Origin of the sequence: Devosia sp. UYZn731 (assembly GCF_040546795.1) — a bacterium.
Classification (GTDB): Bacteria; Pseudomonadota; Alphaproteobacteria; order Rhizobiales; family Devosiaceae; genus Devosia.
Map to the genome: position 1 here is coordinate 1 of NZ_JBEPOL010000006.1, position 57,671 is coordinate 57,671.

Consider the following 57,671-nt stretch of genomic DNA (forward strand, 5'->3'; position numbering starts at 1 on the left):
TGCCACTTGACCATCCCCGCACCGCGGGAAACTATCCTACAGGCGGGTCACTTCTCAATGACAACCCCGGGTCAGTTCCAGGCGACAATCAACACTCCATTGGAAAGAAACCGCAATGGGGTCGGGAGCCGCCGGTGCGGCCATCAGGAGACCGAGCTGAAACTGCCATCAAGACCAAAATAGCAATTAAAGAATGTCGTGCCGTTGTCGCCATCAAAATTGCCTTGCACAACGTAGTTGTCGCCGCTCTTGAACGCCAAGTTGGTGGTGATCTCGGTTGGACGCACGCCGAATTCCGCAGACGCCTCACCGGCGCAGTAGCGCGGCATATCTGCCGTCGATACCGCATCATAAGGGGTGGGCCTTGGCCCCTGACTGGGCAGCACCGTGGGGAATGGGGAAGGCAATGTGGTCGGGCGCGGCGGCCGTTGTGGTTGCTGTTGCGCGTTGCCCGACGACTCCCGAAGGTACCGTCCCACGACCCAGCCGCGCAGACCACGCCTCGTCTCGATCTGGCACCAGCGCGTGCTGCCGTTCATCTGGCACCCCCTGTTACGCAGCACGTCACCCTCGGCCAGCCGTCCCAATATGCGGTTGTTCGCCCCAGGACCGGACCGGACATTGAGCGTGTCGCCCGCCAGCCCTCGGACCTGCCAATAATCCGGTCCACCGGCCAGGCCATCGGCAAAGTCGGGTTGCACCGGCGTTGGACTGACCGCGACCGCACGGCCTTCCACATAAAGAGTAAGCTGGTAGTTGGCGGTTTCGCTGCGCCGGGCCGCATTGCGCATCAGATAGACGTTAATGACGTAGTTTCCGCTCGACTGAATTCGCAGCGATGTCGAATTGCCTGAAATGGAGCCGTTATAAACCGCTTGGGAGGCACCCGGTGCGGTGATGTTGAAGTAGCCGCTGGCATTGTCGGTATCGAGCTGGACGCTCATCGTCTGCCCTGCGGTCACGCCGAGCCTGTAGTTGACCGATTGGTAGCCCGTGATGCGGTCAGAAATTGTCGTGCCGCTCTGGCCGCGGGGAAATTTCACCTCGACCGATCGCGGGCTTTGCGCCATTGCAACAGCGGAAAAGCCCAGCACAACGGCAAAAATTGCCATAAACTTGGCAAGCGGTCGGGAGAAAAACTCGCTCACTTGAAGCTCCTTATCTCTCATCGGTCTACTGCCGACGCTCAAGCATCAGTCAGCAAACTGTCGGTTGCAAGGCATACTCGTTGATTTTCTCGCCGAGTTTCCCCTAGCCTTGGGTCGGAAGCAGCCGGTGCAGAAATCAAGTTTTATGCACCGCTTCCCTGGCCGTGCAATTGCAAAGGCTTACACAGTGCAAAACTCAGGTGCATTTCGGCTGACGCTCTCGCTGATCAAGAGCACCAGATGTCTGCTATTCTTATCACCGCCACCAAAACCAGTCGGTCCGCAATCCATCTGTGGACGCCCCGTAAGACGCAAGCGGTATTTTGAAGGGTAGCCCGTAGTCGGATGCTGCCATCTGTCCGGCCTCTGATGAAGCACCAGAGGCTGCAGGCCCGTATGGGAGTTCGCGGACCCGATCCATATCACCCACAGCGTGCTCAAGGCACAGTGGATTGCCCTGGTTTTCCGACCCCGTCTCGCCGACTATTGCGGCAGACCTTCCTTCCACCGACTACGTCCCGACGACCTCTGGTCCGCCTTGGCTTATGCCGCGGCCGCAACCGGAGCTTTGTATACCTCTTGCTTGATGAGCAGCGCCCAGATGCCGCGGTCGGGGCGGTTCGGTGACTTCCTTGGATGCATCAGATATCCGTGCTACTCTGGCAGCGCGCAGCTGCCAGTCCGACATACCCCGGCGAAAGTCTAATCGGCGACCAGGCTAAGAGAGCGGTCCTTTTGTCGGATGAGACCTTGTCAGATAGGCTCCCACCCATGTCCGACTGTTGCCCGGGCATGCCGGTGGAAACTTTCGTCAAGACCGAGGACAGAACGGTGTTGTCGTACATGATCCGTCCCTTTGTCGAGCAGCTCCATCGCGCGAGGCTAGGACCTGATCTGACAGAGTGTCGGACGGCGGGCAGGGTGCTAGACGTCAGCGGCGACCTTTTTGCGACGCGCCTGTGCAGCAACGAACGCGGGCCTGCGGCCTAGACCGTTAGTTTTGGCGAGGTTAGAGCGAACCGCTGCATAGGAAGGAGCGACCATCGGATAGTCGCTGGGCAAATTCCACTTGGCTCGGTAGTCGTCAGGGGTCATCTGAAAATGCGTCATTAAATGGCGCTTGAGCGACTTGAACTTCTTGCCGTCTTCGAGGCAGACGATGAAATCAGGAGTCACGGATTTCTTGATTGGCACGGCTGGCGCCTGCACGATTGCTGGCTCCGTCACACTCTCGTGCCCCAAGGTCGCTAGCGACGCGTGCACGTCTCGGACGAGGGACGGCAGATCCAACAGACTAACAGCATTGTGCTTCACGAAGACCGAGACAATTTCGGTGGTCAATTCGAGCAGGTCGTCGCGGAGCACAATAGTGTCGGTCATTTCGTCCATCGCCATGTCAGCTGCGTTGCACTCTGCATGACGCATTCTTGGTGGCTAATGCATCGAGGCGGTGAGTGCAATGGTCTCGCCCGACTGGCAGCTATTCTGTTTCGAAAGAGACCGTGCACGGTCGGCTAAAGTCTTAAAAGTAGGGCCTGAGATTCGTGACCTTGTTTAGATCATAAGGCCGTTAGACGGCTTTTTTGGAACACTCTCTGCAACCGGCCTGATGCTTCAGCCCCGCAACCCACGCCGCGCCTGGCCGCAACTGACCTATTTTAAACTGCCTGTTCCCCGTAGGTCCGACCGTCCGCAACCGCGAATCTCACCGAGACTCTCGTCGGACTGCCGTCGCCGTTTTCCCTTGATGGGGTATTGTCGTCGCCACCATCCCGCGCTTTCAGGCCTGAGAACTTTGGGCAACGCGGTGATCGGTTTCCAATCCGCCATCGCGGGGAAGCCACTCGAGGATCAGGAACACTGAAACTGACGCTCGTGCGAGAAACCCACTTCTAAATGACATCGGTCGGCCATCGGTGCTTCATATCCATCCCTCTCGCCTTTGACGGCGGCTGCCGGTCCTCCCGTATACCGGCCTCTCAAGGATATTATCGTCCAGCCTACCGGCCCGTGCTCTTCGGCTTGTAGGCAGAGCCATAGATATGGGTTTTGACCATTTCAATAAACTTCCGAACGTCATCGAGCCGTCGGTCGATTTCATCTTTCGGTAGCTCCTTGGGAAGCCTACCGACAGGGTCGGGATACCGAAACTTCGTCGATGCCGACGACTGATAGTTCTGATCTTCGATAGCTTGGCGCAGTGGGTGCTCATCGGGCAGCAAAGCCCCGATCTGCCCGATGTTGTGGGTCGGACCAACCTCAACCCCCTCGTGCACGCAAACTGCTCGAGCGGCTTTTTCCGCCGCCTGCGAGATGTGATAGGCGGCAGGACGGGGCGGTGTCGTCGGCTGCGATGCCAACTCAAAATCTTCTTCCGCCAGGGTAATTAGGCTATCAACCTTTTCGGTCATAGAGCCTCACGCCATGGGTGACCACTTCTCGGATGAGGCCGGTGGGTTTGATTGCTTCACGGTTGAAGTCGTCCTCACGGCATGGGACGACGTCACAACCTACGCCTGTGCCGAGCACGGGCGCGTAGACACGATCATAGTCGAAGCCAGCTTCCCCGTCGCTCTCTTGGGTAACGACCAGCAGATCGAAATCGGAGTCAGGTCGGTGGTCGCCGCGCGCACGTGAGCCGAACAGGTATACCGAGACGGGAGAAACTGCATCCACAATGCGCCCGACCACGACATTCAGCGCTTCCGACTCCGAAGAGTAGGAACCGGTGTTCGCTGCAATGTTCGAGGTAACGTTCATCGTTGCCAGGCTCCTACGCGCGCTAAAATAGGCCATGGTACGGAAAGGTTCAACTGCCGGGCGCTGGAGGGACAAACTGAACGCTACCTCCGACATCTGGCTATTAACTCAAACGGACGCTACGCGGCTTTGCGGCTGCGGATGATTTCCTCAAGCTCTGCCAGCACGTCATCAGCATCCTTGCCGCCGCCCGCGGACGCCTCTTCCCGGCCACGCAGGACCGACAGGCAAACGCCACCCACGGCCTCCCGGGCGAGATGGTACTTGAGCGCACGAACCATAACACAGGTGCGGGTCCGCTCAGAACCCGTGGCGAGCTTCTCAATTTCGGCAAGCAATATCGACGGCAAGGCGCAGGGTACAGTGTGGCCGGCGAATCTTGTTGATGCAGAGACCTAGTTGGACTCGATCAGCCCCAGTGTTCCGCTTCTGAATTCGCCGAATTCCCTTTCGACAAACTCCCTGGTTAGCCAGTCTTCTGGGGCGCTCCAACCCGCATGTGGGAACAGGTCGAGAAATAACCTGGCACCACGAAGGTCTGCGGCTCGAAATTCCGATACTGCCCACATCGACAACCAAGTCGCGAACGAAGGCGCGGATCGCCTCGACGTTGGTGGTGACGGATACACATGCGAGAGCATCAGTTCTCGTCGTTGCCGTGCTTATCAAGCTTCTTGGCGTCGAGCACTGCAATCTGTCGGTCCCAATCGGCCAAGAAAGCCTTCTGCTCGGCAACAGACATGGTCGTCTTCACGACGACAATCTTTCCAGGCAGCGGTTGTGGGGAACGCGGACCATATGCCAATTAATGCGTCGCCGTCCGGTTCTCGGCATGGCCTTATCAATGATATCTTCGATCTGCTCGAAGATGATGGCGATGATCAAGTTGCGCTGGCCATCAGTGTCGCCATCGACAGCCGGGGCCAACTTCCTGAACGGCGCGGCGATTGCGTTCCTAGCCAACGGATGTCTCGCCTCTATTGGAACACGCGGCAAATCCATGGATTTCAATCGCTGTGATCGCGGCCGGCGCCATGCTGCTTTCGCTTGCCATCATGCGCCTGAATCGCGATCTGGAAGATTGATAGTCGCGGACTGGCGCCAGCGACTGCATTTCTTCCGTCCTTATGTCGGCAACTTCAAACCTTATTGCTAGGTGGTTTTTGACGGCGCGGACAAAAATGCTGCGGCCGCCGCAGTTGAAACACCGTAGGACAGGACGAACCACAGCGTTTGAAGTTCGGCGGCAAGCGAAGCAAGCGCCGGCAAGACCAAGGGTGCGAGCAACGTGAAGATGGCAGCAGCGGCCGTCAGATGATTGCGCAGCCATCCCAACTTCACGCGTCCCAACCCGGACATCAGCATGACGAAGCACGGCAACATGGCGAAGATAGATAAGTAAGCTGCGGCATAACCCCCGACCGTTGCGGTCGCTGCGATGGCGGCGCAACAGGTCAGCGCCACGATCAGCACGACCGGCCCTATTAGGAACATGGGCCATGCCATCGTGCTTTCCGCGTTTACCACTAAGGGGTATCTAAAGCCGATCGTGTTCATGCCGTATCTCCTAGTTCCGATGAGAACTAATATATGCGGGTTCCATGAAAAAGACGATTCGCTTGGGGCGAGACGGGCGAACAATTGATAGATGCAATGGCGGGCAGACCCGGTTGCGGAACTTAAAAAGCCCGTCCGGCATCTTCCAGCACGAGAATGTGCCCTGAAGCATAAAGAGAACCTGGCGTTGCAGGTATGGTCGCCGTTTTAGATGGTTTGTTGAACCATAAAAATGATGGTCGTGAACCAATTCCTGCATCTAGGGCATCAGATTGAATCATTTATCCATACTGTCTCATTTTGAGACGCGATAAGGTTAGGCAGTTGCCTCGAGGCCCGCCAGCAGAACGCCTAACCATTGGGCTCCTTTACGTCGGCGCCGGCCATACGTTGTGACCCGTCGCGACCGCGACCCGTGCTGCAGCGCGGGCCAGATCACTGAGTTCACCAATCACGATATCGAAGTGCAAAACACCGCCGCTGTTGCCATCCATCGACATGCTGACCATCTCGACGGAAATCAGCCTTCCTTTTTCCATTCCAATTTCCAGTGCTCTCGATTTCGAGCTGTACGGTCGCCCGTATCTGAGCTTTTGACAAGCACCGTCGATCCGCCCATTCAGGCCTTGCCGACCATTCCATAAGCCGTGGCCGAGATGGTGACTTTCGTCGGCCTGAAATATCTTTGGGCTCGAGGAGTATCGAGTCCCATGACCTTCAAGCCAGAACGCACGGATGCCCGTCTCAAATTTGCCGTTCACACGGACGGCAAGGCGCCGTTGTCGGCGATCGCCGGCCCATGGAACCCTGTCGCCCTGTGGTATGAGATCGCTGGCGAGGCGCCGGATGCCGCCAGGCTCAAGGACGCGCTGGAGTCATTTCCGTGGCGTGGCGGCAAGGTGTCTCGAGCGCCTTTGGGGGCCTGCATGCTTTCCACTCCCATGGACGGCGTTTACCTAGAAGTCATTCCCGACGACGAATCCTACCTGCATCGGTTCGGCTTCAGCATCTCCGGCACGATCCAGGAAGCATACTTCAACGAGTTGGGTGATGTGGCGGAGGCCAAATGGCCAGGGCACAAGGAGCTCTCGAGGCGCTGTTGGGGCGAGGTTCTAGAGGTCAGGGACGCGGCACTCGCCGAAGCCAAAAAACGGCAAGGCATCCCGCCCCTAGCTGTGCCTTTCGAGACTGTTGTCAAGAACGGCGTCACCGAGGCGCTGCAGTCAACTACAGGCGCGTTGAGTGAGGCTTGTACAGCCGTCCCTTCCTACATTGTGGAAGGAGGATTGGATGACGAGGTACGCGCCGAGCGCCGGAGCACCATCGAGGCGATCTACTTCCCCGCGCGGGACGAGGACGCCGTTCCGTCGCCGGTACTCTGGCGCTGATCAGGCAGAGCCAGGGCAGGCCTAAGTCGCCAAATTTCTCACTGCTTCATCCAGCATCTAGTTAGATCCCTTTCGACGGCGGGCACGCATTGTCGCTTTCCACATCGACGCTTATCCGACACGCGGCGGAGACGGTCGGAGCTGAAATCGCAAAACTGGCCTCTCATAAACCCGGAGATCTTCGGCTGGGAGATGCCAGTCAGCCCGGCGGCCTCCGCCTGGGCAAGACCGCGGTCGCGAATGACTGCCGAAATCTTGGACACAAGGCGTGATTTCGCCAGATGCTCTTCGGGGTTCGGGACACCCAGGTCCGCAAAGACGTTGCCGCTTCCAAAAGCTGTTGTCTCCTTGGGAATGCTGGCACCCCTACTATTTGGGGCCGCGGGGGTTGTGCCGGTAGCGACGGTCGGGCCCGTACACGAGCAACTCAGGATCGATGAGGTGGACGGAGGCGTCGACACCGGCAAACTGCTGAACTTCCTCTTTGAAGCCAGTTTTGCTGAAGAACAGGAAGTGATGCCCATAGGTGCCGCCGTAGCCGCTTTTTTCCGGCGCCTGCTTCAGCTTCTCGACCATTGCCATATCCACACGGCGTGAACGCCACTTTGCTTCGCCGAAGAAGGCGTCACCATTCAATAGTGTTCCGGCTACATCGACGTCCATGTCGCTATGGCCCCAAATAGACCCAACCTCAGCTGCTGGTACACCTGTCTGTTCCTCCAGGTGCAGTCGGGCGTGATCGCGACAGATCTTCTCGAACGCACCACCCATGAACTCCGGCAATGCGTGAACAATGATGCTGTCGAAGAGCTTTTCACCATGCCCGCTGTTGATGGCACCGAGATATCGAGGGAGGAAGCGGTACCAGAAGGCTAGCAGCTGATCGTTCAGCAGCAGCCGTCGATTGCGGCCCTTCTCATCGGCGTCGAGCGACTTCTCGGACGTGATGAGGTCCAGCCTGATCAGTCTGGCGACATAGGGCGAAATGTCCGACGTCTTGCCCTTGATGCGATCGGCGATGGTGCCGGTGCTATCGCAACCATCGGCAATGGCGGCGAGAATTGCGGCATAGGTCTGGGGCTTTTCGAATTCGCTCCTCATCAGAAACTCCGGCTCGTTCACCAATCCACCAGTCTCGGTCAAAAGCAGGTCGATGATGTTGCCCCGCAGATCTTTGGACGGGTCGCATTGGGCGAGGTAATGTGGGACGCCCCCGAACACCGCATATGTCTCGATAATCTCCTCGGCGGAATAGTCTGGGAAAAACTCGGCCGCTTCCCGCAACGAGAGCTGTTTAACGTCGATCGACATCGTCTTGCGCCCATATAGGGGGTTCTTCTCAGCCAGCAGATCTTCCATCTGAGAGATGGCCGAACCGCACAATACCAGTTTCAGATTGCCGGACGCGGCAGCACCGGTATCCCAGAAACGCTGCAGAACAGACGGTAGGGATTTATCGTCGGCCAACAGGTATGGGAATTCGTCGAAAGTCACGACGAGGCCGGGCTGCTTTTCCGCAGCGTCCGCGAGATAATGGAGAACGCTTTCCCAGGTACCTAAGCCAGCCAACAGCTTCGATTGACCAATGGCGAGCGCGACCACAGCCTTGAACGTCTCGAGGTTCTGGGCAGACGATGCTATGGTTGCTTGGAAATAGATGCTGGGCCGTCCGTCGGCGGCCTGCTTCAGGAGCCAGGATTTGCCGATACGGCGCCGGCCGTAGGCGATGACCAGGGAAGGCCTGGAAAGATCGAACTCAGCTTTCAGCAGAGCTAATTCCCGCTCTCTACCAACAAAATCCATAGGATAATCCTGATTAGTATAATTTCACTTATAATAATCTAATTTATGATATGAGTTCAAGTCCCGTGAAGCCCGTTACGCGCTGCTAACTGATGCAAAGTTGCGGGTGGCCACCACCGCCTCGTCTCGCCAATACAGCAGTTTCCAATCACGCTCGATCCCAATGCGCACCCTGCTCAAGGTCGAAATCCGCGAAACCGACGAAGCCGACTGTATCTTCACCGCCCTGATGAGCGACCCGGAACAACATGGCCCGGGAACTACCCGGGCCATGTCTTTATGGTTCAATGCACAAGAAGATCGCGCTTCAAGAATTGTCTGGTCTATTCTAGCAGGTACGCAAACCGGGTACGAATGTGGGTACGAACGGAAAATATGTCCCCCGTAACCTGCTGATTAAACTAGTGAAATTATCCCCTTGTCGGAATGGTGGAGCTGAGCGGGATCGAACCGCTGACCTCGTCATTGCGAACGACGCGCTCTCCCAACTGAGCTACAGCCCCGTTCCGACCGGGCGAGATATGAAGAAAAATCGGGCCGGTTGCAAGGGGATATGTTTCTGCTTTGCCGCCCGCCGGCTAGACCAGTCCGTGTTCGATCAGGCTTTTGCCGGTGGCAATGGACGCTTCGGCGGCGGTGATCAGCGGACGGCCCAGGCGCGCGCTGCCCAGATGGCCGTCAACACGCTTCTGGGTGCCCATTTCATGCATATTGTCGCGCACGTCGCGGTCGAACAGGGCCACGAGGCGCACCACCCAGTTGGGGAGTTCGGCGGTCGGCACGCGGCGATCGGGGAAGGCGGGCTTGAGCATCTTGCCCATATCGGACATCCAATAGGTGCCTTGCGAGGCAATACAGCGCTGGCCTGCGGCGGCGGGATTGGTCATGGCGTCGACCTGCAGGGCCGCCACATCGCGCACATCGATGACCGACATGGCCAGCTTGGGCACGGCCGGTAATTTGCCGTCGAGCAGGCGGCGGACAAGCATGGACGAGGTGCCCGGGTCTTCATCGAGCAAGGGCCCGAAAATACCGGCCGGATTGATCACCGCGAGATCGTCGTGGCGGCCGGCTGCGTCCATCAGCGCCCAGGCCTGGCGTTCGGCGAGCGTCTTGGATTTCGGATAGGCGCCCGTCGTGGGGCTGTCGACATTGGTCCAGTCCGCCTCGGTCAGCGCGCGTGAATAATCGGCGTGACCATATTGGATGGCGGCGATGGACGAGGTCAGCACGATGCGCTCGACCTTGCCGCTCAGGGCGGCGGTGATGGCGCGGCGCGTGCCCTCGACGGCGGGGCGGATAAAATCGTTCTCGTCCTTGGGAGTCTCAAGGGCAAAGGGTGAGGCCGTGTGCTGCAGGTAGCGGCAATCCTTGACGGCATCATCCCAGCCGGCGTCGCTCAACAAATCGAGGGCGACGAAATCGAGGCGGCTCACGTCAGCGCCCGCATTAGCCAGGGTAGCGCGCACCTTGTCGGCACGGTTGAGATTGCGCACACTGCCACGCACGGTGTAGCCAGCATTGAGTAGTTGCAGCGCGACATGGCCGCCGAGGAAGCCGGATATGCCGGTGAGCAGAACGCGATCGGACACGGGGTGTCTCCTTTACGAATTGAACGATAGATATTACTATCGTTCAATTATTTCAAGCGCGAGTTTTGATATTTGAGCGAACCGGCAGACGGCAAGACCCAGGAAAAACGCCGCCGCATTCTCGAGGCGGCGCGTTTCCTGGTGCTGCGCAACGGGTTACGCGGCACCACCATGGAGGCTATCGCCCGCGAAGCGGGGATCGCCAAGCCGACGCTCTATGTCCAATTCGCCGACAAGGACGCGATCTTCGTGGGCATCGCCGATACCATAATGGACGATCTGCTCGCGGCCTATGATAGCGGCATGGCGGGGAGCGGGGATATCTCGGAGCGTGTTGGCGCGGCGCTGGCGGGCCAATACGCGGTGCTCGCCCGCACGCTTGCGGGATCGCCGCATGCCGGCGAGTTGATGAGCGAGCATAAGCGGGTGGGTGCCCGGTTTCGCGAAAAGGATCTGCGGGCCGAAGTCGAGATCGCAGCCGAGCTTGGTGCGGCAGGCGTCGCCGAGGCGGCGGCGCTGACCAAGGTCATCTGCGCTGCCGCCTATGGCATTGCGCTCAAGATCGCCGACGAGGCCCAGATGGTGGCCGGCATCAAGTTGATGTGCCGACGCATGATCGAGGCCGCAGTCAAACGCTAGCCCAGCCTCCAGATTTCTCGCTGGCGACCACGGCGTCAAGAACGCGCATGCTGGCAATGGCGTCGTCCACGCCCCAGGGCAGGGGTTGCTCGCCGAGCACGGCCAGGGCGAAGGCTTCGGCCTGTTCGGTATATTGATCGACGGCGGGCAGGATTTCGCGACGGGCGAGCGAGCCGTCGAGGTTGCCGCTGCTGTCGATGGTGATGGCGGTGAACTCGTCGGCCGGGGCGTTGAACGGGATGGTGATTTCAAGCTTGGCCCTGGTGCCGAGCAACTGCACGCGTTGATGCGCCGCGGCCTGGGTGGAGCAGATGAAGCTGAGCTGGCGGCCATTGCCGAAATCGGCAAGGACGCTGGCAAGGCGGTCGGTGCCGAAAGTGGGATCACGTTCGACCAGGGAGACGACGCGTTTCGGCTCGGCGCCGAAGATGAAGCGCGCGGCTGTGATGGGGTAGCAACCAATATCCATGATGCCGCCGCCGCCAATATCGGCTTGGTTGCGAACGTTGGCGGGGTCATTGTTGAAGTAGGAAAAGACCGCGTTGATGGCGCGGACGTCGCCCAATTCGCCCGAGGCGACGATGTCGCGGGCGCGCAGCCATTGGGGATGGAAGCGGATCATGAAGGCTTCGAGCACGATGATGCCCGACGGGATCTGGCGCAGCGCTTCGGCGTCCTGGGCATTGAGCGCGATGGGCTTTTCGCACAGCACATGCTTGCCGGCCCTGGCGGCGGCGACGGTCATGGGCACGTGCAGGTGATTGGGGAGCGGATTGTAGATGGCGTCGATATCGGGATCGGCGAACAGTTCCTCGTAGGAGCCATAGGCCTTGGGGATGCCGAGTTCGGCGGCGGCGGCCTGGGCCTTGCCCAGATCGCGCGAGGCGATGGCGACGACTTCGGAATGTGCGGATTTCTGGATGGCTGGGGTGACTTTGGCCATGCCGATATTGGCGGTGGACAGAATGCCCCAGCGAATCTTTTTGGTCGTGGTCATGGATGCCTCCTCAAGCTGCATCAGGCTTAGCCGGGCGGGGCGGAATTGACTAGTATGGAAGTGGGCGTGCGCAAGCGCCGCGCGGGTGGCTCCGGGCGGGTTCCTTGCCATTCGAGCGGAGCTCTCATGGCCTTCTCTCCTCAAATCGATCCACTGGATCGATTTGCCCGCAGAGCGGGACGGCTCGAAGACTGCGGCATGCGGCGAGACGTGCCTCATGGTAATTTGTAGTAGCGAGACAGCGCCTCGCCGCATGCGATGGGGTTTCTGGCCGCTCGAACGTGGCCTCCATTATTTCGGGAGACGAACGTCGCGCTGGCCCAGGGATCGCGCGACCGCATTCCCCTCCCACCAAACTCTCCACGGCCGTTCGTCGCGAACCCGCAGCCATTGTGGAGATATCGAGGGTGAGGATACGCCGGGAATCTCAGGTGGGGATAAGGGGGATAAGGCGCAGTAATTCCGGGGCAAGGGATGCTCACACCGCACTCGGTCTTCCCGCGGGCTTGACCCGCGGGGCACTGTCAGGTCGCGCCGAATTCGGTGGGGTGGCGAGAGGCCCGCGGGTCAAGCCCGCGGGAAGGGCGGTGGCGGATCGGATCGAGGCCGGTCATATGGCGCGGAGTGGCGTTGGTTTCGGCTGGCTCCACTCGGAGGAGAGTTCCCCCCACCCTGGCCCTCCCCTCGAGGGGGAGGGGACGATGGAGCGGGTGGATTGGGGAGGCGATACGGTGGATGGATTCATCACAGCGCTCTCACACCCACGGTCTTCCCGCGGGCTTGACCCGCGGGGCACTGTCCGGTCGCACTGAATTCGGTGGCGTGGCGAGAGGCCCGCGGGTCAAGCCCGCGGGAAGTGCGGTGGGGGATTAGATCGGGGCCAGCCATGCTGGGGAGGCTGGGAGGGGGGACCTGGGGCGGCTACAGGGTGACGGGAGTACGATTGGATGGGGCTTCCGGTTGAGCCAACAGAAAGATTTGTCGAGGGTTCGCCGACGCACGCGAAGGTGGGTCTGTATCTCGTTGCCCGATCTTGCTAAAAGCACGCGCCTTTTCAAGCGTTGGTCCGATGTTTCGTCAGTTTCGCCGCTATCTCACCCGTCATGATCCGATGCATCATTGGCCCCATCATCTCAAATCGAGTGGCGGAGCGGTGTTGGGGCTGGTGGCGATCGGGAGCCTGGCGGCGTGGACCGGGCTGCCGCTGCTGATGGCGCCGCTGGGGCCGACGGCGCTGGCGCTATCGGCGCATCCCGAGAGTCCATCGGCGCAGCCGGCCAATATCTTTGGGGGCTACTTTATCGCCGCGACGGTGGCGAGCGGGGCGCAGGCGCTGCTGCCGCATGCGGCGTGGGCCGCGGCGATCGCAGTTGGGGTGGTGATGCTGCTCATGCTGTTGCTGCGGGTCAATCATCCGCCGGCGGCAGCGGTGCCGCTGGCGGTGTTTGCCAGCCCGATCGCGCCGCAGACGCTGTTCGAAGTGTTGCTGGCGGGCTGTATTTGTCTCGTGGCGGTCGCCATGGTGATGCATCGGGTGCCGCCGCGGGCGGTTTATCCAAGGCTGCACGACCCGGCCGAATAGTCGCAGGGCATTTGAATCGGTGGGGCGCAGGCGTATCTATGGACCTTGGAGTCCAGAGGATATTGTGACCATGCGCAGTGTTGTTTTCGAGAGTTTTGGCGTGCCCGAACAGGTGCTGGGTTTGGCTGAGCGCCCAAGGCCAGTGCCGGGCGCGGGACAGGCACTGGTGCGGCTGGTGCTGTCGCCGATCCACAACCATGACCTGATGACCATTGCGGGGGAATACGGCATCAAACCGGCGCTGCCAGCGGTGCCGGGGACGGAAGCCGTGGGCGTGGTGGAGGCGCTTGGCGAGGGCGTGAACAATCTCAGCGTTGGCCAGCGGGTCGCCGGGGGCGCGGCGCAGACCTGGGCGGAGTTTTATCTGGTCGATGCGGCGCGGGTAGTGCCGGTGCCCGATAGCGTCAGCGACGAGACGGCGTGCCAACTGATTTCGATGCCGCTGAGCGCCAAGATGATTTTGGCCGATCTCAAGGTGAAGGCGGGTGACTGGATTATCCAGAATGCCGGCAATGGCATGGTCAGCAAGCTGGTGTCGCGCTTCGGGGCCGAGCAGGGGGTCCGTGTCATTAGCCTCGTGCGGCGCGACGAGACCGTGGCGGAACTGGAAGCGCTGGGGATCGCCAATGTGGTCTCCACCCAGAGCGACGGCTGGCAGGATCGGGTGCGCGCGCTGACCGGCGGAGCGCCGATCATCAGGGCGCTGGATTCGCTGGGTGGCGACGGGCCGGCGCAATTGCTGGAGGTTGTGGCGGACGGGGCCGAGTTGGTCAATTTCGGCGCGATGACGCTGCGGCCGCTGAAGATTTCGGCGGCGCAATTGCTGTTCCGCGGCATCAAGGTGCGCGGCTTCTGGGGAATGAAGCCGAACCTGGCGCCCGAAGTGATCGGGCGCATGTTCGGCGAAGTGGTGGCGCTGGCGGCCAAAGGAGAGCTGGTATTGCCGATCGAGGCGGTGTTTGGGCTGGAAGATATCGTGGCGGCGGTTAGTGCGAGTGGCGAGCAGGGGCGCAAGGGGAAGATTGCGTTGAGGCCCTAGCGCACTGGTCGCGATGCCTCAGTCGACACCTCCCCCTGCCAGGGGGAGGATCAAGGTGGGGGTCTTTCTGACAGATTTTGGGCTCTCCGACCCCCACCCGGCCTCCCCCTGGAAGGGGGAGGAGCAGGTCGCGGATCGCCGCTAATGGGGTTCGTGGGCGTCGGCTGTGCCGAGCAGCCAGTAGCCGGAGGCGCGGATCCATTCGGGGTTGAAGCCGCGCTGGTCAGTCAGATGTTGGCGGAGGGCTTTGCTGGTGGTGCTTTCGCAGGCGATGAAGGCGTGGGCGTCGCCGGAGGGGAAATCGAGGGCGGCGACGGCCGACAAGAGGAGGTCGGTGGTGCCGGCGGGACGACCGTTGCGGTGCACATAGGTCAGCGACAGGTCGGACGCGGTCGCGAAACGCTGTTCCTCGGCGGGGCTGTCAACTTCGATGACGGCGAGCACTTTTGCGCCGGCGGGCAGTTCCTCGATGCGGCGGCCGATGGCGGGCAGGGCGGTTTCGTCGCCGGCCAGCAGATACCAGTCGAAGGTCGTGGGGACGATCATGGAGCCGCGCGGGCCGCCGATCAGCAGTTGTTGGCCGATCGTGGCCTGGGCCGCCCAGGAGGAGGCCGGGCCATCGCCATGCAGGACGAAATCCACGTCGAGCGTGTTGGCGGCGGCGTCGAAGGCGCGCGGGGTATAGTCGCGCATTTGCGGGCGGGGATGGCCCTCGGGGAATTCGGCGCCGTTGGGGCCGAGTACGGGAACCACGGGGGCCGCGCCCGGTTCGCCGAAGAAGCATTTGATGTGATCGGCATGGCCGAGGCTGACGAAGCCGGCAAGATCGCCGGACAGGGTGATGCGGCGCATCAGCGGGGTAATGTCGGTGACGCCGACCACGTCCAGCAGGCGCATGCGGGTTTCGTGGCGGACGCGCTGGGGCGTGCGGGCATCGGCAAGGCTGGACATGGGATAATCCTGAATGTTTTGGTCAGGATTTAATGCGAGGGGGGAGAGAAGGCAAGTGAACTCTGGGTAAGGTGGGGGAGTCCGGTTCTGGTGGAAAAAACCCCCACCTTGATCCTCCCCCTCTTAGGGGGAGGTGTCGACTGAAAATCCGTCGAAGATCACACTAGGCCGAACATCTGGTCCTGACGCTGGCGCAGGGCGAAGAGGCGGGTGGAGGTGTCGGGCTGGCTGTTGGCGGTGGTGAGGAGGGCGCCCTTGGCGACCGGGGCGGTGACCTTGCCGCCTTCGAGCAGGCCGACGGGGATGGCGTGGTTCTTTCGCGCGTCGCCGATGGTCATCGTATAGGAGCGGTAGCAGGTTTCGCCGATGGCGTCGAAGGTCTCGCCCACTTTGAGATCGCGTTTGGCGACGGCGCAGACTTCGGCAACGGGCTGGGGCAGGGGCACCATGTCGGGCTTGCCGTAGAGCATGATGCGGGCGCAGGTCAGCGGGACTTCAAGGCTCGTCAGGTGGTAGGGGCGGAAGAAGCTGTAATAGGGGCCGTGGCCGATATGGAGGTCATCCATGCGCTCGATGATGCGCGGATGCTCGGCCTTGACGATGACGAAGACGCCGGGGGCGACGCCCTTGCCGACGGTATAGTCGACGACGCCCATCTTGTGCAGGATGCCGCCGTCTTCGCGCGGGATCAGCACCTTGGCCATGTCGTCGCGGTCGGCCTTGGGGCCGTGCATGCCGGGCACGTCGGGGACGAGACCGGTGGCGTTGGCGATGGCGCACATCTCGACCATGGTTTTTGAGCCATCGACGAACTCGACCAGCATGCGCGGGTTCATGTTGCGGCGCGCGGCTTCCTCGCGATAATCGTCGGGGGTGGCGTCGTGCCAGAGCGGATTGTTCTTGCCCTTGCCGGCGGCGACAATGGGCAGGCCGAGGGCCGAGACGAACTCGATCAGCTCCATGCAGGAGGAGGGCTCGTCGCCGGCGCCGACCGAATAGATGACGCCGAGGCGGTCGGCTTCCTTCTTCAAATAGGGGCCGATGGTGACGTCGGCTTCCACATTCATCATCACCAGATGCTTGCCGTGTTCCATGGCGGTGAGGCAGTAGTCGGCGGCGACGCCGGGCTTGCCGGTGGCGTCGATGACCACATCGATATTGGGCGTGGTGACGAGGGTTTCGGCTGAGACCACGGCTATCTTGCCGGCCTCGATGGCGGCGGTGGCCTGGGCCGGCGTGTTGGCCTCGCGACCGTGGCTATCGTCCCCATAGGCGATGGTCATGGCGGCGAGCGCGGTGTGGGGGCGGCGGGTGGCGATGGCGGCCATTTCGATGCCGGTCATCAATGACATCTGCGTCACCAGATCGGTGCCCATTTCGCCCGAGCCGATGACGCCGACCCGGATCGGCTTGCCGGTTGCGGCGCGGGCGGCAAGGTCACGGGCGATGCCGGTGAGGGCGATCTGGCTGGTCATGATGAGGCTCTCGCAGAGGTGCGCCTTCCCCTAGCACCGGCGTGAGCGCATGGGAACACCGCCCCGGTTGCCGAGGCAAGACGTTCTTTTGGGGTGGAGGGGCTGGCAAGCCCTTCTTCTGCAAAATGCTTAGCACTTCTTAAACCGTTCCAATGGAGACTGTGGCTCGGGGAATTTCTCCGTGGGGGCAGCATTCCAATCATGGTCAAGGCCGGGAAAAAAACTGTCGCATTGCCGGCAATCGTCGACCTCGACTCGCTCGATGGCATCCGCGACGGCCTGATCGACGCCATTGAGGAAGGACCGGTCACCATTTCGGGGAGCGGGGTCGAACGGATTTCGACCAATGCGCTCTTCATGCTGATCAGCGCGGCGGAAACCGCGCGCAAAAACAATTTTGAATTCGCGATTGAGAAGCCGAGCGCAGCCCTGACCGGCGCGATCGAGCGGCTGGGTTTGGGATCCAGCTTCATGGGGATGATGAGAGGATGACTGCCTTGCGCGTACTGACCGTGGACGATTCGAGAACCATTCTGGCGATGCTGCACCATACGCTGAGCAATGCCGGGTTCGAGGTGCTGCAGGCCGAGGACGGACAGCAGGGGCTGGACGTGCTCAAGACCCAGACCGTGGATGTGGTGATCACCGACATCAACATGCCGATCATGGACGGCATCGAATTCATCAAGAACGTGCGCGCCACTGGCAATCACCAAAGCCTGCCGATCCTGATCCTGACCACCGAAACCAGCCAGGACAAGCGCGACCAGGGCAAGGCCGCCGGCGGCACCGGCTGGATCGTCAAGCCGTTTGATCCGGAAAAGCTGATTTCGGTCATCCATCGCGTCGTGCACTAAACCAGTATAAAACCCAGAAGGGTTGGGCGTTTCGCATGAGCGACCTCGACGATTTCAAAGCTACCTATTTCGACGAATGCTCGGAGCTGTTGACCGAGCTCGAGGAGCAGTTCGTCGCCATCGAGGCCGGTGAGCGCGATGCCGACCGGCTGAACGCGGTGTTCCGCGCCATCCATTCGGTCAAGGGCGGCGCCGGGGCGTTCGGTTTCTCGGCGCTGGTCGGGTTCGCCCACGCCTATGAGACGTTGCTGGATTACGTGCGCGACGGCCGCATCGAATTGACCGACGAGGTCGTGACGCTTTGTATTCGCGCCAACGATATCGTCACCGACCACGTGGCTGCCGCCCGTTCGGGCGAGGCGCTGCCGGCCGACTATGGCATGGACGAGAAGAACCGCTTCGACGCCCTGGCACGCGGTGACGCCGCAGAGGACGACGCTGCCGGCGAGCCAGACGAGGAATTCGACATCGAATTCGTGCCCGTCATGGTCAATATCGGCGGCAATGACGACGATTTCCCCGAAATCGACGACACGTTCGAAGCCCTGCCCATGGCCGGCGAAAGCGGGCATTGGGAAGTGCACTTCACCCCGCACCGGGCGCTCTATGCCCGCGCGAACGATCCGCTGCTGCTGTTCCGCGAACTGGCAGTTTTGGGCGAGATGACCACCAAGGCCGTGCTGGAAGAGATTCCGCCGCTGAGCGATTTTGAGCCGTTCGCGGTCTATTGCTCCTGGGAAATCACACTGGTCTCGGAAACGCTGACCGAGGCGATGATCCGCGAAGTGTTCGAATTTGTCGAAGGCGATTGCGATATCGCGATTGCCCAGCTTGGCGTCGGCACGCCGCCGACCGCCGAGGTCAAGGCCGCGCTGGTGCATCCCGCGACGCCGTCGGCGCCCGCAATGGCGCCGATCAACCTGCTGGAACTGGCCGACGACGAAGTTGCCCATTTGCTTGAATTCGATATCGAGCAGGCCGCTCCCGCCAAGGCCAAGGCTGACGTCGCTCCGGTCGCAGTCGCGGTTGTCGAGGCGAAGGCCGAAGACGCGCCGGGCCTGAGCTTTGCCGATATCGCCGACAGCATCAAACCGACGCCGGTGGCCAAGGCGCCGCTGGCTCCCAAGGTGGTGATTGCGCCCGCCGCGGCTCCCGAAACGGCGCCCGGCGAAGAAGGCGAACGCCGCAGCCTGGGCGTGCAGTCGATCCGTGTCGATCTCGACAAGGTCGATCGCGTGGTCAACATGGTGGGCGAGCTGGTCATCACCCAGTCGATGTTGACCCAGCAGATGGATGAGACGCTGCGCACGCGGTACACCGAACTGGTGCGCGGGCTTGAAGTGCTGGCGCAGACGACGCGCGGCCTGCAGGATTCCGTGATGGCGATCCGTGCGCAACCGGTCAAATCGGTGTTCAGCCGCATGCCGCGCCTGGTGCGCGAATTGGGGCTCAAGACCGCCAAGAAGATCAAGCTGGAAACCGTCGGCGAGAACACCGAAATCGACAAGACGGTGATCGAGCAACTGAGCGATCCGCTGACGCACATGATCCGCAACTCGGCCGACCACGGCATCGAGAGCCCGGAAAAGCGCCTGGCCGCGGGCAAGCCCGAAACCGGCACGATCCGGCTTTCCGCCGAGCAGGCAGGCGGCAATATTCTGATCATCGTGGAGGACGACGGCGCCGGCATCAATCGCGACCGCGTGCTGCAGGTGGCGCGCGACAAGGGGATCGTGGCGCCCGATATCACGCCGACCGAAGAGCAGATCGACCAGTTGATCTTCGCGCCAGGTTTCTCGACCGCCGAGGCGGTAAGCGACCTTTCCGGCCGCGGCGTCGGCATGGACGTGGTGCTGTCCAATATCAAGAAGATCGGCGGCTCCGTGCATGTCCGAAGCTGGACTGGCCGGGGTACGCGCATGACGCTGCGCCTGCCGCTGACGCTGGCGGTTCTGGACGTGATGCTGGTCAAGGTTGGCGACAGCCCCTATGTGGTGCCGCTCAGCTCGATCGTGGAAACCATTCAATGCTCGCGCGCCAATTTCGAGCGCGTGCCGAGCGGCGGCCAGGTGCTGCAGGTGCGTGGCGAATATGTGCAGGTGATCGATCTGGCGCAGCGTTTCGCGATGACCACGACGACGGAGCCGGAAAACCGCTTCGTCGTGCTGTGCGAGGCCGAGGGATCGGCCAAGGTAGCGCTGGTCGTCGATGACATTATCGGCCAGCAGCAGGTGGTGATCAAATCGCTGGAAGAAAACTTCGAGCGTGTCGAAGGCATTGCGGGCGGCACGATCCTGGGCGACGGCAATGTCGCGCTGATCGTGGACGTGCAGAGCCTGAAGACCTCCATCATCCACAAAAACGCCGCCTAAGGGGCAGCAAAATGCCCCTTAGGTCTATTTCTTCTGCTGCATGAACTTCTCCGAAAAGTCTGCAACTTTTCGGGTTTATGCAGTGTCTACCAGTAAATGCGTAACGGGCCGTCCAGAATGGGCGGCGGAAAGGCCAGAAGACAATGGAAGCCCTCGGCTTGAGAGACGATCTCAACGACAAGTCGGCTGCTGCCGCCCAGAATTCGCTGCAACTGATCGCATTTTCGATCGGTGAGCAGACCTATGGGGTGGAAATCACCACGGTGCGCGAAATCCGCGCGTGGAACGGGGCGACGCCGCTGCCCAATACCCGTGAATTCGTGCGCGGCGTGATCAACCTGCGCGGCACCATCGTGCCGATCTTCGACCTGCGCGCCCGCTTCGGCGACGGCCAGACCACCCCGACCAAGAACCACGTCGTGGTGGTGATGAGCGTCGGCGACAAGTGGGTCGGCATCCTGGTCGATGCCGTGTCCGATATTCTGACCGTATCGCGCGACGACATCCACAATGTCCCCGAGGGCAATTCGATCGATACCGAACTGCTCAACGGCATCGTCACCCATGACAGCCGCATGGTGGGCTTGATCGACCTGCACGCCGTGGTCTCCGGCGCCCGGATGGACAATTAGACCGCTCAGCCAATCTGAAGCTGCAAAGGGCGCCCGAGTGGCGCCCTTTTTGTTTGGTGCCTGAGGTTTGGTTTGCGCCTCGTGTCGGTCACAGCGGTCGGCTATCCGTTGCCCGAAAGTCGCTTGTGCCTGGCTCACGCCAGAGCGTTTGCGATCAAGCCAGTTCGTTGGCCAGCAGACCAGCAGAAGGCATGGAGCCGGGCTCAGCCAGCAGTTGAACAAGGCTATCGGCTGACAGGGGGCGCGACAGCAGGAAGCCCTGCAGGTGCGTGCAGCCCATTGCCGTCAGGGCTCGGCGCTGGGCCTCGTCCTCAACGCCCTCGGCCGTGACACTGAGGCCCATGGCCTTGCCCATATCGATCATGGCGCGCACGATATGCAGAAGCGAAGGATCGTCGTTCAGCGACTTGATGAAGGCTCGATCAATCTTGATCTTGTCTATTCGGTAGTTGCGCAGGTAGCTGATCGAGGCGTAACCCGCGCCGAAATCGTCAATCGCAATGCGAACGCCGGCGTCGCGCAATTTGCTCAGGGTCTCCTGAACCTGTGCTGAGCGTTGCAGGAGGACGCCCTCGGTTATTTCGAGCTCCAGCCGATCGGCTTCAAAGCCGATTTCGTGCAAAATCTGCAAGATCTGCTCGGCCAGTCCCGCCCGGTTGAATTGCACCGGCGAAACGTTGACCGCAATCCAGGGCAGGCCAATCTGCTTGGCAAGACCGCAGGCGCGCCGAAGAACCCACATTCCAAGCTCGTCGATGATCCCGGTCTCTTCGGCCAGTGCGATAAAAAACTCCGGAGAGACAGCGCCCCGGACCGGATGCTGCCAGCGACAAAGGGCCTCGGCGCCGACGATTTCGCCGCCGCTGGCGCTGAAAATGGGTTGGTAGGCCAGCTGCAGTTCGTCTTGCACAAGGGCGTTTCGCAGTTCGATCTCAAGGGTCAGGCGTTCCTTGCGGTCTGCATCCATGGCGGGCTCATAGAGCGTGCAGCGGTTACGGCCTTCGTTCTTGGAGTGGTAAAGCGCCACATCGGCGCGCCGAGCCAGTTCCTGGGGGGAAGTGCTGCTGGGCGTTTCGATCGCAAAGCCCATGCTGACGGTAATACTCATGGTGCCGGTCGACAGAGCGAATGGATCGGAAAGCGCCAGCAGCAGGCGCTGGCATATCCACCGGGCATGACCATCGCTGACGATGCCCGGCTGGACCACGGCAAACTCGTCGCCTCCGAGCCTCGCCAAAGTCGCTTCCTCGGGCAATTCAACCATGAGACGGCGTCCGACTTCCCTGAGAAGTTCATCCCCCGCAGCGTGGCCAAAGGTATCGTTAACCTCCTTGAACCTGTCCAGATCGACCGAGATCAGCAGGACCTTGCTTTCTGAAAGCGTCTGATAGTGCAGCGCTTCGCGCAGGCTTTGCTCAAACAGGACACGATTGGCCGCTCCGGTCAGTGCGTCGTGCATGGACAGAAAGCTGGCGCGGGTCTGGCTGCTTTCCAGGCTCAGCGAGGTTCGCCGCAGCCATGCCAGAAGCACGAAAATGCAGCCGCCTATCAGCAGGATGGACATGATCGCCGGGAGCGCCACCTGCTGGAAAAGCCTTGCCGCCGGAGCAGGAGGCGACCACTGGATATAAGCCAAGGGCCGGTCTTGCTCATCACGAAGAGCAACTGTCGCGCTGGAGAGGGATCCGCCGACAGCCCTGATCCCCGGAATGCCAAAACGTTGGGAAATAGGGTTCATGGCTTGCTCATTGAGCAGCACCACCGATGCCAGGAGCAGCGGATTGCTGGAGAAGTCTGCCGCGCTGGCAAACGAGTCGAGCGGCCGGACGCTGATGAAAGCGAGACTACCATCCTCCAGGCGCCGAAACCCAAAGCAGCACGTGCTGGATGGCTGCCCTTCGATCGCAGGCTGGGAAAGGCTGGCGCCGACCTGTTCGCTGAGCAGTGTCACCGCCTCGCGATCCGAGGGCAATATCTCGCTATTGGACTGCTGGCCATGCGAGCTGGCCTGCAAGACGGATCCGTCCAGGTAATAGACATAGACGCGGTCGTGATTGAACTGCCGACTGATCCATTCGGCCAACCCATTGGGGACCCAGGCAAATCGGCCATGGGTGGAATAGAATACCCGGTCCGCCCGGTTTGCGGCGGTGCTCTGCTCCAACTGAATGCGCTGCCCGGTGTCCTCGATGTTGCTTGTTACGGCGCTCTTTTGTTCGTTGAGAGCTGCGCTGTCGATTTCTCGCGCCATCCAGGACGCACAGAGCACCAGCGCCACGACAAGAAAAGAGCCGAATGCCAGGGAGACCCAGACGATATGGGCGGAGAGCCGGTGCGGGTTGGTCGGGGGAGTGATCATGTCGGCTCGCATCACAGTTACACAGCATCTTAGAGAACTGTGTTTGCCCGAGCCTTAAGATCGGCAATGCTTTGCGTTGTAGATGAAGAGCGCCTTAACGGCGCTCCGCATGGCTGGTGATGAAGCCGCAACAGCGAGCCAGCGACGGCTCTGCCTTACGGATCCATGTCCGGTGGCACCGGGGGAGCCTCGTAGAGCACGGTGATTTCGATGCGCTCGTTGGCGGCCATGTAGGGGTCGTTGTTGAAGAACGGGTCGGTGGTGGAGCGGCCGATGACCGAATGGATGTGGTCCTGGTTCAGCCCGAACTCGCCCAGGATGGATCGCACCGTATTGGCGCGGTCGCTGGAGAGTTCCCACGAGCCGTAGCGCGGATTGCTATAGGTGGTGCCGGCAGCGGTGTGGCCCGAAATATTGATCTGGTTGGGGAGCTGCTGCAGGATCGGCGCGATGGCGGCGATGGCCTGCCGGGTCATTTCGAAGGGATATTTCGAGCCTTCGGGGAACATGGGCTGGCCGTCCTGATCGACGATCTGGATGTTGAGGCCATCCTTGGTTTCCTCGATCAAGAGGTTGTCGGCGATATCGGTGATATTGGGCAGGGCCTGCCAGGCCTGGCGGATGCTGGCGGCGGCGGCGTGGAAATTCTTGTCATAGGTGGATTTGAGATCGGGCTGCGAGGAGCCTTCGGCGCTGTTCACGCCCGCCGTAAAGCCATCCTTGGATTCGATCTGGGACTCTTGCGAGCCGGTCGTGGTGCTGGGTGGGGAAGTTGCCGGATCGCCCACCGCGATGGCTGAGCCCGAGCGTTGCGAGCCGGTGTCGTCGAGCGAATTACCGCCCATGATGCCGCCGGCGCCGCTGGTCGAGGCGCTGACGCTGGTGGGCGCGAAATAATCGGCCAGGCCCTTCTTCTGCTCGTCCGAGGTCATGCTGATCAGCCAGAGCAGCAGGAAGAAGGCCATCATGGCGGTCACGAAGTCCGCGTAGGCGATCTTCCAGGCGCCACCGTGATGGACGTGCCGGTTCTTCTTGATCTTCTTGATGATGATCGGCTGATTGTAATCGGCCATGTGGCTGCTGCTTTCCTGAAGCCCGGTGGCTTAATTGGCTGCCGTCAGATCGGCGGTGGCCTGATCGATTTCGGCGAAGGTCGGACGAACTTCCGACATCAGGCCCTTGCGGGCGAATTCGATGGCCATGACGGGCACCTGGCCGGAAATGTGGGCCAGCAGGCCCACCTTCAGCGACATCAAGTACTTGGCTTCGGACTCGTAGATATTCTTGAGCGACTGGGCCATCGGGCCGAAGAAGCCGTAGGCGATGAACACGCCGAAGAACGTCCCAACCAGAGCGCCGCCGATCATGTGGCCGAGCACGGCGGGTGGCTCGCTGATCGAGCCCATGGTGTTGATCACGCCCAAAACGGCGGCCACGATGCCGAGGGCCGGCGTACCATCCGCCAGGGCCTGGATGGCGCCGACGACGCGCTCGTTCTCCTGATGATGGGTTTCGAGTTCCTCATCCATCAGGGCATCCATTTCGTGGACGTTGTTGGAGCCCAGCGTCACCATGCGCAGGTAATCGCAGGTGAACTCGACGGCGTGGTGATTGGCGGCGAATTTGGGGAAGCGCGCAAAGATCGTCGAGGTCTCGGGACTTTCGATATGCGGCTCGAGCGCCAGGATGCCCTTGGCCTGCACCAGCTTGAACAGGCTGAACTGCAGTCCCAGCAATTCGATATAGGCTTCCTTGTTATATTTCGGACCCTTGAACAGGGTGCTGAAAATGCCGAGGCACTGCTTGAGCACCGGTCCAGTATTGCCGATGACGAAAGCACCCGCGGCCGCGCCCAGGATGACCAGAAATTCATAGGGCTGGAAGAGCACCAGGACCTTGCCACCCATCATGGTATAACCGCCCAGGACGCTCGCAAAAATGACAACAATACCAATAATAAGGCGCATTCTATTAGAAACTCACTTTTTGAATTCATCCGCGAGTGGATCTGAATTCACCTGAGGAAGCCGTGTCTGCACTTGTATTTCCGTAGATCTGGCGGGTTTGCGCCAGAGTCGGCATGCGAGGCGGTCACCGGCCCAAACACCGCAACCATAATCACGTTACGACCGCCGCCGGCTTTGGCCTGGTCAGCCCAAGCGTGTGACGTAAGTCGTTCCCAACACAGCCATTATCGTGCCATTAGCCTTAATATCTGGTGTATCGCGGCCCGCGACACACGCATGTGAGGCCTGCAAATCGCCGCGGCTTGCGGCAGGGAAAATTCAGGCCGGAAAACAGCAAAAGCGCCGTGCGGCGCTGGGGTGGGCAACACGTGGATGCATGCGAAAGCCTAGAACAGCTCGGCTTCGCCATGGCTGGAATGGGCGGCGATGCCGGACAAAGCGGGGACGCGCAATTCGTCTAGCGTCAGGCTGGACCAGATTTCGTCATAGACCGAATCAGGGGAGGTGGGGGGCAGGAGGGCAAACTGGCGAACCGCTAGTGCCATATTGTGGCAGCGCTGCTCGATCCGGTCCTGGCCCTGCAGCGCCGTGACGATGATCTGAATGGCGTCGCGCACGGCCTGGTCGCGATTGAGGTTGGGGTCGGCCAGGATATCCAGGGCCTCGGTGATGCCTTCGACCATGCCGGCGGTCTGGCGCGCGGTCTCGTCTAGTTCCCGCGCAAGTTTATGAAGTGACATCAGTCTAATCCTAGCCGCCGATGCAGGACCCTACCGCGCCATTTCTAAAGCTCTTCTTGCTGCGGCGATGTTGCGCGCAAAGCTTCGTCGTCGTGGTTAGCGATTGCATAACGAGTTTGCTCGTAGGATCAGGAAATTAGCGCCTGGCAGGTTCGCCAGAATGACCCGGGTGCTAACTCTTGGTGGAACCAACGGTTTATACGTAAGTGCTAGCACTTTCGGGCCGGGCTTAGGCGTTGGAGTCGATAGTTTTAAATGGCAACGGCCAATTCTCTGCCTCCCGAATTCGATCGCGGGGTCGTCACCACGGTCCATCAAGGTGATTGCCACATTTCGAATGCCGCAGACCTGACCTTCTCGACCGTGCTGGGGTCCTGCATCTCGGCCTGCGTGCGCGACCGGGCCGCCAATGTGGGGGGCATGAACCACTTCCTTTTGGCCGAGCAGTCCGGTTCGTCCAAGGATCGCTACGGCGCGTCGGCCCGATACGGCGCCTTCGCCATGGAACAGCTGATCAATAAGGTGCTGAGCCAAGGCACCGGCAAGAAGTCCAATCTCGAGATCAAGGTGTTCGGCGGCGGCAAGATCAATGCCTCGCTTGATGATGTGGGCGCCAAGAACATCGAGTTCGTGCGCGAGTTCCTCGCGGCCGAAGGCTATCCGGTGGCCAGCGAAGACCTCGGGGGCAACTATGCCCGCCGCGTGCTGTTCAAGCCGCATTCGGGCCGCGCCTTCGTCAAGCGGCTGGACAGCGACGCCGGCGCCACGGTGGCACGCGAAGAAGTCGCCATCGCCAGCCGCCGCGCCGTGGTGGTGCCTGTGCACGACGACATCGAACTCTTCTAAGGACCAGCCGCTATTCGGCTGAGGCTGGCCTGCAAATGCCGGTTCGATGCGCTTCCGGTCCTCACGTACCTAAGTACGCTCCGGTCCGGTTCTCGCAAACCGCCATTTTCGACGCAGCCTGAGCCGAGTTTCGATCGGTCCTTCGGTCGGCGGCTTTAGAAAGTCGTCGTAACCGGCCGGGCTGGATCATTCTGGCACAGCCGTGGCTCCGGCAGCTTTGTGGGTGGGTTTTTTGGTAACACCTCGTCAATCAAAGTTAGCGTAGTGTTAGCCCGGAGGGGCGCTCTATAGATTTGGTTAACCATTGATACGATAGGAATTCGGGGTGTTCGTATCCTTCTGATTTGCGGAATCTGCCTGCCATGCTGCATATGCGCCTCGCGCTGATCGCCACCAGTTTATGGCTTGTCGCCATGTTTCTGGCCGGCGGATTGATGCTGGCAATGGGCATCAGCGGGAGCTCCTTGATCCTGATCGGCGGCGTGGTGGCGATGGCGGTGGCCGGCACCCTGTCGCTGGGCCAGCAGTTCGACCGCGACCACCAGGCCATCCTGCGCTCCGTCGCGCAGGCGGCGGGCCTCCGCGACGAGAAGGGCGAAATTTTCTCCATCACCTCGATCGTGGCGCAACTGGATGCCCAGACCGAACGGACCCAGCAGGTCAAGACCAGCATCGTGGCGATGCAGCAGCCGGTGCTGCTGGTCGACGAGGCGGGTATCATCCTGGCGGCCAGCCGCGGCATGGTGGCCATCGCCCCGCAAGCGGTCGACGGCGCGCGCCTCGATGTCCTGCCGGGCATGGGCGATACCAAGGGGGAGGCGGTGCCCGAAACCGCCATGCTGATGTTGGGCGGTGCGCGTTACCAATTGCAGCGGCTGGCCATCGGGGTGAGCCGCTTCGTGCTCGAATTGCAGCCCGTCGGTTGCTACATCGCCGATGACGACCTGGAAGGCTTCGCGGGCGCGCTGGTGGCCGGGCGAACCTCGTTCCGGTTCACCGAGGAAACGCTCAAGCGCAATCCGGCACTAGCTTCTCTCAACACTGCCATTGCGGCCGTTGACGCGGGCGCCGAGGAACTGGACCGGCTGCTGGCTGGGGATGCCGCGGTCGCCAAAGTTGCCCACAGCCCGTTCCGGCGGCAGGTCAAAGGCCTGGCCGACCTGCTGGTCGCCGTGGAGGGACAATTGGACGAGGAGGCCGAACTGCGCCAGGGGCTGGAGAAAAAGCTCAAGGCGGTGGCCCAACTGGTTGATCGGTTCCAGAATCAGGCGGCCCATCTCACCAGCGTCGCGGCCCAGACCCGGGCCGATGTGACGACCACCAATGCGGTGTTGCAACGCGGCGATGCCCAGGCGCGCAAGATGCGCAATAGCGGGCATCAGGCGCGCGATCTGGTCGGTGCGGCGGATCTGGCGGCGCGGCGCACCCATGCGGTGGTGAGCGATATCGATGCGATGACGCGCGAGATCGACACCATGACGGCGGCGATCGAGGAAGTTTCGTTCCGCACCAACCTGTTGGCGCTCAATGCGGCGGTGGAAGCGGCGCGGGCAGGTGAAAAGGGCGCGGGCTTCGCGGTGGTCGCAGAAGAAGTGCGGATGCTGGCGCAGATGACCAATAAAAGCGCCAAGGATATTCGCGCCGTGGTCAGTCGCGGGCGCGCCCAAACTGCGACCGGCGTGGATGAAGCGCAATCTCTGCAAAAAATGATTGCAGAAGCGGACGCGCATTTACGCAATCTAAGTACTGAAGCAGACACTATCGTGGCGACACTGGACGAAAGTGGCGAGGCGCTGAAGCGCCTTACCGGGCGGATGGAAGTGGTCAGCGATACCTCGGCGGGGAGACCCCTGCGGGCGGTACCTCGCGGGCTCAGTTCCGCTGCCTGAACCACTCCAATCGTGCAGGTCGCAGATGGGGTGGTTGGCATGGATGCGGGAGAGATTCCCTTAAGCGAACGCGAGTTTTCGCGGATCAAGACACGGGTCTACGAGGTCGCGGGGATATCGCTGAGCGATGCCAAGCGCACGCTCGTGGTCTCGCGGCTCTCCAAGATCGTGCGCGCGCTGGGGCTTGGGGGGTTCGACGCCTATGTCGATTACCTGGAACGCGGCGCTTCGGCCACGGACGGGCAAAACTTCGTCAATGCGCTGACCACGAACCTGACGCGGTTCTACCGCGAGGATCATCATTTCGAGCATTTGCGCCAGCATGTGGGCTCGCTGATTGCCCATAAGCCGCGCGGGACGCGGCTGCGCATCTGGTCGGCGGCCTGCTCGACGGGGCAGGAGCCCTATACGGTGGGCATGGACCTGCTGGCGGCGTTTCCCGAGCTCAAGCGCTGGGACTTCAAGATCCTGGGCACCGATATCGATACCGCCGTGATCGCCAAGGCGGCGCGCGGGGTTTATCCCGAAAGCGAATTGTCCGGGCTGACGCCGGAGCGGATGCGGCTGATCGACAAGATCGGCGACGGCCAGATCCAGGTGCCCGATGCGGTGCGCGAACTGGTGTCGTTCAAGCCGCTGAACCTGATCCAGGCCTGGCCGATGAAGGGGCCGTTCGACGCCATTTTCTGCCGCAACGTGGCGATCTATTTCGACAAGGCGACCCAGGGCCAGATGTTCGGCCGCTTCGCCAGCCTGCTGGCGCCCGAAGCCTTCCTTTATATCGGGCACTCGGAAAACCTTGGCTCGGGCGGCGAGGGCTTCAAGCTCGTCGGCAAGACCATTTATCAATCACGCCTAAAAGCCAACAAGCGAGAAGCCGCATGAGTATCAAGGTCCTGGTCGTCGACGATTCGGCCCTTATCCGCGAAGTTTTGACGCGCATGCTGACGCGCGACGAGGATATCGTGGTGGTGGGCACCGCCAACGATCCCATCGAGGCGCGCGAGAAGATCAAGATTCTCAACCCCGATGTGGTGACGCTCGATATCGAAATGCCCAATATGAACGGGCTGCAATTCCTCGAAAAGCTGATGCGGCTGCGGCCGACGCCGGTGGTGATGGTCTCGACGCTGACCAAGAAGGGCGCCAGCGAAACGCTGTTGGCGCTCGAACTGGGCGCCGTCGATTTCGTCGCCAAGCCCAGCGCCGACCTGACGGGGGGGCTGGAGGCGTTCGGTTCCAACCTGCGCGACAAGATCCGTGCTGCGGCGCGCTCGGACGTCAAGGGCCGGGCCAACCGGGCTGATGCGCCCAAGGTCGCGGTGCGCACGGCAGCGGCACCCGATGGCGCCTTGATCGCCATCGGCGCATCGACCGGCGGCGTTGAAGCGGTGCGGGCGGTGCTGGTCAATATGCCCACCGATTGTCCGCCGATCGTAATTGCCCAGCATATGCCGCCGGGCTTCACCAGCCGCTTTGCGGCGCGGCTGGATGAGCTGTGCGAGATCAAGGTGGTGGAAGCCGAAGACCGCATGCCGCTGGAACGCGGCCACGCCTATGTGGCGCGCGGTGATTATCACCTGAGGGTCGAGCGTAGTTCGGGCCAGCTCAAGTGCCGGCTGACGCATGACGAACTGGCCAGCGGGCATCGGCCCAGCGTCGATGTGCTGTTCGAATCCGTCGCCAAGACGGTGGGTGCGATGGCGGTCGGCGCCATCCTGACCGGCATGGGCCGCGACGGCGCACGCGGGCTCAAGCTGATGCGCGATGCGGGCGCCTATACGGTGGGGCAGAACCAGGCCAGCTCGCTGGTTTACGGCATGCCGCGCGTGGCCTTCGAAGAGGGCGCGGTGGTCGAACAGGCGCCGCTGGAGGCGATTGCTGCGCGTTTGGCTAACGCCTTGGTACGGCTCAAGAACGCCGCATAATCGCAACCCCGTTGCAATGCAACGGCCGGGTTGAGAGATTTGTAACGCTTGTTGCCTAGTGTGACGACGAAGGGACAGAAGTCCCAGGCTTAGAAGGTGGAATGACAATGCCGAAGGCAAGCGCAGTCAGTGTATTGATCGTGGACGACCAGCAGTCGATGCGCGGGATTTGTAAGTACATCCTGACGCAGCTGGGTTTCAAGGACATCATCGAGGCCAAGAGCGGGCGCGACGCGCTCGGCAAGCTTGAAAAAGCCAATGTCGACCTGATCATTTCCGATTGGAACATGGAAGATATCGACGGGCTGACGCTGCTCAAGGTGATCCGCAAGCACCCGCGCACCCAGGCCATGCCGTTCATCATGGCGACCGGCCGGTCCGACAAGGAACAGGTCAAGGAAGCCATCTCCTTCGGCGTCAACAATTACATCATCAAGCCATTCGACCTGTCGACGATGAAGAAGCGCATCGAAGCGGTTATCGGCGCGCTCTCCTAGGATGCATTTATCTTTAGGTGATGCCGGCCTGCAAATAGCGGCTTCCTGCGCTCCGGTGCTCACGTACCGATGTACGCTCGGCTCCGGTGCTCGAAACCCACCATTTTCGACTCGGCCTGACCTAAATCTCAACGCATCCCTGCGCGCATTCAGCTCGCTATTTTTTTGCAAAAGGCCGTCCCCATGGGGCGGTCTTTTGCGTTTCTGCGTCGGTATTTGTCCGTAACAAGGCATTAATCAGCGTCCTGTATCGTTTCCATACAAGTCGAGACCGACTTTCGGAGGGGGACGGCCGCAGCGCCCGGAGCACCGCATATTGCGCGGTGTTCTCTGCAATCGAAAATTATTCGAACGCGTTGTGACCTGCCGTAAGAGCTGGAGCTATTGCATGGCCTTTTTGTCGCGCCTCAAGATTTCCCAGAAACTGCCATTGGCTCTGGTGGGCATGGCGATGGCGGTGGGGGTGGGCATCGGTGTCGCCGGCTATCTCATTAGCCTGTCGACGGTCCAGGAGCAGCGCCAACAGGCCATGCAGGCATCGCTGGCCAGCGCCACCAATCAGGTGGACGAGTATTTTTCCGATGTCGAAGGCGATTTGAGCCTGTTTACCCAGCGCGTCGATACGGTGACGGCGCTGGAAAACCTGACGCGCTCCTACAATGAAATGAAAAGCGGGCTTGGCGACAAGGCGGCGGCGCAGTTCCAGAAGGCCTATGTCACCGACAATCCGAACCAGTCCGAACGCTGGCTGGCCGATACGTCGGGCGGGCTGGCCGCCAGTTATGACACCCAGCACAAGCGCTTCCATCCCGGCTTCCGCACGCTGATGCTGGAGCGCGGCTATAGCGACGTACTGCTGTTCGACCTAGCGGGGAACCTGGTCTATTCGACCGCCAAGAATCCCGATTTCGCGCTGAATTTCGTCACCGATCCGGCGCTGGCGGCAACCGGGCTAGCCAAGGCGGTCACGGCGGCGCAGACGCTTCCGCTGGGCAGCGCCGATTTCGTCGATTTCGCCCAATATGCCCCTATCGGCGGCCACGCGGCCAGCTTCATGGCCATGCCGATCTACAAGGCCGACGCGGTGGTCGGCGTCATGGCGCTGGAAATCCAGGCACCGGCGCTGACGGCGCGCGTCTCGGGTATCAAGGGGCTGGGCAATACCGGCGAGGTCATCATCGTGGGCGCCGACGGGCTGATGCGCACGCAATCAAAATTCTCGATGGCAAGCGACGTGCTGGTGTCCTCGGTCAAGGGCGATCCGACCTTCGAAACCGCATTGGCAGGCACCGCGGCGAGCGGCATTGCCAATTTCCGGGGCGCCGAGACTGCTGTCATGGCGGTGCCGACCAGCGTGCATGGGGTAAACCTGGTGGTCGCGGCGATCCAGAACCAGTCCGAGGTGATGGCCCCAGTGGTGCAGATGCGCAATACGATGCTGGCCATCGGCGCGGGGCTGCTGTTGGCGGCGACGGTGCTGTCATTCCTGTTCGCGCGCTCGGTCAGCCGGCCGATCACGCGCCTGACGGGGACCATGGAAGCACTGGCGCAGGGTGACCTGGCGGTCGAGGTGCGCGGCGCCGATGGCCGTGATGAGCTGGGCGCGATGGCGCGGGCGGTGGAAGTGTTCCGCGAGAATGGCCTCAAGGTGGCGCAGATGACGGAGGCGGAAGCCGACCAGATCATCCGCAGCCAAGCCGATCGCGCGGTGATGATGCAGACCCTGCAACGGGCGTTCGGCGCGGTGGTGGATGCCGCCATCGCGGGCGATTTTTCCAAGCGGGTGGATGCCGAATTCCCCGATGACGAGCTTAACACGCTGGCGCGCTCGGTCAACAATCTGGTCGAGACGGTGGATCGCGGCCTGGGCGAAACCGGGGAAGTTCTGGCCGCGCTGGCCAATACCGACCTGACCCAGCGCATGGAAGGCGACTATCAGGGCGCTTTCGCGCAGCTCAAGCACGACACCAATGCGGTGGCCGACAAGCTGACCGACATTGTCGGGCAATTGCGCGAAACTTCGGGCGCACTCAAGACCGCGACCAGCGAAATCCTGTCCGGCGCCAATGACCTGAGCGAACGCACCACCAAGCAGGCGGCGACCATCGAGGAGACCTCGGCGGCGATGGAGCAGCTTGCCAGCACGGTGATGCAGAATGCCGAGCGGGCGCGCGGCGCCAGCGACGTGGCCTCCACCGTCACGAGGACCGCCGAAGAGGGCGGGCAGGTGATGCACCAGGCCACAGAGGCGATGGAGCGCATTACGCAAAGTTCGGGCAAGATCTCCAACATTATCGGGCTGATCGACGATATCGCGTTCCAGACGAACCTCTTGGCATTAAACGCCTCGGTGGAGGCGGCGCGGGCCGGCGATGCGGGCAAGGGCTTTGCGGTGGTCGCCGTGGAAGTGCGGCGGCTGGCGCAATCGGCGGCCAGTGCATCGGCGGATGTGAAGGTTCTGATCGAGCAGTCGGCCAGTGAGGTCCGGGGCGGCAGCAAGCTCGTCAGCGACGCGGCCACCAAGCTTGAATCCATGTTGAGCGCGGCGCGGTCGTCCAATGAGCTGATGAGCAGCATCGCCAGGGAAAGCCGCGAGCAGGCGTCCTCGATCGAGGAGGTCAACACCGCCGTGCGCACCATGGACGAGATGACCCAGCACAACGCCGCGCTAGTCGAGGAAATCAACGCCGCCATCGAGCAGACCGAGGCGCAGGCCAGCGAGCTCGACCGGATCGTGGATATCTTCGCCATGTCGGAAACCGGCCGGGCCAAGCCGGTCTTGGCCAGCCCGCTCAAGGCGGTGGTACAGGGTGCGCGCGGCCTGCAGGACAAGCTCAAAAGCGTAACGCGCTCGTATTTGAGCCATGGCAATGCGGCGGTGGACAAGGACTGGAGCGAGTTCTAGGGCGGCCCTGATTGGCGTCGGCGGTCGCCCCTCCGTCTGGCCGCCCGCCAAACATAGACAACACTTGCTTAATGCCTGTGCGGTAATTTCTCAGCACAAATCCGGATGCGCGCGTCCAAGCGTGCGCCCGACTGCTTGGGGGAAATTATGGGTCTGCTGGCGCGGTTCTTCGGGAACGTGAAGATGACGGTGGCCATTGCGGCCTTGGTGCAATGTGCGATCCTGGGATCGATCGCCGTCGTCTCCACCGTGATCTATCTGAACCTGCACGAACAATCGATCCAGTCGAGCAAGGTGCAGCAGAACGCCAATATCGGCGTCGCCGCCACCATCCTGGAACGGCGCCTGTCGGGCTCGGTGCTGAACTGGGCCGAGGATGGCAGCATCGCGTCGTTCCAGAGCTGGGCCATTCCGCCCTTCTACGATACCTCGGTCATCGACTCGGTGACCCGTGTCACCAAGCAGGACGCCACGATCTATCAATATGATCCGGCCACCGCCGTGTTCACCAGCAAGACCACGAGCCTGCTCGGCGCCGACGGCGCGCGCGCCGAGAACATGACGATTGCGGCGGGCGACCCGGCCTATGAGGGGCTGGTTGCCAACCAGCAGGTCATCGGCCAGAGCACATTGCTGGGGGCCAGTTATTTCGGCGCCTACCAGCCGATGGTGAAGATGAGCGGCGAGGTCATGGGCGCCATCTATGTGGGCGTGCCGATGGCCAGCGTGAATGCAGCCGCCAATGACGTGGTCGGACTGCTGGTGCTGGTGGGGGCCATCGTGTTCGTGGCGCTGGGTGCGCTGGGGTTCCTGATGTCGCGCACCATCACCAAGCCGATCCCCAAGCTGGCCAAGGCCATGGAGCAGATTTCGGCCGGCGATTTCGCCACCGTGGTGCCCTATACCCAAAAGGGAAATGAAGTGGGCGGCATGGCCCGCACCGTCGAAGTGTTCCGCGAAAATGGCTTGCGCGTCAGCCAGATGACCGAGGCGGAAGCTGCGCGCATCATCGCCGACCAGGCCAATCGCCAGGCGATGATGAGCGAATTGCAGAACGCTTTCGGCGTGGTGGTGGATGCGGCGATCGCCGGCGATTTCAGCCGCCAGGTCGATGTCGAATTCCCCGATCCCGAACTCAACGCGCTGGCGGCCAGCGTCAATAACCTGGTGGCGACCTTCAATCGCGGCGTCAGCGAAATCGGCGTGGTGCTGGGCGCCATGGCGGATACCGACCTGACCCTGCGCATGGAGGGTGAGTACGAAGGCGCCTTCGCCAAGCTCAAGCACGATACCAATGCGGTGGCCGACAAGCTGAGCGACGTGGTGACGCAGTTGCGCGGCACCTCGCGCGCGCTCAAGACCGCGACCGGGGAAATCCTGTCGGGCGCCAACGATCTCAGCGAGCGCACCACCAAGCAGGCCGCGACGATCGAGCAGACTTCGGCCGCGATGGAGCAGCTTGCCGCCACGGTGATGCAGAATGCCGATCGCGCTCGCGACGCCAGCGTCAATGCGGGTGCCGTTACCAAGACCGCCGAAGAGGGCGGGCAGGTGATGGATGCGGCGACCGCCGCGATGGAGCGGATCACCCAGTCGTCGGGCAAGATCTCCAACATTATCGGGCTGATCGACGATATCGCCTTCCAGACGAACCTGCTGGCACTGAACGCCTCGGTGGAGGCCGCTCGTGCGGGCGATGCAGGCAAGGGTTTTGCGGTGGTGGCGGTCGAGGTGCGCCGCCTGGCGCAGTCGGCGGCCAGCGCTTCGGCCGATGTGAAGGTTTTGATCGAGCAATCGGCCAATGAGGTCAAATCCGGCAGCAAGCTGGTCGGCGATGCCGCCGGCAAGCTCAAGGCGATGCTGGAAGCGGCGCGCGGCAATAACGGCTTGCTGGAATCGATCGCGCGCGAAAGCCGCGAGCAGGCGTCCTCGATCGATGAGGTCAATACCGCCGTGCGCACCATGGATGAGATGACCCAGCACAACGCGGCTTTGGTGGAAGAGACAAATGCGGCCATCGAGCAGACCGAGGCCCAGGCCAGCGAGCTCGACCGGATCGTGGACATCTTCATCATCAACGAGCGTGAGGCACCCGTGCGCCGGGCTACACCGGCGCCAGCACCCGCCCACGGGGCACGTGGTCTGCAGGATCGCCTGAAGGTGGCGGCCAGGACCTATGTGACCCATGGCAATGCCGCGGTCGACAAGGATTGGGCCGAGTTTTAGGTCGCTCTTCAGTCTGGCAATCGGGATGGGGCGCCTGCGGGCGCCCCATTTTATTTCGCGGCGGCTGTTAACGTTGAGGGATGCTTAACGGCCCTTAGGCATGAATACGAATAAGTGTATTCACTCCTGCAAGGACCTGCCCAAAAATGCGTGCTCTCAAGCTGCGCGGAAAGATCGTCGGTGCTGCGGCGCTGGTCTTTATAGTCGCGATCGTCGCCAGCCTCACCTATGTGGTCAGCTCGACCCAGAAGGGCGATATCGACAGCGCCAATCAATTGCTGGTCAGTATCGCCCAGACCCAGGCGCAGAACATCCGCGTCGTGCTCAAGGAGCACGCGACGGAAGCCGCATCGGTGGCGCAGACCCTGAGCACACTGATGGTCGACCCGGCCACCACCGAAGCCACCATCACTAATCTGTTCCAGAGCCAGATCGGGGTTACGCCCAATGCCATCGGCGTCTGGGCCTTGCTGACAAAAGACTCCCCCATTACGGCCAATCCGGCTTTGGCCGCCTCGAAATACGCCATGCCGGAGGGCTATTTCGGCATCTCGATCACCCGTGACCTCAAGACCGGCACATCGACCTTCGGTTCGCTGAGCACCTCGGAGGCGGAAGGCTTTTCGGGCTGGTTCACCAATCCGCTGGCCACCGACAAGCCAGGCCTCATCGGCCCCTATCTCTATGAAAAGAAGCTCTATACTTCCTCCACCGCCATCGTGCGCGATGCGTCGGGCAAGGGCGTGGGCCTGGTTGGCGTCGACTTCAATGGTGGCGTCTTTGCCGACTTGATCGGCAAGGAAAAGCCGATGGGCACGGGCTGGATCGGCGTCATCAACCAGGAAGGCGACTGGGTGGTGCATTCCGATCCCGCGCTGCTTGGGACGCCGGTGACCGACGCCTCCTCGGTCGCGGCGCGCGATGGTGCCGCCAAGGGCGAATATTACGCCGTGGCTCCGGCCGAAGGCGGCGACTGGCGGATCACCGCCATCCCGCTCGATCTGACCGAAGTGGGCAAGCAGTGGACGGTGATGATCGCCGTTCCGGAGGCGACGCTGCTGGCCGCGTCCGTGCAACAGCGGAACGTGCTGATCATTGGCGGCGGCGCGCTGCTGCTGCTTGGGCTGGCGGCGTTCTGGTTCGTGGGCTCGTCGGTGACCAAGCCGATCACCCGCCTGACCAAGACCATGGACCTGCTCGCTGGTGGCGACCTCAATGTCGTCATCGAGGGCGCGAGCCGCAAGGACGAGGTTGGCGCCATGGCGCGGGCCGTCGAGGTGTTCCGTGAAAGCGGCATCAAGGTCGGGCAGATGACCGAGGAAGAGCGCGTTGCGGCCATCCGCAGGCGCGAAGAGCGCGGCGACATGATGGTGGCGCTGCAGGCGGCGTTCGGCGAAGTGGTGGACGCGGCGATTGCGGGCGATTTCACCAAGCGCGTGCATGCCCAGTTCCCCGATGCCGAGCTCAATTCGCTGGCCGGTAGCATCAACCAGCTGGTCGAGACCGTCGATGGCGGGCTGGCCGAAACCGGGGACGTGCTGGCGGCTTTGGCCGACACCGACCTGACCAAGCGCATGCATGGTCAGTATTCGGGCTCGTTCGCCAAGCTCAAGGCCGATACCAATGCGGTGGGCGACAAGCTGACCCATGTGGTGACCCAATTGCGAGCCACCTCGCGGGCCCTCAAGACCGCGACCAGCGAAATCCTGTCGGGCGCCAACGATTTGAGCGAACGCACCACCAAGCAGGCGGCGACCATCGAGGAGACCTCGGCGGCGATGGAGCAGTTGGCGTCGACGGTCAGCGAGAACGCCCGCATGGCCGAAGACGCCAACCAGAAAGTGCAGTTGATGTCGCAAAGCGCCACCCAGAGTGGCGCGGTGATGACCCAGGCCAATGCGGCCATGGAACGCATCACCTCGTCGTCGTCCAAGATTTCCAACATCATCGGGCTGATCGACGATATCGCCTTCCAGACCAATCTTCTGGCGCTGAACGCATCGGTGGAAGCGGCGCGGGCCGGTGATGCGGGCAAGGGCTTTGCGGTGGTTGCCGTGGAAGTGCGGCGGCTGGCGCAATCGGCGGCTTCGGCCTCGGCGGACGTCAAGGCGCTGATCGAGCAGTCGGCGGTCGAAGTGGCGGGTGGCTCCAAGCTGGTGTCGAGCGCAGCCGAGCAATTGGCGGCGATGCAGCAGGCGGTCGGAGAAAATTCGGCGCTGATGCAGCACATCGCCCGCGCCAGCCGCGAACAGGCGGCGGCGATCGACGAAGTATCAGTGGCGGTGCGCACCATGGACGAGATGACCCAGCACAATGCGGCACTGGTGGAACAAACCAATGCGGCGATCGAGCAGACCGAGGCGCAGGCCAGCGAGCTCGACCGGGTGGTGGATATCTTTACCCTGGCCGACGAGGCTCCGGCGGCGCGGGCGCGCCCCGTCGCACCAGTCCGGCAGGCGGTGGACAAGGTGCGCTCGGCGGCGCGCTCCTATCTCAGCCAGGGCAATGCGGCCATCGCCAAGGACTGGAGCGAGTTCTAGGCTCAATCGACCCGCAACCGAATGCAAAGGGCGCCTCTGGCGCCCTTTTTTTGTGCCCTATCAAGTACTTTACCAGGTCTTAACGTCAGACCTCTATATTGTGCCGTGGACGCAGGAAATCTCGAAATCGCCAGTATGACCTGGCGGGTATTTTCATGAGGATTTTCAATGTGTCCGCTTTCCCAATCCAGCGCCGCCATCGCCCAATAGAACTGGCCCGTCCCGGCCCGCTCTATTGCTGCCGCGCCACGCCGTAGCGCTGCCTGTTTGGCCGTTGGGCTAAGCAGTTACCAGCAGCATATTTCGAGATCGTCATTAACCGCGTTGTTCTTATCGTATACGGCGCGCCGAAGAAGTCGGCAGCGGCCAAGGCTGGAGGGCCTGTTCGATGACTGGGTTTAACATTTTCTCGCGCGCTTCACGTCTCGACGATCGCTCCAAAGTGGAGGCGATCCTGCGCTCGCAAGCGGTGATCGAATTCAATCTGGACGGCACCGTCATTACCGCCAACGACAATTTCCTCGCCGTGCTGGGCTATGCACTGGACGAAATCGCCGGCAAGCATCACCGCATGTTCGTCGAGCCGGAATTTGCCGCGAGCATGGACTATCACCGCCTCTGGCAGGAGCTGGAGCAGGGCAAGTTCCAGTCGGGCGAATACAAGCGCATCGCCAAGGGCGGCAGGGAGGTCTGGATTCAGGCCACCTATAATCCGGTGCTGAGCAAGGCGGGCAAGGTGCTCAAGGTCATCAAGTTCGCCACCGACATCACCGCGCAGAAAAACCGCGCCGCCGACGATGCCGCCCAGATCGAGGCGATCTCGCGGGTGCAGGCCGTGATCGAATTCAATCTTGACGGCACGGTGCGCCAGGCCAACGAAAATTTCCTCTCCGTGGTCGGCTACGCCGCCAGCGAAATCGTGGGCAAGCATCACCGTATGTTCTGCGATCCGATATTTGCCGCCAGCCCTGCTTATGCGCAGTTCTGGGACCGGTTGCGGGCCGGCGAATACCAGGCCGCCGAGTTCCAGCGCTTCGGCAAGGGCGGCAAGGAAGTGTGGATCCAGGCGTCCTATAACCCAATCCTCGATTCCAGCGGCAAGCCGATCAAAGTCATCAAGTTCGCCACCGACATCACCGAACGCAAGCGCGCCGAGGGCATTATCGCCCAATTGACCTCAAGCCTGGCCAAAATGGCCGAAGGCGACCTGACCGGGCGGGTGGATAGCCAATTCACCGGCCAATACGAGCAATTGCGGCTGGCCTTCAACAGCTCGCTGGAACGGCTCCTGGACATCGTCACCAGCCTGCGCGGCACGTCACGCTCGCTCAAGACGGCGACCGGGGAGATCCTGTCCGGCGCCAATGACCTGGCGGAACGCACCACAAGGCAGGCGGCGACCATTGAGGAGACGGCGGCCTCGGTCGAGCAATTGAGTGGCGCTGTCCTCGAAAATGCCAAGCGTGCGGCCACGGCCAGCAGCAAGGCGCAGGTCGTATCGTCCAATGCCACCGAGGGTGGTGCGGTGATGAAGCAGGCCAATGAGGCCATGGGTGCCATCGAAACTTCCTCGGCCAAGATTTCCAACATTATCGGACTGATCGACGATATTGCGTTCCAGACGAACCTTCTGGCGCTGAACGCCTCGGTGGAAGCGGCCCGCGCTGGCGACGCGGGCAAGGGCTTTGCGGTGGTGGCCGTAGAAGTGCGGCGGCTGGCGCAATCGGCGGCGCAGGCGTCGAGCGAGGTCAAGGTTTTGATCGAGGCCAGCGCCACCGAGGTCCGCAATGGCTCGCGGCTGGTGGGACAGGCGTCCGAAAAGCTGCTGGATATCCTGGTCGGCGCGCAGGAAAGCTCCAGCCTGATCGACTCCATCGCCCAGGCCAACAAGGAGCAGTCCTCGGCGCTGGAAGAGGTTTCAGTCGCGGTGCGGCAGATGGACGAGATGACCCAACACAATGCGGCGCTGGTGGAACAGACCAATGCGGCGATCGAGCAGACCGAGGCGCAGGCCAATGAGCTGGATGGCATTGTTGACGTGTTCAAGCTGGATGGCGGCGGCCACGCTCAGGTGACCAGCACGTCCCGGTCCGTGCGCCCCAAAATGGTGGCTAAAGGGCGCAGTTCGGGCAATGCGGCGCTCGCTACAAACTGGGCAGAGTTCTAGTAAGTTGCTGGGATCGTAGCTCTTTATTTACCATGATGGCTTGAAAACAGGCAGGCTTGACCTCGATCAAACCGGGTTATCCGGCGGCGGGGCAAGCTTGCGTTTTCACCGAGCCATTGCCATGACCAAACCTGTTTCCCCGATCAACGAAGAGCTGCAGTCGCGCCTGGATTTCATCGGACTGGACGCCGCGGCGCGTGCCCGCCTCGCCCAGTCGCAGCCCCATATCACCAAGCATTTGGGGCCGGCGCTGTCGGCGTTCTACGACAAGCTGGCAGCGGTGCCGGCGGTGGCGTCCTTCTTCTCGGGCCGCCCGCAAATGGACCGGGCCAAGGGCAAGCAGGCCAGCCATTGGCAGGCCATCGCCTCGGGCCAGTTCGACGATGCCTATCTGCAGGCCAGCACCAAGGTGGGGCTGGTCCATGCGCGCATCGGGCTGGAGCCGCGCTGGCATATCGGGGGCTATGGGTTGGTCCTCGAAACCCTGGTACGCGGCGTGGTGAAGGACTTGATGGCCGAGGCGCTTGCTCCGCAGACCGGCAGGTTCGGTCGTCCCAAGCCGCTCGATCGCGACGCCGTGCTGGCGCGCAGCGATGCCATGGCGACGGTGCTGGCCGACGTGATCAAGGCAACGCTACTCGATATCGACATCGGCGTTTCGGCCTATTTCGACAAGCTCACCAGCGATGCCAAGGCATCCGAGGACGCCGCTGCCGCCAAGATCAACCGCGCCGTAACCCTGACGGGGGCCGTGCTCAAGGACGTAGCCGCGGGGGAGTTGCGGAGCCGCATCGAAGAGGCCTTCGAGCCCGAATTCCAGCAGATCAAGGATGACACCAACGCGGTGGTCGAACAGCTCGCCACCATCGTGGCGCAATTGCAGACCACCTCGCGCTCGCTCAAGACCGCCACCGGGGAAATCCTGGCCGGTGCCAATGACCTGTCCGATCGCACCACGCGGCAGGCGGCCACCATCGAACAGACCACGGCGGCGGTCGACCAATTGTCGTCGGCGGTGATGGACAATGCCAAGCGCGCCACCACGGCCAGCGGCAAGGCGCTCGCGGTCTCGCGCAGCGCCACCGAAGGCGGCGCGGTGATGCAAGAGGCCAATGGCGCCATGGCGGCCATCGAAACCTCATCGAGCAAGATTTCCAACATTATCGGCCTGATCGACGACATCGCCTTCCAGACCAACCTGTTGGCCCTGAACGCCTCGGTGGAAGCGGCGCGGGCCGGGGAGGCCGGCAAGGGTTTTGCGGTGGTTGCGGTCGAGGTGCGCCGGCTGGCGCAATCGGCGGCCAGCGCCTCGGCGGATGTCAAACTGCTGATCGATGCGAGTGCCCACGAAGTACGCTCTGGCGCGCGGCTGGTGGGTCAGGCGTCCGACAAGCTGCGTGATATTCTGGCGGAGGCGCAGGAGAGCTCGACGCTGATCGACTCGATCGCCCAGGCCAATAGCGCCCAGGCCTCGGCCCTGTCCGAGGTCAGCATCGCGGTGCGGCAGATGGACGAGATGACCCAGCACAATGCGGCGCTGGTCGAGGAAATCAACGCCTCGATAGAACAGACCGAGGCGCAGGCCAGCGAGCTGGACGGCATTGTGGATGTGTTCAAGCTGGATAACAGGAAATCCGTCCCGGCGGCGCGAGCGACCCAGCCGCGCAAAACGATCGCGCAATTGCGCACCGTGGGGAGCTCGGCGGTAGCTAAGGACTGGAGTCAGTTTAGGGCCTGCTTAGCTCGCATACTCTTGCCTTCCCGCGGGTCAAGCCCGCGGGAAGGGCGGTGGGGGTGGGTATGACGGCGCCGGCCGATGGCTCTGCCAAGGGTTCTCACGCCGGGAGGCATGGGTGAACGGCCCCACCTTGCACGGACCTCCGCCCCATGGTTCAACGCTGCCACTACCGATGGAGACCTGACATGGCGCGCATTGGCCTTGTGGCACATGACGACAAGAAAGACGAAATGGTCGCCTGGGCGCTGGCCAATCTCGACAAGCTGAGCCTGCACGAATTGTGGGGGACCGGCACCACAGGCGGGCGGGTGATGGCGGCGACGGGCCTGCCGGTGACGCTACTCAAAAGCGGTCCGCTGGGCGGCGACCAGCAGCTCGGCGCACTGATTGCCGAGGGGCGGCTGGACATGCTGGTGTTCTTCATCGATCCGCTCTCGGCGCAGCCACACGATGTCGACGTCAAGGCGCTGACCCGGCTGGCAACGCTCTACGATGTGCTCTGCGCCTTCAATAAACCCACGGCTGACGCGGTTTTGGCTGTGGTTTGACCAATCAGTAAAGATTGACCCGTTGCCACTCTTGTGTGCAGATGCCCTCAATGGCCCGCAGCAAAGCAGGGCCAATTTGGCATTCAGGGATCGGGACGGAATTTGGTGTCCTTCGACGCAGTTATCGACGTTCGCAACGTCTCCAAACGCTTTGGCGGCCTTCTCGCCGTCAATGATTGTTCGCTGCAGGTGCGGCGCGGCTCGATCACCGGGCTGATCGGCCCGAATGGGGCCGGCAAATCTACGCTGTTCAACATGGTGGCCGGCAATATCGCGCCCGATAGCGGGCAGGTGATTTTCGACGGCGAGGACGTGACGGGGCTCAAACCCCATCAACTGTTCCGCACCGGCATGTTGCGCACCTTCCAGATCGCGCACGAATTCTCCAACATGACGGCGCTGGAAAACCTCATGATGGTGCCGGGCGACCAGCCGGGCGAGTATCTGGCCAATGCGTGGCTCCGGCCGGGCCTCGTCAAATCGCGCGAGCGCGACGTGCGCAAGAAGGCGCTCGACGTCATCGATTTCCTCAAGCTCGGGCATGTGCGCAACGAGTTGGCCGGTAACTTGTCCGGGGGGCAGAAGAAGCTGCTCGAGCTTGGCCGCACCATGATGGTGGATGCCAAGGTGGTGCTGCTCGACGAGGTCGCTGCCGGCGTCAACAAGACGCTGCTGCAGGATCTCGCCAGCAATATCGAGCGCATGAACACGGAACTGGGCTATACGTTCTTCGTCATCGAGCACGACATGGATCTGATCGGCCGGCTCTGCGATCCGGTGATCGTGATGGCCCAGGGCGAAAAGATCGCCGAGGGTCCGATGAGCGAAATCCGCGCCAATGCGGCGATCGTCGAAGCCTATTTCGGCTCACCCGTGGCGGTGGCGTAATGGCGCTCATTGAGTTGAAACACGTGGTGGGCGGCTATGGCGGCGCGCCGATCCTCAATGGCGTCGATATCGCCATCGAGCAGTCGGACATCGGCGTCATCGTCGGCCCGAACGGGGCTGGCAAGTCGACCACCCTCAAGGCCATTTTCGGGCTGCTGAAAGTCACCGGCGGCACCATTACCTTCAATGGCGAGAGCGTCGCCAACTCCTTGCCCGACAAGCTGGTGCCCAAGGGCCTCAGCTTCGTGCCGCAGGAAAAGAACGTCTTTACCTCGATGACCGTCGAGGAAAACCTCGAAATGGGGGCGTTCACCCGCAAGGACGATTTCTCCGACACCATGACCTGGGTCTATGAAATGTTCCCGGTGCTGGCCGAAAAGCGGCGCCAGCCGGCCGGCGAACTGTCGGGCGGCCAGCGCCAGATGGTGGCGATGGGCCGCGCGCTGATGAGCAAACCGAAGCTGCTGATGCTGGACGAGCCGTCGGCGGGGCTGTCGCCGCGTTATGTGATCGAGATTTTCGAGACCATCGTGCGCGTCAACCAGGAAGGCGTCGGCATCCTGATGGTGGAGCAGAATGCCCGCCAAGCGCTGGCCTTTGCCTCCAAGGGCTTTGTGCTGGCAGGCGGGCAGAACCGCTTCACCGGCACCGGCGCCGAACTGATCGCCGATCCCGAAGTCGCCAAAAGTTTCCTCGGGGGTTGAGGCTGTGACCGAACTGATTTTCTTCATCAACCAGGTGGTGATCGCCGGCGCCGTGCTGGGCTCGATCTATGCCCTGGGGGCCATTGGCATCACGCTGATTTTCGGCATTTTGCGGTTTGCCCATTTCGCCCATTCCGAACTGATGACCGGCGGGGCGTTCATGGCGTTCCTGTTGGCGAGCCTGTTCGCCGCCTGGGGCGTGCATGCGCCGATCCCGATGGGGTTCGTGGTGTTGCCGCTGGCCATGGTGCTGGGGGCGATCTTCGCGCTCGGCATCGACAAGGGATTTTACGCGCCGCTGCGCAAGCGTGGCGCCAAGCCGGTGACGCTGCTGATCGCCTCGATCGGCGTGACGCTGATGATCCAGGGCCTGATCCGGCTGTTCTTCGGCTCGGGCAGTTATTCGTTTTTCGAGAACGAGCCCAAGGACGTGTTCCGCTTCGACATGAGCGCGCTGGGCTCGACCCGCCCGCTGGTGATCACCGAGCCGCAGATCCTGATGATCGTGGTGACGGCCATCGCGGTCATCGCGCTGCACTTCTTCCTGACACGCTCGCGGCTGGGCAAGGCGATGCGCGCCATGGCCGATAATGCCGACCTGGCGCAGGTTTCGGGCATCAATACTGCGCTCGTGGTGCGGGTGACCTGGATCATCGCGGGCGCGCTGGCCTGCATGGCCGGCACCATGCTGGCGCTCGACGTGACGCTGAAGCCGGACCTGGCGTTCAACATCATCCTGCCCATTTTCGCCGCCGCCATCGTCGGTGGCCTGGGACAGGCCTATGGCGCCATTGCGGGTGGTCTGTTGATCGGTTTTGCCGAAACGCTGGCGGTGTTCAACTGGTCGATGGTGCTGAAACCCCTCAATGCCGTGCTGCCTGAATGGCTGCAATTGCCGCAGACGCTGGCGTTGGTGCCCACCGAATACAAGCTGACCGTCGCCTTCGTCATCCTCGTGGTGACGCTGCTGGTGCGGCCTACGGGTATCTTCAAGGGAGCCTCGTCATGATCCGTCGCTCTCTCACCCTGTTTGCGGGCCTGTTCGTGCTGATCCTCGTGATCGGCTGGTTCATGGGCGTGCCGTTTACCTCCAGTCGCCTGGTGGAGGCGGCGGCCTATTCGCTGATCGCCATGGGCCTCAATATCCAGTGGGGCTATGGCGGGCTGTTCAATTTCGGCATCATGGGCTTCATGATGCTGGGCGGGGTGGCCGTCACCTTCATCTCCTATCCGGTCAATCCGCAATTCTGGGGTTCCGACGGCCCATGGATGCTGGGGCGGGCACTGATTGCCTTTGGCGCCGGTGCCCTACTGGTGATCGCGGCGCGGCAGAGCCATCGTGTCGGCATTCGCGGCGGCTGGAAAATGGCGCTGACGGTTTTAGCCTGGTTCATCGGCTATTGCGTTTATCGCAGTCAGATCGATCCGGCGGCCGCCTATATCGAGGCCAATGCGGGCTTTGTGGGTGGCCTGGGCGCACATCCCGTGCTGGGCTGGATTTTCGGCGGGGTTCTGGCGGCGGGCGTGGCCTATATCGTGGGCAAGATTTGCCTGGGCCTGCGCACCGATTATCTGGCCATCGCCACCATCGGCATTTCGGAAATCATCCGCGCGCTGGTGAAGAACATGGATTGGCTGACGCGCGGCACGCTGACCGTGTCGCCGATCCCGTGGCCGACGCCGCTGCCGGGCGATTACCAGGCCGGTGGCATGGACGCGCAGACCGCATTGCTGGCGGCACGTGGCGGGTTTTTGGCCCTCGTGCTGGTGATTTTCGCCGTCGCCATGTTCCTGATTTCACGGGCCTATGCGGGCCCATGGGGCCGCATGATGCGCGCCATCCGCGACAATCACATCTCTGCCGCCTCGATGGGCAAGAATGTCACCGCGCGGCAGCTCGAAGTGTTCGTGTTCGGCTCAGTGCTGATGGGTATCGGTGGCGCTATCCTGGTCAGCTTCGTGCAGATCAACGATCCGTCGAGCTACCAGCCCATCAACCACACCTTCCTGATCTGGGTGATGGTGATCGTCGGCGGGGCCGGCAATAACTGGGGCGCGGTGTTTGGCGCGGTGCTGATCTGGCTGGTCTGGATCATTTCCGACCCGCTGGCACAATTGCTGTTCGGCACCATCAGCCACTGGTCCGGCCAGATCGGCTGGGGCGAGATTCCGGACATCCAGTCCAGGGCGTCGCAGATGCGTATTTTTGTGCTGGGCGCGGTGATTACGATCGCCCTGCGTTTCGCGCCGAGGGGGTTGATCCCCGAAGTGGTGCGGCGCGAGGGGTAGCCCTTCCTTCTCACCTCTCCCTTCGGGGGAGAGGTCGACCCGCTTGGGTCGGGTGAGGGGGCCTTTACTGGGTGAGGTGTCTCGACAAGGCCCCCTCACCCGGCTCGCAAGAGCGATCCGACCTCTCCCCCGAAGGGAGAGGTGAAGCGGGCTAGGCCCCGATCCCGCGCAACAGTGCCAATATCGCCCGCGGCAAATCCTGCTCGGGCACGGGTCTGAAGCCGCGAAACTCTTCGCGGTCGAGCACGCGCTGGGCGGCGGCTGAGGGGTAGGCCGCGGGCCACATGCCGGCGATCAGGGTCGCGACAACGCGGAACAGCCATTGCGCATCGGCAAGCGACAGGCTTGGCAAAGCGCGCATCAGTGCGGGGGCGACGGGGTCGATTTGCGTGTAAAGGGCGCGCTTGTAGCTGGCGATGCTATCGTCGGAGACGTTCTGCTCGAGGACGCTCGAAAACATGCTGATCAATTTGCAATAGCGCTGGTGGCCGAGAAATTCGGCCGAGATGGCGGCAGCCGCGGCACCGACAAAGCCGGGCGTCAGGCTATCGAGCCGCGCCACGAGCGCTGTCACGAAGGCTTCCTGCTCTTGCATTAGCAGGGTCATCAGCACCTCTTCGCGGCTCTCGAAATAGCGGTAGATATTGGATTTGGTAAAGCCGGCGCGCGCCGCGATGGCGTTGAGGCCGGTGCCGCTGGGCCCCTCTTCGTCGAACAGGGCCGTGGCCGCCGCGATCAGGGTTTCGCGACGGAGGGTTTTCTGTTCGGGCTGGCGGGCACGCTGGAAGGCAGTCATACCATTCATTAGGAGACCGCCCGGTCTGCCGTCAAGCGACCGGCAGTGGTGGCCGCTGCAAACGCCCGCGTTCAGCGAAAGCCAATACCCGCCAAGCGCTCGGACGCCTGCCAGAGATGGTCGGCAACGCCGAGATCGGTCGCGGCAGACGGGAGGCGCGCCGGGGCGACGTCGCCACGCGTTTCGCCCAGCCGGGCCGGCCCGTAATAGTCGCCGCCTTGGGCCAAAGGCGAGGTGGCGGCGTAGAGCGATGGCATGGCGGCTTGTGCGACGGGTTGGAACAGGAACCAGAGCCACGTGCGGGCGAGGCCCGAAATGCTGCCGCGCCCTGGCGCGTTGTGCAGCAGGTCGGTGCGGGCAATGCCAGGGTGGGCGGCGATACTGCTCACCCCCCATTGGGCGGCCGCGCTGCGCCGTTGCAGTTCGAGCGCAAACACGACGCAGGCGAGCTTGGACTGGCTGTAAGCAGCCATCGACCGATAGCGTGTCTGGCTTTGCAAATCATCGAGGTCGATCTTGCCAGCCCGGGCGGCCACACTGCCCAGCGAGACAACGCGTGCATTGCCCCGCTGGCGCAGCAGCGGCAGCAGTCGGGCCGTGAGGGCGAAATGGCCGAGATAGTTGGTGCCGAATTGCAGTTCGAACCCGTCGCTCGTTTCCTGGCGCGTCGGCGGGGTCATGACGCCGGCATTGTTGACCAGCAGGTCGAGCTTGGTGAGTTGCTCGTTCATGCGCACGCCGAACGCGGCGATGGAGGCGAGATTGCCGAGATCGAGGTTTTCGAAGCAGACATCGGCGTGCGGATGCAGCGCGCGAATGCGGGCCAGGGCATCGGCGCCCTTTTGGGCATTGCGGCCAGCGAGGATGACGCTGGCGCCGGCACCGGCCAGCATGCGCGCGGTTTCGTAGCCCAGCCCGCCGGTGGCGCCGGTGACGATGGCGGTCTTGCCGGCCTGGTCGGGAATGTCGTTGATGGTGAAGTCGGTCATGGAGGCGTCCTTGCTGCGGGGCCGGTCACTCCAAATAAAGGACCGATGGTCTCTAAATGGGTGTGGCGGGCATAGTGTCAAGGGCTAGGCGGGCGCTTTGGTTGCTCGCACCCAGAGCCAGCGCGTGGGCTTGCCGTCGTAACCACCGCCGTCGCTCTCGGTCAGCTCAAGCGTGGTCCAGTGGGCGGCAGCGCGGAAATGGGCGAGCAGGTTCTCGGCGCTGGGATAATTGTAATAGCGGCCCAAGCCGTCGCGGCCTTCGCCGGTGCCGGCCTTGAAGCTGGCGGTCAGAAGGCCGCCGGGGCGCAGCGCAGTATGGATGCGGGCGATGTCGTCGGTCAGTTCAGCGGCGGGTGCATGCAGCAGGGCGGCGCTGGCCCAGACGCCGTCATAGGCAGCCACGTCGTCGAGTTGATTGAACGCCATGATGCGCACGGGGCGGCCGAGCACGATTTCGGCCGCGGCGGCCAGTTCGGGCGAGGCATCGCTGGGCGTCACCGCAAAGCCGGCAGACAGCATGTAGGCCGCGTCCTGTCCGCCGCCGGTGCCCAGTTCCAGCACGTCGCCTCCAACCGGCAGGGCGGCGAGAAAGGTGTTCAACTGCTCCTCGTCCAGCCGGCGCTGGCGGGTGGCATAGACTTGCGCGTTTTCGGCATAAAAGCGCAGCGTTGCATCGTCGGTCATGATGGCTCCAAAACAAAAGGCCCGAGATTTCTCCCGGGCCTTCGTGTTGTTTTAAGGGCTCGGCCCTGCGAGCATAGTTCTTGGGGCCTGCTTACCTGCCAAAGCCCCACCGGGGCCTTGGCTCGCCAAGTGGGGAGCGGTTGCGGCGTTACTCGATCGCGCCCTTTTCGACGAACTTGCCGCCTTCGACTTCGAGATAGACGATGGTGCCGGGGACGTCGCCGGCAGCGTCGAAGTCCAGCGGGCCGCCGGCGCCTTCATAGTCGATGTCGGTGCCGGCCTTGATCAGCTCGACAGCCTTGGTCCATTCGCCGGGCAGGATCTTTTCGCCGGGGGCGGAAGCGACGTCACGCAGCGCGGCCGAGAGGCCTTCGCGCTTGGCCGAACCGTTCTTTTCGACGGCGAGAGCCAGGAGGAACGCGGCGTCATAAGCCTGGGGGGCATAAGTCGCGGTCGGGTCCTGGCCGGCATCGGTGGCCAGCTTGGCATAGATGGTGGCCGAATCGCCCGCATAAGCGCCGGCGCGGGTTGCGGTCAGCCCTTCGACGGCCGCAGCATCGATACCGGTCAGCAGGTCGTCGCCAACCATGCCGTCACCGCCCACATAGGTGGTGAAGTTGCCCGACTCGACGGCCTGGCGCAGCAGGGTCGCGCCCGAGCCCGAAGCATAGGCCAGGATCACCAGGTTCTGCGAACCAACCAGGTTGCCCAGCTCGGCGCGATAGTCGGCCTTGCCGTCTTCGTGCGCGATATTGGCCGCAATGGTGCCGCCGCCGGCAGTGAAGGTGGCGGCAAACACGTCGGCCAGGCCTTTGCCGTAGTCATTGTTGACGTAAGTGACGGCAACGTCCTTGACGCCGCGCGCCAGCAGCAGGTCGGCCATCTTCACGCCCTGCAGCGAGTCAGCCGGGGTGGTGCGATAGACGAGGTCGTTGTCGGCCAGGGTGGTCAGCGCGGGAGCGCTGGCAGCGGGCGAGATCATGACGACGCCGCCCGGAATGGCAGCCGAATTGGCGCCGCCGATGGTCGCGCCGGTGCAGAAGGCGCCCATGATGCCGGTGACCTGGTCGGTATTGACCAGCTTGTCGGCCGCGGCGGAGGCAGCGGTCGCATCGCAGGCGCTATCGCCGACGACGGGAACGATCTTGCCGCCACCCAGAATGCCGCCCTGGGCATTGACTTCGTCCCACGCCAGCTGGGCGCCGGCGACGATGGGGGGAGCCAGGCTTTCGATCGGTCCGGTCAGGTCGGCGAGAATGCCGAGCTTGACGTCCTCGGCCAGCGCTGGGGCGGCGATCGACAGCGTGGTGGCCGCCACGGCCATGGTCAGAAGAGTTTTAAGATTGAGCATTGATGTCCCTCGTTATGGGTTGCTTCGCCGAGCGGCCTTACCGGTCCTGTCTTCTGAGCGGAACAACGCGATATAGGAGGCGCTAAATGCGCCTCGCTGAAGCAGACTGTTGCACATTTGTTAAGCCGGAGTCACGGGCAATTGAAGCGGCTTGCAGGGCCTTCTTGCAGTTGCCTAACGGGGGTGGTTTGCGCATAGAATAAGGGCGATGCGCGGCGAGGAGGCCCCGATGACTATCAGGATTTGGGGCATCGCCATGCTGGCCGTTTTGGCCCTGCTGCGGCCGGCGCTGGGGCAAGTCACCGTGCTCGACCAGGCGCAGGATGGTGCAGCGCCCGTCGCCCCGCCGCCGGTCTGCGGCACGCAGCCGATCGGCATTGCGCGGATGAGCTGGCCATCGGCGGCGATCCTGGCGGAAATTCATGCGCGGTTGCTGACCACGCAATTCGGCTGTCAGACGCGGGTGGCGCCGGGGGATCTGGCCGCCACCGGCTCCTCGATGGGCACGACCGGCCAGCCGGCGGTGGCCCCCGAAATGTGGGTGACGCGCATCGCGGACGTGTGGAACCCGGCCGTCAAGGCGCAGATGCTGCGCCCGGCCGCCCCCACTTATGCGGAGACCACGTTCGAGGGCTGGTTCGTGCCGGATTATCTGGCGACGGCGCATCCCGAACTGACTGGTGCGGCCAAACTCAAGGACGTGGCGCCCACGCTCAATAGCGGCGCGAAAATCCGTTTTGTCTCGTGTCCGGCCGATTGGGGCTGCTCGGTGATCAACCGCAACCTGATCCGGGCGCTGGGGTTGGGCGATGTGCTCGAGGTGGTCGAGCCGGCCAACCGCTTCGAAATGGACACGCTGATTGCCGAGGCGGTGGGGCGCAAGGAGCCGGTGGTGTTCTACTATTGGCAGCCCAATGCGGTGCTGGCGCAGTTCAATTTCGCGAGCCTGGACTTAGGCCCCTATGACGAAAAAGCGCTGCAGTGCCTGGCGCAACAGACCTGCGCCAGCCCGGTCGCGTCCTCGTTTGCGTCCGAGAGCGTGGTGATCGCGCTGGCCGAGTGGGTCTATACCGACATTCCCGCCGTCGCGGCCTATTTCGGACGCACCACCATGCCGCTCAAGGAGATGAACACCCTGCTGGCCCAGCTCAACGAGCCGGGCGCGACGATAGAAAGCGTGGCGGATCGGTTTGTCATCGAACGCAGCGATATCTGGAAAGCCTGGGTGGGGCCGGGCGCGCCCTAGGCCCGGCTTCACCGTCCGTTAAGCCTGATTTCAGGCGGATCGGGCGTTGATATCAAACCGTCACAGAGCCCGGATAGGGTTTTTGGCTATTCTGGCTACGTTTGCATAAACTATTGATGCATAACATTATTTTTGTGATGTTTAGGTCCCGTTCACGGGTTGGTGTGCATAGTGCCACATAGGGCAGCGCGCCCTTTCTGTTCCGGTAGGCCCCATGCGCAAAATACCCACGCTGTTCAAGATTCTCGATGGCTACCGGCAATTCTCGATAGTGGCGGCGCTCGCCATTGTCGCCGTCATCGCGCTGTGTGGGGTGGGCCTGGTCCCCAAATTGGCGCGAACGGGCGAAATTTCCGTCGTCTATGCGGGCATTGTGGCCATCATGGCGCTGATGCTGGTCGGCTTGCGGCTGGGCTATCGGGCACTGGCGCAGGGCATCGACAGCGCCGACAAGGCCAATCGCGCGGTGCTGGCTTCGGTCAATCGCGATGCGCTGACCGGCGCCTTTACGCGCTCCTATTTCATCGAGCAGATGGGGCTGCACGTCTATCATGGCTCCGACGAGGCCGTGGGCTATATGCAGCTCGACATGGACAAGCTCAAGGTTCTCAACGACAGCCACGGCCACAGTGCGGGCGACGCGGCGTTGAGCCATCTGGTCAAGACCATTACGGCCCTGGTGCCGACCGCCATTGTGGGGCGGCTGGGCGGCGACGAATTCGGCATCGCCATCCCGGCCCACGATAACAAGCCGGCGCTGCGCCGCCTGGGCGAGCAATTGCTGCGCGAACTGGATAAGCCGGTGATGATTGGTGGGCGGCCGGTGCGGCTGTCGGCGACGGTGGGGATTGCGCTGGCGCCGGCCGATGCGAGCGATGCGGGCGACCTGATCTCCAAGGCCGATCTGGCGCTCTACAAGGGCAAGCGCGGCGGCCGCCACGCCGTGGTCGAGTTCGATGCCGACATGCTGGGCGACGAGCGCCATCGGCGGTTCGTCGAACGCGAGTTGCGCGCGGCCCTGCTGATGGACGAGCTGGAACTGCACTACCAGCCGGTATTCAATGCCGATGGCGTCACCATCAAATCCTATGAGGCGCTGGTGCGCTGGCAGCACAAGGTGCGCGGCATGATCGCGCCCGGTGAGTTCATCCACATTGCCGAGCAGAGCGAGCTGATCGACAAGCTGGGTGAATGGGTGCTGCGGCGGGCCTGTATCGACCTGCCGGCGCTTGGCGTCTCGGTGGCGGTCAACGTCTCGCCGGCACAGTTGCGGCGCGCCGAATTCGGCAAGCGCTTTGTCGCCATCGTGGCCGAGACCGGCACCGATCCGCGCCGGCTGATCGTGGAGGTCACCGAGACGGTGCCGATGACCGGCAAGGGCCAGGAGCAGGAAAATCTCGACGTGCTGCGCCAGATGGGCGTGCGCATCGCCATCGACGATTTCGGCGCCGGGCATGCGAGCCTGCAATACCTGCGCGGCTTTGCCTTCGACATCATCAAGATCGACCGCACCTATGTGAGCAATATCGTGGGCAACCGCATCGATTCGATGATCGTGTCGGCGATTTGCGATATCGCTCGCTCGCTACCGGTGGAGGTGATTGCCGAGGGTGTCGAGACGCAAGAGCAATTGGCGGTGTTGCAGAAGGCCGGTTGCACGGGCCTGCAAGGGTTCCTGCTAGGTCGTCCGCAGCCGCTGGCCAAACTCAATGCCGGACGTGCTCTCGCCAGGGTCGCGGACGCCGCATAGGCGTTATCCTATCGTCACAGTTGCTTCCGCGCCCGCACGATGGATATAAAGGGGCGGGTAGCCTGCCGGGAGCGGGCGACAGCGGGAGCCAAGACTTTGGATTTGAAGCGGATCAACGATCGTATCACCGTATCGGGGCAGATCCTGCCCGAGGATATCGCGTCGCTCAAAGCCGCCGGCTTCACCACCATCATCAATAACCGCCCCGACGATGAATCGCCGGACCAGCCGGCGGGCGCCGACATCGAGGCTGCGGCCAACGCGGCGGGCCTTGGCTATTATGCGATCCCGCTGGGTCGCGATGGGGTTTCCCCCGATATGGTCGAGAAAACCAAGGCCGCGCTCGAGGGGAGCCAAGGCCCGGTTTTCGCATTTTGCCGTTCGGGCACCCGCTCGACAACGCTGTGGGCTTTGTCCCAGGCCGGCGAAATGGATGCGGGCGAGATCATTTCGGAAGCGGCCGCGGCCGGCTACGACATGAGCCATCTCGCCGGGCATCTCAACCAGAAATAAATGTGACGCAACGGTTGGACGGGCAACCGTTCCCACCGATGCAAATGATTTGAGCCAGGCCTAACCGCCCAGCACCCCTCTTGCTCGGACCTATATCGATGCCAATCAAGAAAATCCTCGTCGCCAACCGCTCCGAAATCGCCATTCGCGTGTTCCGGGCCGCCAATGAATTGGGTCTCAAGACCGTCGCGGCCTTTGCCGAAGAAGACAAGCTGGCGCTGCACCGCTTCAAGGCCGACGAGGCCTATCTGATCGGCAAGGGCAAGGGCCCGGTCGAGGCCTATCTGCAGATCGACGAATATATCCGCATCGCGCGGATTTCCGGCGCCGATGCGATCCATCCCGGTTATGGGCTGCTCTCGGAGTCGCCGGAATTCGTGGACGCGTGCGAGGATGCCGGGATCATCTTCATCGGCCCGCGCGCCCAAACCATGCGCGATCTCGGCAACAAGGTCGCGGCGCGCAACATGGCGATCGCCAGCAACGTGCCGGTGGTTCCCGCCACCGAGGCGCTGCCGGACGATCCCGAAGCGATCAAGAAGCTCGCCGCCGAAGTGGGCTATCCGCTGATGCTCAAAGCGAGCTGGGGTGGCGGCGGCCGCGGCATGCGCCGCATCATGGACGAGTCGTCGCTGCTGTCGGAAGTGTCTGAAGGCAAGCGCGAGGCCAAGGCGGCGTTCGGCAAGGACGAGATGTATCTCGAAAAGCTGGTCGAGCGGGCCCGCCATGTCGAAGTGCAGTTGATCGGCGACGATCACGGCAATCTGGTGCATCTTTATGAGCGCGACTGTTCGGTGCAGCGCCGCAATCAAAAGGTCGTCGAGCGCGCTCCGGCGCCGTATCTCAGCGATGACGTGCGCAAGCAACTGACGGACGCGGCGGTGCGCCTCGGCAATGCCGCCAATTATCGCGGCGCCGGCACCGTCGAATTCCTGATGGATGCCGATACCGACAAATTCTACTTCATCGAGGTCAATCCGCGCATTCAGGTGGAGCACACCGTCACCGAGGAAGTGACCGGCATCGATATCGTCAAGGCGCAGATTCATCTGCTCGACGGCGCGGTGATCGGTACCCCAGAATCGGGTGTGCCGCTGCAGCAGGACATCCACCTCAACGGCAATGCGATCCAGTGCCGGGTGACGACGGAAGACCCCGAGCAGAACTTCATCCCCGATTACGGCCGCATCACCGCCTATCGCGGCGCGACCGGGTTTGGCGTGCGCCTCGATGGCGGCACCGCCTATGCTGGCGCGGTCATCACCCGCTTCTACGATCCGCTCTTGGAAAAGGTCACCTGCTGGGCGCCGACCGCCGAAGAGGCGATTGCCCGCATGCACCGCGCCCTGCGCGAGTTTCGTATCCGGGGCGTGTCGACCAATCTGGCGTTCCTTGAAAACATCATCACGCATCCAGACTTCGTGCAGAACCGCTATACGACGCGGTTCATCGACACGACGCCGGAGCTGTTCAACTTCAAGCCGCGCAAGGATCGCGCGACCAAGCTGCTCAGCTACATCGCCGACGTCACCGTCAATGGCCATCCCGAAGTGCGCGACCGGCCGATGCCGCCGGCAGAAGCTGCGGCGCCAGTGGTGCCGGTGTTCGAACCGCTGATCGTCAATGAAGGCAGCCGGCAGATTCTGGAACGGCAGGGCCCGAAGGGGCTCGCCTCCTGGATGAAGGCGCAAAAGCGCGTGCTGTTCACCGACACGACGATGCGCGATGCCCATCAGAGCTTGTTGGCGACGCGGATGCGCTCGTTCGACATTACCCGCATCGCGCAGGCCTATTCGCGCGGCTTGCCGAATCTGTTCAGCCTTGAATGCTGGGGCGGGGCCACTTTCGACGTGGCGATGCGGTTCCTCAACGAGGACCCGTGGGAGCGGCTGGCGCAGGTGCGCGATGGCGCGCCCAACATCCTCACCCAGATGCTGCTGCGCGGCAGCAATGGCGTTGGCTACACCAATTATCCGGACAATGTGGTCAAGTTTTTCGTCGCCCAGGCGGCCAAGGGCGGCGTCGATATTTTCCGCGTTTTCGATTGCCTGAACTGGGTCGAGAACATGCGCGTCTCGATCGACGCGGTGCTGGAGGCCGACAAGGTTGCCGAGGGCGTGATTTGCTATACGGGCGACGTGCTCGACCCCAACCGGGCGAAGTATGACCTCAAATACTATGTGGCCCTGGCCAAGGAGCTGGAAGCCGCCGGCGCTCATGTGCTGGGGCTCAAGGACATGGCCGGCTTGCTGCGTCCCGCTGCAGCCAAGAAGCTGATCGAAACGCTGAAACAGGAGATCGGCTTGCCGATCCACCTGCACACCCACGATACCTCGGGGGCTGCGGCGGCAACCGTGCTGGCCGCGGTGGATGCCGGTGTCGATGCGGTGGATGCGGCCATGGATGCGCTATCGGGCACGACCAGCCAGCCGACGCTAGGATCACTGGTTGCCGCGCTGACCGATGGCGACCGCGATCCCGAACTCGATGCCAAGGCGATCCGGCAGATTTCGTTCTATTGGGAAGCGGTGCGCACGCAGTATCGTGCCTTCGAGAGCGACCTGCGCAGCGGCGCTTCGGAAGTCTATCTGCATGAAATGCCCGGCGGGCAGTTCACCAACCTCAAGGAACAGGCGCGCTCGCTGGGTCTGGAAACCCGCTGGCACGAGGTCGCCCAGACCTATGCGGACGTCAACCAGATGTTCGGCGATATCGTCAAGGTGACGCCGTCATCCAAGGTGGTGGGCGATATGGCTTTGGCCATGGTTTCGGCCGGTCTGAGCCGCGCCGATGTTGAAGACCCGGCGCGCGATATCGCCTTCCCCGATTCGGTCGTCGGCTTCTTTGCCGGCGATCTGGGCCAGCCGCCGGGCGGCTTCCCCAAGGCGCTGCAAAAGAAGGTGCTCAAGGGCCGCGAGCCGCTCACCGAACGGCCGGGCTCCTATCTCAAGGACGTCGACCTTGAAGCCGAGCGCGCCAAGATCGCCGAGGAAGTCGGGCACGAGGTCGATGATTATCGCCTCGCCTCGTATCTGATGTATGCAAAAGTCTATTCGGATTTCGAAAAGACGCAGGACAAATACGGCCCCACCGCAGTGTTGCCGACGCCGGTCTATTTCTATGGCCTGCATGAGGGCCAGGAACTGTTCGTCGATATCGAGAAGGGCAAGACGCTGGTCCTGCAATATCTCGGCCGCGCCCCCACCAACGAAAAGGGCGAGGTGCGGGTGTTCTTCGACCTGAATGGCCAGCCGCGCACTATTCTAGTGCCGGATCGCCTCAAGGTCGGTGAGGTCAAGCTGCGCGCCAAGGCCGCCAT

The 57,671-nt window shown here is 62.3% G+C and carries 49 protein-coding genes and 1 tRNA gene (1 of these 50 running past the window's edge); 28 read left to right on the plus strand and 22 right to left on the minus strand.

Translation table 11 applies throughout. The features are described from left to right. Window positions 1-143: 143 nt before the first annotated feature. From ABIB57_RS15205 to ABIB57_RS15225, 5 genes are all read right to left on the minus strand, one after another. A complete protein-coding gene (locus ABIB57_RS15205) occupies window positions 144-1,148 on the minus strand; it encodes an SH3 domain-containing protein (RefSeq protein ID WP_354041922.1) in 1,005 nt (334 codons plus the stop codon). A 924-nt stretch (window positions 1,149-2,072) separates the two neighbouring features. Beyond that, window positions 2,073-2,528 carry a Ros/MucR family transcriptional regulator gene (locus tag ABIB57_RS15210; RefSeq protein ID WP_354041924.1) on the minus strand — a complete coding sequence of 152 codons (456 nt, stop codon included), beginning with the start codon at window positions 2,526-2,528 and terminating at the stop codon, window positions 2,073-2,075. A gap of 620 nt (window positions 2,529-3,148) precedes the next feature. After that, complete coding sequence (locus tag ABIB57_RS15215) at window positions 3,149-3,559, minus strand: HEPN domain-containing protein (RefSeq protein ID WP_354041926.1); 411 nt, start codon at window positions 3,557-3,559, stop codon at window positions 3,149-3,151. Next, window positions 3,543-3,908, minus strand: coding sequence for a nucleotidyltransferase domain-containing protein (locus ABIB57_RS15220; RefSeq protein WP_354041927.1), 366 nt, complete (start codon window positions 3,906-3,908; stop codon window positions 3,543-3,545). The genes ABIB57_RS15215 and ABIB57_RS15220 overlap by 17 nt, the downstream gene beginning before the upstream one ends. 119 nt (window positions 3,909-4,027) lie before the next feature. Next, window positions 4,028-4,258 carry a CopG family transcriptional regulator gene (locus tag ABIB57_RS15225; protein ID WP_354041929.1) on the minus strand — a complete coding sequence of 77 codons (231 nt, stop codon included), beginning with the start codon at window positions 4,256-4,258 and terminating at the stop codon, window positions 4,028-4,030. A gap of 527 nt (window positions 4,259-4,785) precedes the next feature. Between ABIB57_RS15225 and ABIB57_RS15230 the strand changes: the two genes are divergently transcribed. After that, window positions 4,786-5,064, plus strand: a complete 279-nt coding sequence (locus tag ABIB57_RS15230; RefSeq protein WP_354041930.1) for a hypothetical protein — start codon at window positions 4,786-4,788, stop codon at window positions 5,062-5,064. Here ABIB57_RS15230 and ABIB57_RS15235 read toward each other — a convergent pair. Continuing rightward, a complete protein-coding gene (locus tag ABIB57_RS15235; protein WP_354041931.1) occupies window positions 5,061-5,465 on the minus strand; it encodes a hypothetical protein in 405 nt (134 codons plus the stop codon). The genes ABIB57_RS15230 and ABIB57_RS15235 overlap by 4 nt on opposite strands. 368 nt (window positions 5,466-5,833) lie before the next feature. Then, a complete protein-coding gene (locus ABIB57_RS15240; RefSeq protein ID WP_354041933.1) occupies window positions 5,834-6,004 on the minus strand; it encodes a hypothetical protein in 171 nt (56 codons plus the stop codon). A 171-nt stretch (window positions 6,005-6,175) separates the two neighbouring features. On the opposite strand from ABIB57_RS15240, the gene ABIB57_RS15245 reads away from it, so the two are divergent. Continuing rightward, entirely contained in the window at window positions 6,176-6,853 is a 678-nt protein-coding gene (locus ABIB57_RS15245; protein WP_354041934.1) for a hypothetical protein, read from the plus strand. A 38-nt stretch (window positions 6,854-6,891) separates the two neighbouring features. Here ABIB57_RS15245 and ABIB57_RS15250 read toward each other — a convergent pair whose 3' ends face one another. From ABIB57_RS15250 to ABIB57_RS15265, 4 genes are all read right to left on the minus strand, one after another. Further along, window positions 6,892-7,314 (minus strand): helix-turn-helix domain-containing protein, encoded by a 423-nt coding sequence (locus ABIB57_RS15250; protein ID WP_354041935.1) that lies wholly within the window; start codon window positions 7,312-7,314, stop codon window positions 6,892-6,894. Continuing rightward, window positions 7,223-8,656, minus strand: coding sequence for an ATP-binding protein (locus ABIB57_RS15255; protein WP_354041937.1), 1,434 nt, complete (start codon window positions 8,654-8,656; stop codon window positions 7,223-7,225). Before ABIB57_RS15255 ends, ABIB57_RS15250 begins: the two co-directional genes overlap by 92 nt. A gap of 427 nt (window positions 8,657-9,083) precedes the next feature. Then, window positions 9,084-9,159, minus strand: a tRNA-Ala gene (locus ABIB57_RS15260). 75 nt (window positions 9,160-9,234) lie between these two features. Beyond that, window positions 9,235-10,248 carry an SDR family oxidoreductase gene (locus tag ABIB57_RS15265; protein WP_354041938.1) on the minus strand — a complete coding sequence of 338 codons (1,014 nt, stop codon included), beginning with the start codon at window positions 10,246-10,248 and terminating at the stop codon, window positions 9,235-9,237. A gap of 72 nt (window positions 10,249-10,320) precedes the next feature. Here ABIB57_RS15265 and ABIB57_RS15270 point away from each other — a divergent pair, with 72 nt between their 5' ends. After that, complete coding sequence (locus ABIB57_RS15270; protein WP_354041940.1) at window positions 10,321-10,887, plus strand: TetR/AcrR family transcriptional regulator; 567 nt, start codon at window positions 10,321-10,323, stop codon at window positions 10,885-10,887. Here ABIB57_RS15270 and ABIB57_RS15275 read toward each other — a convergent pair. Beyond that, a complete protein-coding gene (locus ABIB57_RS15275) occupies window positions 10,877-11,884 on the minus strand; it encodes a Gfo/Idh/MocA family protein (RefSeq protein ID WP_354041941.1) in 1,008 nt (335 codons plus the stop codon). The two genes, ABIB57_RS15270 and ABIB57_RS15275, sit on opposite strands and share 11 nt — an antisense overlap. A 1,069-nt stretch (window positions 11,885-12,953) precedes the next feature. Here ABIB57_RS15275 and ABIB57_RS15280 point away from each other — a divergent pair. Together ABIB57_RS15280 and ABIB57_RS15285 are read left to right on the plus strand one after the other, a co-directional pair. Next, the gene (locus ABIB57_RS15280) at window positions 12,954-13,466 is read left to right on the plus strand and encodes an HPP family protein (RefSeq protein WP_354041942.1); all 513 of its coding nucleotides are present in this window, start codon (window positions 12,954-12,956) and stop codon (window positions 13,464-13,466) included. A 70-nt stretch (window positions 13,467-13,536) separates the two neighbouring features. Further along, window positions 13,537-14,505: a zinc-binding dehydrogenase gene (locus tag ABIB57_RS15285; RefSeq protein WP_354041944.1), complete on the plus strand. Its 969-nt coding sequence runs from the start codon at window positions 13,537-13,539 to the stop codon at window positions 14,503-14,505. A gap of 141 nt (window positions 14,506-14,646) precedes the next feature. Here the strand turns inward: ABIB57_RS15285 and ABIB57_RS15290 are convergent, their stop codons facing one another. Together ABIB57_RS15290 and ABIB57_RS15295 are read right to left on the minus strand one after the other, a co-directional pair. Next, entirely contained in the window at window positions 14,647-15,456 is an 810-nt protein-coding gene (locus ABIB57_RS15290; RefSeq protein ID WP_354041945.1) for a siderophore-interacting protein, read from the minus strand. A 158-nt stretch (window positions 15,457-15,614) separates the two neighbouring features. Continuing rightward, complete coding sequence (locus ABIB57_RS15295) at window positions 15,615-16,931, minus strand: NAD(P)H-dependent oxidoreductase (RefSeq protein ID WP_354041946.1); 1,317 nt, start codon at window positions 16,929-16,931, stop codon at window positions 15,615-15,617. A 201-nt stretch (window positions 16,932-17,132) separates the two neighbouring features. Here ABIB57_RS15295 and ABIB57_RS15300 point away from each other — a divergent pair, with 201 nt between their 5' ends. The 4 genes from ABIB57_RS15300 to ABIB57_RS15315 all read left to right on the plus strand — a co-directional run bounded on the left by ABIB57_RS15300 (window position 17,133) and on the right by ABIB57_RS15315 (window position 20,792). Further along, complete coding sequence (locus tag ABIB57_RS15300) at window positions 17,133-17,423, plus strand: STAS domain-containing protein (protein WP_354041948.1); 291 nt, start codon at window positions 17,133-17,135, stop codon at window positions 17,421-17,423. Beyond that, a complete protein-coding gene (locus ABIB57_RS15305; protein WP_299733164.1) occupies window positions 17,420-17,788 on the plus strand; it encodes a response regulator in 369 nt (122 codons plus the stop codon). Before ABIB57_RS15300 ends, ABIB57_RS15305 begins: the two co-directional genes overlap by 4 nt. A 35-nt stretch (window positions 17,789-17,823) precedes the next feature. Beyond that, window positions 17,824-20,160, plus strand: a complete 2,337-nt coding sequence (locus tag ABIB57_RS15310) for a chemotaxis protein CheA (RefSeq protein ID WP_354041950.1) — start codon at window positions 17,824-17,826, stop codon at window positions 20,158-20,160. A gap of 158 nt (window positions 20,161-20,318) precedes the next feature. Beyond that, entirely contained in the window at window positions 20,319-20,792 is a 474-nt protein-coding gene (locus tag ABIB57_RS15315) for a chemotaxis protein CheW (RefSeq protein WP_299733158.1), read from the plus strand. 154 nt (window positions 20,793-20,946) lie between these two features. Here the strand turns inward: ABIB57_RS15315 and ABIB57_RS15320 are convergent, their stop codons facing one another. The 4 genes from ABIB57_RS15320 to ABIB57_RS15335 all read right to left on the minus strand — a co-directional run bounded on the left by ABIB57_RS15320 (window position 20,947) and on the right by ABIB57_RS15335 (window position 25,858). Next, a complete protein-coding gene (locus ABIB57_RS15320) occupies window positions 20,947-23,043 on the minus strand; it encodes a putative bifunctional diguanylate cyclase/phosphodiesterase (protein WP_354041951.1) in 2,097 nt (698 codons plus the stop codon). Between the two features lie 263 nt (window positions 23,044-23,306). Next, on the minus strand, window positions 23,307-24,224 hold the full coding sequence (locus ABIB57_RS15325) for a flagellar motor protein MotB (RefSeq protein ID WP_354041952.1): 918 nt from the start codon (window positions 24,222-24,224) through the stop codon (window positions 23,307-23,309). Window positions 24,225-24,254: 30 nt separating this feature from the next. Continuing rightward, window positions 24,255-25,118, minus strand: coding sequence for a flagellar motor stator protein MotA (motA, locus tag ABIB57_RS15330; protein WP_354041954.1), 864 nt, complete (start codon window positions 25,116-25,118; stop codon window positions 24,255-24,257). Window positions 25,119-25,504: 386 nt separating this feature from the next. Further along, window positions 25,505-25,858, minus strand: coding sequence for a hypothetical protein (locus ABIB57_RS15335; RefSeq protein WP_299733137.1), 354 nt, complete (start codon window positions 25,856-25,858; stop codon window positions 25,505-25,507). 255 nt (window positions 25,859-26,113) lie between these two features. Between ABIB57_RS15335 and ABIB57_RS15340 the strand changes: the two genes are divergently transcribed. The 15 genes from ABIB57_RS15340 to ABIB57_RS15410 all read left to right on the plus strand — a co-directional run bounded on the left by ABIB57_RS15340 (window position 26,114) and on the right by ABIB57_RS15410 (window position 47,023). Continuing rightward, on the plus strand, window positions 26,114-26,704 hold the full coding sequence (locus ABIB57_RS15340; protein ID WP_354041956.1) for a chemotaxis protein CheD: 591 nt from the start codon (window positions 26,114-26,116) through the stop codon (window positions 26,702-26,704). A gap of 1,361 nt (window positions 26,705-28,065) precedes the next feature. After that, entirely contained in the window at window positions 28,066-28,593 is a 528-nt protein-coding gene (locus tag ABIB57_RS26845; RefSeq protein ID WP_502914416.1) for a methyl-accepting chemotaxis protein, read from the plus strand. 39 nt (window positions 28,594-28,632) lie between these two features. Beyond that, window positions 28,633-29,478 (plus strand): CheR family methyltransferase, encoded by an 846-nt coding sequence (locus ABIB57_RS15350; protein WP_354041958.1) that lies wholly within the window; start codon window positions 28,633-28,635, stop codon window positions 29,476-29,478. Continuing rightward, entirely contained in the window at window positions 29,475-30,521 is a 1,047-nt protein-coding gene (locus ABIB57_RS15355) for a protein-glutamate methylesterase/protein-glutamine glutaminase (RefSeq protein ID WP_354041960.1), read from the plus strand. Before ABIB57_RS15350 ends, ABIB57_RS15355 begins: the two co-directional genes overlap by 4 nt. A 107-nt stretch (window positions 30,522-30,628) precedes the next feature. Next, window positions 30,629-31,018, plus strand: coding sequence for a response regulator (locus ABIB57_RS15360; RefSeq protein WP_299733125.1), 390 nt, complete (start codon window positions 30,629-30,631; stop codon window positions 31,016-31,018). A gap of 388 nt (window positions 31,019-31,406) precedes the next feature. After that, window positions 31,407-33,923, plus strand: coding sequence for a methyl-accepting chemotaxis protein (locus ABIB57_RS15365; protein WP_354041961.1), 2,517 nt, complete (start codon window positions 31,407-31,409; stop codon window positions 33,921-33,923). Between the two features lie 147 nt (window positions 33,924-34,070). Next, on the plus strand, window positions 34,071-36,149 hold the full coding sequence (locus tag ABIB57_RS15370) for a methyl-accepting chemotaxis protein (protein WP_354041963.1): 2,079 nt from the start codon (window positions 34,071-34,073) through the stop codon (window positions 36,147-36,149). 146 nt (window positions 36,150-36,295) lie between these two features. Further along, complete coding sequence (locus ABIB57_RS15375; protein ID WP_354041964.1) at window positions 36,296-38,689, plus strand: methyl-accepting chemotaxis protein; 2,394 nt, start codon at window positions 36,296-36,298, stop codon at window positions 38,687-38,689. A gap of 388 nt (window positions 38,690-39,077) precedes the next feature. Beyond that, window positions 39,078-40,856 carry a methyl-accepting chemotaxis protein gene (locus ABIB57_RS15380; RefSeq protein ID WP_354041966.1) on the plus strand — a complete coding sequence of 593 codons (1,779 nt, stop codon included), beginning with the start codon at window positions 39,078-39,080 and terminating at the stop codon, window positions 40,854-40,856. 121 nt (window positions 40,857-40,977) lie between these two features. Further along, complete coding sequence (locus ABIB57_RS15385) at window positions 40,978-42,660, plus strand: methyl-accepting chemotaxis protein (RefSeq protein ID WP_354041967.1); 1,683 nt, start codon at window positions 40,978-40,980, stop codon at window positions 42,658-42,660. A 119-nt stretch (window positions 42,661-42,779) separates the two neighbouring features. After that, the gene (locus ABIB57_RS15390) at window positions 42,780-43,142 is read left to right on the plus strand and encodes a methylglyoxal synthase (RefSeq protein ID WP_354041968.1); all 363 of its coding nucleotides are present in this window, start codon (window positions 42,780-42,782) and stop codon (window positions 43,140-43,142) included. Between the two features lie 105 nt (window positions 43,143-43,247). Then, window positions 43,248-44,030: an ABC transporter ATP-binding protein gene (locus ABIB57_RS15395; RefSeq protein WP_354041970.1), complete on the plus strand. Its 783-nt coding sequence runs from the start codon at window positions 43,248-43,250 to the stop codon at window positions 44,028-44,030. Further along, window positions 44,030-44,734: an ABC transporter ATP-binding protein gene (locus ABIB57_RS15400; protein ID WP_354041971.1), complete on the plus strand. Its 705-nt coding sequence runs from the start codon at window positions 44,030-44,032 to the stop codon at window positions 44,732-44,734. The genes ABIB57_RS15395 and ABIB57_RS15400 overlap by 1 nt, the downstream gene beginning before the upstream one ends. A 4-nt stretch (window positions 44,735-44,738) precedes the next feature. Beyond that, window positions 44,739-45,743: a branched-chain amino acid ABC transporter permease gene (locus ABIB57_RS15405; protein WP_354041972.1), complete on the plus strand. Its 1,005-nt coding sequence runs from the start codon at window positions 44,739-44,741 to the stop codon at window positions 45,741-45,743. Continuing rightward, window positions 45,740-47,023, plus strand: a complete 1,284-nt coding sequence (locus ABIB57_RS15410) for a branched-chain amino acid ABC transporter permease (protein ID WP_354041974.1) — start codon at window positions 45,740-45,742, stop codon at window positions 47,021-47,023. Before ABIB57_RS15405 ends, ABIB57_RS15410 begins: the two co-directional genes overlap by 4 nt. Before the next feature lie 151 nt (window positions 47,024-47,174). Here ABIB57_RS15410 and ABIB57_RS15415 read toward each other — a convergent pair whose 3' ends face one another. The 4 genes from ABIB57_RS15415 to ABIB57_RS15430 all read right to left on the minus strand — a co-directional run bounded on the left by ABIB57_RS15415 (window position 47,175) and on the right by ABIB57_RS15430 (window position 50,843). Beyond that, window positions 47,175-47,828, minus strand: a complete 654-nt coding sequence (locus ABIB57_RS15415; RefSeq protein WP_354041975.1) for a TetR/AcrR family transcriptional regulator — start codon at window positions 47,826-47,828, stop codon at window positions 47,175-47,177. Window positions 47,829-47,890: 62 nt separating this feature from the next. Next, window positions 47,891-48,808, minus strand: coding sequence for an SDR family oxidoreductase (locus ABIB57_RS15420; protein ID WP_354041977.1), 918 nt, complete (start codon window positions 48,806-48,808; stop codon window positions 47,891-47,893). 84 nt (window positions 48,809-48,892) lie between these two features. Continuing rightward, the gene (locus ABIB57_RS15425; RefSeq protein WP_354041978.1) at window positions 48,893-49,492 is read right to left on the minus strand and encodes a class I SAM-dependent methyltransferase; all 600 of its coding nucleotides are present in this window, start codon (window positions 49,490-49,492) and stop codon (window positions 48,893-48,895) included. Window positions 49,493-49,640: 148 nt separating this feature from the next. Beyond that, a complete protein-coding gene (locus ABIB57_RS15430; RefSeq protein WP_354041980.1) occupies window positions 49,641-50,843 on the minus strand; it encodes an ABC transporter substrate-binding protein in 1,203 nt (400 codons plus the stop codon). A gap of 229 nt (window positions 50,844-51,072) precedes the next feature. On the opposite strand from ABIB57_RS15430, the gene ABIB57_RS15435 reads away from it, so the two are divergent. The 4 genes from ABIB57_RS15435 to pyc form a co-directional block, all read left to right on the plus strand. Continuing rightward, a complete protein-coding gene (locus ABIB57_RS15435; protein ID WP_354041981.1) occupies window positions 51,073-52,089 on the plus strand; it encodes a glycine betaine ABC transporter substrate-binding protein in 1,017 nt (338 codons plus the stop codon). A 214-nt stretch (window positions 52,090-52,303) separates the two neighbouring features. Further along, entirely contained in the window at window positions 52,304-53,839 is a 1,536-nt protein-coding gene (locus ABIB57_RS15440) for a putative bifunctional diguanylate cyclase/phosphodiesterase (RefSeq protein ID WP_354041983.1), read from the plus strand. A gap of 96 nt (window positions 53,840-53,935) precedes the next feature. Then, window positions 53,936-54,352, plus strand: coding sequence for a protein tyrosine phosphatase family protein (locus ABIB57_RS15445; RefSeq protein ID WP_354041984.1), 417 nt, complete (start codon window positions 53,936-53,938; stop codon window positions 54,350-54,352). Between the two features lie 98 nt (window positions 54,353-54,450). Beyond that, window positions 54,451-57,671: the 5' portion of a pyruvate carboxylase gene (gene pyc / locus ABIB57_RS15450; protein WP_354041986.1), read on the plus strand. It continues 220 nt past the right edge of the window; the window shows 3,221 of its 3,441 coding nt (coding positions 1-3,221); its start codon is at window positions 54,451-54,453; its stop codon lies off the right edge, out of view.

Coding starts and splice junctions, on each gene's coding strand:
- ABIB57_RS15255 (WP_354041937.1), bottom strand. CDS start 8,656: ATGGATTTTGTTGGTAGAGAGCGGGAATTAGCTCTGCTGAAAGCTGAG.
- ABIB57_RS15245 (WP_354041934.1), top strand. CDS start 6,176: ATGACCTTCAAGCCAGAACGCACGGATGCCCGTCTCAAATTTGCCGTT.
- ABIB57_RS15355 (WP_354041960.1), top strand. CDS start 29,475: ATGAGTATCAAGGTCCTGGTCGTCGACGATTCGGCCCTTATCCGCGAA.
- ABIB57_RS15415 (WP_354041975.1), bottom strand. CDS start 47,828: ATGAATGGTATGACTGCCTTCCAGCGTGCCCGCCAGCCCGAACAGAAA.
- ABIB57_RS15335 (WP_299733137.1), bottom strand. CDS start 25,858: ATGTCACTTCATAAACTTGCGCGGGAACTAGACGAGACCGCGCGCCAG.
- ABIB57_RS15215 (WP_354041926.1), bottom strand. CDS start 3,559: ATGACCGAAAAGGTTGATAGCCTAATTACCCTGGCGGAAGAAGATTTT.
- ABIB57_RS15230 (WP_354041930.1), top strand. CDS start 4,786: ATGATCAAGTTGCGCTGGCCATCAGTGTCGCCATCGACAGCCGGGGCC.
- ABIB57_RS15280 (WP_354041942.1), top strand. CDS start 12,954: ATGTTTCGTCAGTTTCGCCGCTATCTCACCCGTCATGATCCGATGCAT.
- ABIB57_RS15305 (WP_299733164.1), top strand. CDS start 17,420: ATGACTGCCTTGCGCGTACTGACCGTGGACGATTCGAGAACCATTCTG.
- ABIB57_RS15210 (WP_354041924.1), bottom strand. CDS start 2,528: ATGACCGACACTATTGTGCTCCGCGACGACCTGCTCGAATTGACCACC.
- ABIB57_RS15240 (WP_354041933.1), bottom strand. CDS start 6,004: ATGGAAAAAGGAAGGCTGATTTCCGTCGAGATGGTCAGCATGTCGATG.
- ABIB57_RS15425 (WP_354041978.1), bottom strand. CDS start 49,492: ATGACCGACGATGCAACGCTGCGCTTTTATGCCGAAAACGCGCAAGTC.
- ABIB57_RS15285 (WP_354041944.1), top strand. CDS start 13,537: ATGCGCAGTGTTGTTTTCGAGAGTTTTGGCGTGCCCGAACAGGTGCTG.
- ABIB57_RS26845 (WP_502914416.1), top strand. CDS start 28,066: ATGCGCAATAGCGGGCATCAGGCGCGCGATCTGGTCGGTGCGGCGGAT.
- ABIB57_RS15440 (WP_354041983.1), top strand. CDS start 52,304: ATGCGCAAAATACCCACGCTGTTCAAGATTCTCGATGGCTACCGGCAA.
- ABIB57_RS15375 (WP_354041964.1), top strand. CDS start 36,296: ATGCGTGCTCTCAAGCTGCGCGGAAAGATCGTCGGTGCTGCGGCGCTG.
- motA (WP_354041954.1), bottom strand. CDS start 25,118: ATGCGCCTTATTATTGGTATTGTTGTCATTTTTGCGAGCGTCCTGGGC.
- ABIB57_RS15385 (WP_354041967.1), top strand. CDS start 40,978: ATGACCAAACCTGTTTCCCCGATCAACGAAGAGCTGCAGTCGCGCCTG.
- ABIB57_RS15310 (WP_354041950.1), top strand. CDS start 17,824: ATGAGCGACCTCGACGATTTCAAAGCTACCTATTTCGACGAATGCTCG.
- ABIB57_RS15300 (WP_354041948.1), top strand. CDS start 17,133: ATGGTCAAGGCCGGGAAAAAAACTGTCGCATTGCCGGCAATCGTCGAC.
- ABIB57_RS15370 (WP_354041963.1), top strand. CDS start 34,071: ATGGGTCTGCTGGCGCGGTTCTTCGGGAACGTGAAGATGACGGTGGCC.
- ABIB57_RS15410 (WP_354041974.1), top strand. CDS start 45,740: ATGATCCGTCGCTCTCTCACCCTGTTTGCGGGCCTGTTCGTGCTGATC.
- ABIB57_RS15390 (WP_354041968.1), top strand. CDS start 42,780: ATGGCGCGCATTGGCCTTGTGGCACATGACGACAAGAAAGACGAAATG.
- ABIB57_RS15360 (WP_299733125.1), top strand. CDS start 30,629: ATGCCGAAGGCAAGCGCAGTCAGTGTATTGATCGTGGACGACCAGCAG.
- ABIB57_RS15430 (WP_354041980.1), bottom strand. CDS start 50,843: ATGCTCAATCTTAAAACTCTTCTGACCATGGCCGTGGCGGCCACCACG.
- ABIB57_RS15365 (WP_354041961.1), top strand. CDS start 31,407: ATGGCCTTTTTGTCGCGCCTCAAGATTTCCCAGAAACTGCCATTGGCT.
- ABIB57_RS15220 (WP_354041927.1), bottom strand. CDS start 3,908: ATGAACGTTACCTCGAACATTGCAGCGAACACCGGTTCCTACTCTTCG.
- ABIB57_RS15290 (WP_354041945.1), bottom strand. CDS start 15,456: ATGTCCAGCCTTGCCGATGCCCGCACGCCCCAGCGCGTCCGCCACGAA.
- ABIB57_RS15420 (WP_354041977.1), bottom strand. CDS start 48,808: ATGACCGACTTCACCATCAACGACATTCCCGACCAGGCCGGCAAGACC.
- ABIB57_RS15235 (WP_354041931.1), bottom strand. CDS start 5,465: ATGAACACGATCGGCTTTAGATACCCCTTAGTGGTAAACGCGGAAAGC.
- ABIB57_RS15320 (WP_354041951.1), bottom strand. CDS start 23,043: ATGGCGCGAGAAATCGACAGCGCAGCTCTCAACGAACAAAAGAGCGCC.
- ABIB57_RS15275 (WP_354041941.1), bottom strand. CDS start 11,884: ATGACCACGACCAAAAAGATTCGCTGGGGCATTCTGTCCACCGCCAAT.
- ABIB57_RS15325 (WP_354041952.1), bottom strand. CDS start 24,224: ATGGCCGATTACAATCAGCCGATCATCATCAAGAAGATCAAGAAGAAC.
- ABIB57_RS15435 (WP_354041981.1), top strand. CDS start 51,073: ATGACTATCAGGATTTGGGGCATCGCCATGCTGGCCGTTTTGGCCCTG.
- ABIB57_RS15400 (WP_354041971.1), top strand. CDS start 44,030: ATGGCGCTCATTGAGTTGAAACACGTGGTGGGCGGCTATGGCGGCGCG.
- ABIB57_RS15380 (WP_354041966.1), top strand. CDS start 39,078: ATGACTGGGTTTAACATTTTCTCGCGCGCTTCACGTCTCGACGATCGC.
- ABIB57_RS15295 (WP_354041946.1), bottom strand. CDS start 16,931: ATGACCAGCCAGATCGCCCTCACCGGCATCGCCCGTGACCTTGCCGCC.
- ABIB57_RS15340 (WP_354041956.1), top strand. CDS start 26,114: ATGGCAACGGCCAATTCTCTGCCTCCCGAATTCGATCGCGGGGTCGTC.
- ABIB57_RS15350 (WP_354041958.1), top strand. CDS start 28,633: ATGGATGCGGGAGAGATTCCCTTAAGCGAACGCGAGTTTTCGCGGATC.